This window comes from Paenibacillus sp. HGH0039 (assembly GCF_000411255.1).
In the GTDB taxonomy this organism is placed as follows: domain Bacteria; phylum Bacillota; class Bacilli; order Paenibacillales; family NBRC-103111; genus Paenibacillus_F.
Genome location: NZ_KE150413.1, coordinates 908,999 through 966,669, shown reverse-complemented (window position 1 = coordinate 966,669; position 57,671 = coordinate 908,999). Strand labels below are relative to the sequence as shown.

Genomic DNA, 57,671 nt, shown 5'->3' with positions numbered 1-57,671 from the left:
CTTTTCAACGATATCCGCAAGAAAGGCATCATGTCCAACATCGACAAGAAGAAGACGATACTCGAAAATTTACGGCGCAACGCCACGCAGGGCGATCCCGGCATCCACGGCATTTCGCCGGACGATCTGCGTTTCAAAACGTGGAACGAAGTGGAAAAGCCCCATTCCAACGCTCTCATCCTCGCCATGATGGATACGTCCGGGTCCATGGGATCGTTCGAAAAGTTTATCGCCCGGAGCTTTTTCTTCTGGATGACGCGTTTTCTGCGGACGAAGTATGAGCATGTCGAGATCGTGTTCATCGCCCATCATACGGAAGCGAGAGAAGTGACGGAGGAGGAGTTTTTTACAAAAGGCGAAAGCGGCGGCACGATCTGTTCTTCCGCATACCAGGCCGCGCTGGACATCATCGACTCCCGGTATCCGCCGGAGCAGTATAACATTTATCCGTTCCATTTCTCGGATGGCGACAATCTCACCTCGGACAACGAACGCTGCGTGAAGCTGATCGGACAGTTATTAGAACGTTCCAACATGTTCGGTTACGGCGAAGTCAACCAGTACAACCGGAGTTCGACGCTCATGTCCGCTTACCGCAATATTCATCACCCGAAATTTATGCATTACATCATCCGGGAAAAATCCGAAGTGTACAAGGCGCTCCGATCCTTCTTCACACCCCGTACCGAGGGAGGCGAACTCATTTGACACCGGACGAAATACGCCAGCTTGAACATGCGATTGCGGAAATTACGGAAGTGGCCGAAGGCTTCGGCCTCGACTTCTATCCGATGCGCTATGAAATATGCCCCGCCGATATCATTTATACGTTCGGGGCTTACGGAATGCCGACCCGCTTTTCGCACTGGAGCTTCGGCAAAACTTTCCACAAGATGAAGACCCAATATGATTTCGGGCTCAGCAAAATTTACGAGCTGGTCATCAATTCCGATCCCTGCTACGCTTTCCTGCTCGACGGCAACTCGCTGATCCAGAACAAGCTGATCGTTGCGCACGTCCTCGCTCACTGCGATTTTTTCAAGAACAACGCGCGTTTCTCCCGCACCAACCGCAATATGGTGGAAAGCATGTCGGCTACCGCCGAGCGCGTGCGCCAATACGAGATCGAGTACGGGACCCAGCGGGTCGAGGAGTTTCTGGACTGCGTGCTGGCCGTGCAGGAGCACGTCGATCCGAGCCTGACGACGCCGGGACGCAGGAAGCCGGAGGAACAGGACGACAAGGAGAACGACAAGCTCGGCAGGAACGGCAGACCGAAAACCGGCTACGAAGACTTGTGGGATCTGGAGCGGCAGGACCCGGAACCGGATGAAGAAGAAAGCCGGCCGGTCCGTTTTCCGCCGAAGCCGGAGAAGGACGTTCTCCTGTTCATTGAAGAGAACGCTCCCCACCTGGAGGACTGGCAGCGCGATATTATGACCATGATGCGCGACGAAATGCTCTACTTCTGGCCGCAGATGGAGACCAAAATCATGAACGAAGGCTGGGCTTCGTACTGGCATCAACGCATTCTGCGCGAGCTTGATCTGACCGAGGAGGAGACGATCGAGTACTCCAAGCTGAATTCGGGCGTAGTCCAGCCGTCCAGGCATACGCTTAACCCCTACTACCTCGGGCTCAAAATCTTCGAGGATATCGAGAAGCGCTGGGACAATCCGAAAGAGGAAGAACGGGAAAAGTACGGACGGCGGGGCGGCGAAGGGCGGAACAAAATTTACGAGGTCCGCGAATTCGATTCGGACACGTCTTTTATCCGCAATTACATGACCAAAGAGCTGGTCGAAGACCTGGATCTGTATGTGTTCGAGAAAAAAGGGCCGGAATGGAAAATCACCGACAAGACCTGGAAAAACATCCGGGACCAGCTGGTATATTCCCGGGTTAACGGCGGCTTTCCTTATCTGGAAGTGTACGACGGGGATTACCAACGCAACGGCGAGCTTTACCTGCGGCACTCGTACGAAGGCGTCGAGCTCGACCTGAAATACGTGGAAAAAACGCTGCCGTACTTGTACCGGCTGTGGGGCAAACCCGTCTACCTGCAAAGCGTGGTGGAGGACAAAGCGGTGCTGTTTTCGTACGACGGGAAGAAGAGCCACCGGAAGTTCATGTAAAAGAGATTGGACGGCGAGGGAACAGCCGTTGTCCGGTCAATAAAAGCCTGTCTGACCAACGGCATAAGGGCCTCGGTCAGGCAGGATTTTTTGCTGCGGTTCGCGTCCGAACAATTAAGACCTATTAAAAATAGAACTACTATCCTCCAAATACATAGGTTACGATGAAATTACTAACATCCTTATGCTAGTTAATAGAGGCGGCTGTTTTTATGAAGAAATTTTCTTCCATATTTCTAATTGTACTGGGTGTAATGATAATTTTGGCTACTAGTAATCCGTTATATTTAATGTATAAAGAGAAAAAAATTCAACACTCGTTGAACACGACTTATACGATAACTCAACATGATGTCACTGAAAATTCCTTGGAGATAAATAACAATAATATAAAAGTTATTGATACACCTAAGGACGATTTTATACATGTAGAAATATTGTTGAATGGAGAAAAACTACCTGGATCAACAGATGTTGCACCTGCAAAAGACGGAAATTATACTCGCGGGGTTTGGGTGAATGTACTCACTATCCACAAAAATGAGGAATCCAACAATAAAAATGATTGGGTTGCAATTGTGCAAACAATGAAGGATCAAGCCAGTTGGACCATATGTTACATTGATAATCAACAAAAAATGACTGCAAAACATGTGACGAATGAGAATCCTTCTAACGATCCTTTAGATATTTATTTAATAAAGAATAGCGGTGCCCCTATGATAGGATATTACTCTGATATCAACTATGCTTCTGGTAACCCTCTTGCCACAGTTATCCCAATAGCCATCGCGATTACCGGCGGTATTTTATTATTAATCGGATTGCTTACAATTCCTCGCAGACAAAAAAAGTGATAGTCAGCCTGTCTGACCAACGGCATAAGGGCCTCGGTCAGGCAGGATTTTTTGCTGCGGTTCGCGTCTGGCGTGCGCAGCGGCATTCACGTACCCCGCCTTGTTCTTCGCCACCAACCTATTGCAGTTAAGCCTAGTTAGGCTTATGAGTCAGCACGTTTTAAACTGTAAGTCGCGCCTGACTCCGAGCCTGCCAAACAAAAACCTGCCTGTCCCGGTTATAAACCGGTTCAGGCAGGTTCGTTTACGGCGCCCGAAGCGCGGGAAAATTCCCGCCTACTTGCGGAAGCCGGTCACCGGAATGTCCGACATATGGGAGGACACCGGAACATCGAGCAGGGAGCAGATCAAAGGAGCAATCGCCAACTGGGGCAGGTAACTGTCCGTGTACACGCCCGGCGTGAACCGGTCCCCGATCGCGATCAGGCCGACATCCCGCTCCGCGTCGCCCGTCCCGCCGTGATGTCCGTCTTCATTCATGCCGTGGTCGGATGTCACGAGAATCTGATAGCCCTGCTCCATCCAAACGGGCAGGAGAACGGCAAGCAGTCCGTCCATATGCAGAGCCTGGCCCCGGTATCTGGCGGAATCGGACGTGAATTTGTGGCCCGCATCGTCGATGTTCATCGGATGAACATATAGAAAGTCCGGGTCATACGTCCTGCGCAAATACTCGGCATCCCCGATCAGATGGGAATCCGGATAAGAGTCCTCATAGTAGAACATGCCATGCTGAATCGGCTTGCTCTCGTCGTGCTGAATGCGGTCGGCCACGTAATCGAACAGCGCCGAATTGTACAGCTCGCTCACCCAGTGATAAGCCGCCGCGGCTGTCGTCAAGCCCTGCTGCCGGGCCAGATGAAAGACGCTCGGAAAGCGGGACAGCCTGACGACATGGTTGGCCGTAATTCCGTTTATGTAGCTGGGCGTCCCTGTCAGGAGCACCTCGTAAAGCGGCCTCGAAAGGCTCGGAAGCTCCGATTTAACCTTGTACAGAGCCGCTTGCGACTTTTCGACAAGATGATTCAAATAACCCATGGATGAGAGCATGACGTCGTAGCGCAGTCCGTCCAGTACAAGGACAATCGTTTTTGCCATACGCGGTTCACCTTCTTTTGTGTGGCTTTATGTGATTTCATGTTGTTTTGATTTTAAAAGGGTTTTGAAGCGCTGTCAACCGCTTTATGCATGCCCTGGTGCAGGCTGTCCAGCAGACGGCGGGTTTTATCGCAGCCGTACTCCCAAAACATGATGCCGGCCAAGTTTTTTTCCTCGACATACCGGCACTTATGCTGAAGGGATTCCTCGTCGTCGTAGGTGATAAACGAGCTGCCGTTGAACAGGTAAGGCGCTTTCGCTTCCTCGTCCCAATACCGGACATAGCCGTTTTTATTGATGTAGTCGTTTGCAAGCGTCGTATAATCCGGACCGTATCCGCCCGAGCCTCCGGCGATCTGGTGAAGCCCGTTGGCCGTATCCGGCACCTTCTCCCATTGACGGGAATAAAAAGCGGCTCCGACCACGATTTTATCGCGGGGTACGCCTGCACCGAGGTACAGGTTAATCGACGTATCCGTACTGATGCGGAACAGATCCCCCGTAGAATTGTAAAGATTCGTATGGTGCCCCGTGAGAACCTGGAAGCCGCCCCGCATGTCGTATGTCATCACCTGAAGAAAATCGAGATACCGGTGCACTTGGTCCATCTCCGTACCGTCCAGATAATACTGGTCGGCCCCCACCGCGATCGTCAGCAGGTAACGGCGTCCGTCCTTGCGTCCCTGTTCGTCTATCGCTTCCCGGATCGTTTGCAGAAGCAGCGTAAAATTCCGTTTGTCCTCGGGGCTCGACTGGATGCCTGCGGCGGAGTAGCAGGGATATTCCCAGTCCAGATCAATCCCGTCGAACGGATGCGCCAGGAGGATATTCACGGCGGACTGCGCCATCCGTCTCCGGCCTTCCTCGGTGGAGGCCGCTTCGGAAAATCCGCCCGCTCCCCATCCGCCGACAGACAGGAGCAGAACGAGCTCCGGATTGACGGTTTTAAAACGCGTTAGCTCATCCAGATGGGCAAGATGATCGATCCGGATTTCATCTTCCCGAACATGGCCGAAAGCCACATTCAAATGGGTCAGCTTGCCGAGATCTTCCCCGGTTACGTCCGGGAGTCCGGCATCGGCGACATAGCCCGCTACTACATAAGGTTTGCTCATTGCGGTTTTTTCCTCCTAATCGTTCTCACACAAATTTTCGAAAATTTGCAAAGCTTCCCTAGCGGACCCCACTTTGTACCCGGACTGGGTGTGACGGATTTGTCCCTTCCGGTCTACAACGAATACGTGCGGAAAACCGGCATCGGGCAGCGGACGCTTCGCGTTAAATTCATCCAGGGAAACGTAACCTTCATCCCGAACAAAATGAGTTCCCGCAGGCAGTTCGCCATAACGAGCGGGATCGAATGAAACCGTTCTCCGGTCGTCGCCTACCACCATTATAACGGCTGCTTCCGCTTTAGCATACAAATTGGAAAGCTCTGTAAGCTCACGGATCAGATGCTTGGAAGGCTCCCGTTCCGGTTCGATCCAGGCCGCCAGCACGGCACGGCCGCCCGCCAAATCTTCAAGCGTACGGGTTTCTCCGTTCTCCTCCAGACTGCCGAAAACGGTGTTCCCGTCCACGGAACCGAGCACGGGAACATCGGAAGGAGCCGTGCGGAAGGTTGGCGTCAGCTTCGTCTGCCGGCCGGGAACAACGGTGAAATAGCGGAAGCGGGCCAGTACCGTCCCGTCCTTAAGCCGCGTCCCGGTCGTCAGCCGGTAGCTGCCGGCTTCCAGTTCCAGCGGCTCCGCGTACAAGTCGCTCTTGCCGTGCGGGAACACGATCGTCCGGTAAAGACCCTCCTCAAGACGGGCCACGGTGAGGTTCTGGAAGTAAGAAGCCTCCGGGGCGGGCGCTGCGGCGGACTCTTCAGACGCCGCGGAGTCTGAACGGGCGCCAGGCGCCTGCGGCTCGGCAGCGCCCGGATGCGCGTCCCCGCCCGGCTGGCGAAGCAGCAGCGTCCCTCTCTGCGCTTTGCTTTCTTCGCGTTCGCGCCAACCGGCATTGATCCATTCGCCGTCCTGCCTAAACTGAGGCTTCTGATTATTCGGATGAAGCCGGGCCGGAATGCCGAGGCTGCGGCAGACGGCGACCAGCAGAATATCGAGAGAAAGGCGGTCGCCTTTCTTTAGCGCGAAGCTGCCTGCGGCGGAAGCTCGGCCCGGAAGATTCGTCAAGTCATCCCGCACCTCGAATTCGGCGGCAAAACGGCGCACAAGCCCGGACGGGTCCTCCCGGTATGCGGCAGCCTCCTCTGCCGTGAACGCTTCTTCGAACAGCCGCCGGTACGGTCCGATCATTTCGAAGTGCACCCTCGGGCAAAGAATATACGGGACGAACACGTCCTCCTCCCAGGCATCCGCCCATTTCAAGGCGTGCAGGAGATGATCGTCCAAAGTCGGACGGAACGTGTCCAGCATGTCTTTGTCCCTCATGCTTTCCAGCAGCCGGAGAGGCCACACTCCGTAGGCGGCGGTCCGCTCCCGGAGAAAATCGCGGATTTCCCGGCTGTTTCCCCTGGCCTTGCGCAGCACGTCCCACACCCGCTCCGGGGGAAGACCGAGTTCTCCGGCCAGCTTTACCGCGTCCTGTTCGCCGAGGAACGTATCCTCGAAGCTTTTACGGACCGCGGCTCCCTCCTGCTCCCGTGCCTGATGCACTCGCAGCATCTCCTCGGTAACCGCGGACAGGGCCTCGCCTTCCCGCTCGGGAGGCGGCACCATGTCGACGTCCTGCGTCCCCGACGGCTCCTCAGCGTTCCGGATCGTCATAACCAAGCTGGAGCTGCCCGCAGCCGAGAGCTTCTCTTCTCCCCAAAGGCCGTCTTTGACGGCACGGACGAGCAGATCTCCCCATCCCGTCCTGAACACGGCAAGGCCCTCCGAATCGGTCGTAAGGACGGCAATCGGGTACAGCTCCGCCATGTTATACAGCTGGAAAAGGACCCGCGCGCCCTCAACCGGCCGGCCTTCTTCGTCTTTGACGGCAACGTTCACCGTCCGTACGGGCGCGTACGTTTCCAGCAGGTTGATTTCCGTCAGCCACTCTTCGGCCAGCGTAACCGGTTCCGGTCCCGGGTAGTTGGCGTGAACCCGGGTGTTGACCAGCATGGCCCGCCGGGCGGGCGCGCTGAACCAGCCCCGGTCCAGTGCGGGCTCGGGCTCGCAGGCGCCGATATAATGCCACTGTCCGTCGGCCCAAGCCTCCACCCAGGCATGATTATCGTCGCAGTGGGCCCAGCGCGGCGTGTAGCACTGCCTGGCGGGAATACCGATGCTCCGCAGCGCGGATACCGCGAGCGTCGACTCTTCCCCGCAGCGTCCCTGCGCGCTTCTCAGCATCGTCAGCGGCGAGATCGTCCGCAGATCGCTTCCGACGTAAGTGGCTTTCTCGTGACACCAATAGTTGGTCTCCAGGATCGCCTTTTCCATCGGTAAATGCTTGGTCCGCTCCGCCAGTTCCTCATAAAGAACGCCCCGGCAGTCTTCCAGATTCTCGCTGTTCACCCGGAGAGGCAGTACGAAGTGAAGAAACAGACGATCCGGCACCCGCCGGCCCCAAGGTACTTTGGCGCGGATTTCAAGCGTCGTGCGGACATGGTTTAAAAACAAGGCTCCGTCGTAATCCGCCAAATCGTTTAAGGGCATATACGCGAAAAGAAATTTGAGCGCCCACGCTTCTTCCTCGGTCAGCTTCTGCCGGAACACGCCGAAAAGCTCCTCTTCTTTAGCCCGGGCGAACTCCCGCTTGATGTTGAATTTCCTCTGCACTTCCGCCAGCGCTTCGGCATCCATAGAAAAAACAGACAAATCCGGATGGAGAGCCGCGTTCCGATCAACCTCCAAATCCGCGTTCAAATTCGCTTTCAAACAATCGTTTTCAAGGAGATTGACGTTCGGCTTCTCAGCCTCATTCCGGTTCTTAACCGGCTTATTGTTCCGATTCGGATTTTCATTCGTATTCGCGTTCATCTGTCTCTCACTCCTTCCATAGTTTTCCGTCCTCGCGGATTACATAAACGGCTTTGCCGTCGGCGGAGGCGGCGCAAATCTGAAAGCTTCTTGCCGTCGTTTCAACCTGCGGAACGATGTTCCATGGCTCACAGCCAAGAAGTTCGTTGACATCGCTTATAAAAACACCCGACTGTTCATAATGATTGCGCTGCCGGTAATACAGCTTCCGCAGCTCCCACTTTACGCGTTCATCGTCCGGCAGCGCGAAGCTTTCCGGCCCGTCCCCGTCCGCAAACACCACATAACCCCACAGCTCGGGATAATGCATGTTGACGATTCCCATCGGAGACCAGACCCAGTTATCCTCGGGATAAGGATTGCCGGTATTGGGATCTATCATTTTCCGGTAAGAGCCGTCCGAAGTCTCCGTCCGCCACTGCACGCGGGAGAAATTCACGCGCCAGAATTCTCCTTGGACCGGCGGGCGGTTCTCAGGCGCGCACTCCCGCAGGGCGGACCACGGCATCGCCACCTCCAGCGTCCACTTCCGGTTGTCCGCGTCCGGATTGTTCAGCTCCCCGTCTATATGAACGGCCGTTTTCAACCCGCCGATATCCCAGCCGTTGACGGGCGGTCCTCCGTCCCGGTATGGTTTGACGAGCAGCAAATCCCAGACCGTATTCAAGGCATTCATCTCAAATTCGTAATACTCGTGGGTATCGCCGTCGGGATCGATAAAGATCTCAAAATCGTTGTCGTAAAAAATGACGGAATCCCGCTCCGTAAGCGTCGCCCAGATCTGGTCCTCCATCAGCTCCGCCGCAAAATAGAAATACCGGTCGTCCCAGAGCATTTTGACCCGGGTCCGTTTGGACGGCTGCGGCTTGGCGTCTCCTTCGATATCCGTAAAATCTTCCGTCCAGTCGGCCGCTTCCCAGAACGGCTTGTCGATCCGTCCGTCAAGCTCCAACGGCCCGGACGCCCGCCTGCACAAGTAATGCTTGGGCGCAAAAGTGATGCGCGGTTCCGGCACTCCGCTTAACGCCATGCCGATCACCCCTTTCTCTAAGTGGATAAAACTGTTCCGGACAGGGCCGCCCTACTTCCCCGACAGCCGGAACACGATGGCCTCGGGTGCTTCCTTCTCCCGGACAGACTCCGGCAGGCGGACGGTAATTCCTTTTTCGGTCAGCCGGTAATCCAGTGGTATGTACCCGTCCAGCAGCTCAACCCGGGCAAAGGAATCCCGGAGAGGGATGCACATCTCCGCTTCCATCGGCGACTGTTCCCGCTCGACCAGACAAAAGGCGTAGACGGCCTCCCCCTTCCGCGTGAAACGCCAGCTGCCGGAACCGTAAGGCTCGCAGATGCGCGTTCCGTAAATGGCTTCGCCGTTTACCTTCAGCCACGCACCGAGTCCTTTCATCCTCGCCACGGCCGTCTCCGGCAGCCTTCCGTCCGGCTGCGGCCCGACGTTGAGGGCGAGGTTGCCGCCCTTCGCCACGATCTCGACGAGCAGATGGACAAGCTGGCGGACGGTTTTATACGTGTCCTCGTACCGGAACGAGAACGACGTCCCCATCGTGATGCAGCTCTCCCACGGGACGAGCAGGGGGCGCTCCGGGAGCGTCTGCTCGGGGGTGATCAGGTTTTCGTACGGCCCCCCGACGGTCCGGTCCGCACAGAGCAGCCAAGGCTGCAGCTCGCGTGCCTTCTCCACGGCTTCGCCGAGCCGGATGTCCTGGTTGTTCGCCGCGTTCACCCAGCCCGCGTCCAGCCAGAGCATGTCGATGCGCCCGTAGCGGGTCATGAGCTCGCCGATCTGCTCGTGCGTGAACTTCACGAACTGCTCCCACAGCCAGGGGTGTTCCTTCGTGTCGTAAGAAGTCCCCCGCGACGTGCGGCCGCCCCGCTCCATACCCGGGGCCCAGTAATAGGGCGAGCGCCAGTCCGCTTTCGAGAAGTAGGCGGATATCGCCAGTCCCTTCGCCCGGAAAGCGTCGAACAGCCTGCCGCAAATATCCGCATGCCGGTGGACATGGAACGGGCAGTCGGGATGCGTCGCGCGGTAATCCGTCGTGCGGGTATCCCACATACAGAAGCCGTCATGATGCTTCGTCGTAAAGTTCAAGTACTTGAAGCCGCTGTCTGCGGCGAGTCCGGCCCACAGCTCGGGCTGAAAGCGGAGCGGATTAAACGTGCGGTTCAGCCCGAAGTATTCGCGTTTAAGCTCTTCCGCGCTCACGTCCCAGTCGATTCCGTCCCGGGACCAGTCCGCATCCGCGTCGCTCAGCGCCCACGACTCCACGACACCGAGCTGGGAGTACGGTCCCCAGTGCATCATGAGCCCCAGCTTCTGGTCTCGGAACCACTCCAGCCGCTCCAGCAGCACGGGATCGTCCGGTTTGACCCAGTCTTCCTCCCGGCTGTAATTGTGTACGCCTTCCACGACGGCCGCCGGCGCCCCTTCTTGTGTCTCTGCGTTCATCTCACTCATCTCACTCATCACTTAACCTCCAGACAAGCCGATTTTTTTTGTAATCCCTTTCATAAATCCTACGAACTGCCCTATGAATCCGCTGTTTTTTTGGTATGATTATGGATATTCCTTTCAAAAACACCGCTTAGAAGCTAAATCAACCCGAAACAGGAGGGAACAACCAATGAAATCCGATTACTTTAAATCGAAGCTTTTTATGCGATATATTTGGTCGTATTTGTTCATCCTGCTTATTCCGCTGGCGTTCGCGACGATCTTCATTTACCGCAGCGCCGTGAGCAATCTTCAGTCCGAAATCGAGCAGTCTCACCTTAACCAGCTCAATCAGACGAAGACCATCATCGACGGACGGGTCAAAGAATTGACCGAAATCGCGTCCCGGATTTCTTACGACGAACGGCTGACGCTTTACAAGGTCCACGACCCTTATTACAGCCGGGAAGCGATCAGCGCATTGGATAACTACAAAGCGACCAGCTCCATTATCGGGGATCTGTTCCTGTACTATCACGACGACGATAAAATTTACTCATCCTTCGGCATGTCCGGTCTGGACGTGTTTTCGGACAAATACAGCTTCCACAACTGGACCCAGGACGGGCTGCGGCAGGATTTGAATACGCTTAAATTTCCAAAAATGCGACCGGCGGACCTCGTCAGCCAGCCGACATCCCTGCAGCAGTCGATTCTCGCTTACCTGGTGCCGATTACGCCCAACAGTCCGGCCCCTCACGGGACCGTGATGTACTTTATTCCGGAATCGGAACTCACCGGCTTGATCGACTCCATTCTCGGCAGCTACCACGGACTCACGTACATTTTTGACAACAACGGGCAGGTCCTGACGAACAACGGAAACGAGGAATCGCTGACGGCAGGCGACCTCGGCGCTTTGTTCAAGCTGCCTCCGGGCATCCACAATCAGGCGTTAAACGGACAGTCCCACTCCGTCGTATCCGTGAAATCCGATAAAAACGGCTGGACTTACGTCACCTTGATGCCGAGCGCCCAGTTTTTCAGCAGCGTGCTGCATGTGCGCAGCTTTATTATTCTGCTGGTGTCCATCGTCGTGATCGTCGGCGCCGCCCTGGCGCTGCTGCTTGCCCGGATGCAGTACCTGCCTATCTCGAACCTGGTCCATTTCGCCAGCTCCAAATCGAGAAGCAGCCGGACTTCGGGCAATGAACTCGAGCGTATCCGGATTTCCCTGCAGGAACACAGCACCCGCGCGGATCTTCAGGAGCCTTACGCCCGCAATCACGCCCTGCTCATGCTGCTTAAATACGGGCAGACCAAGAGCTTGTCGGCCGATCTTCTTGAAGCTTTCGATCTGAAATTCGACCATGACCGCCACTTTGCGATGGTAATCGGTTTTGACAAGCGCTCTCATCTGCACGACAGCAAGGATGACTGGCAGACGATGATCCAGCTGTTTGCCGAAGTCGATTTTCCCGGGCTTGCCGCCAAAGCTTACAGCGTGGAGCTTCCCCAGCCGAATCAGCTTGCCCTTGTCGTCGGGTTCGATCCCGCCGGCGCCGGACAGACGCCGCCTTTCGGTCAGATGCATCAGATCGTGGAAGGGATCCGGACCCATCTGCTGGAGCTGTTCGATGCTTCGCCGGTTATCGGGGTCGGAACGGCTTATACGAGCCACGCGCACTTAAACCAGTCGTACATCGAAGCGTGTTCCGCGTTTGAATCGAACATTTTGACCGTTCATGGAAGCGTTACCTTTTTTGAAAAGCTGTCCAGTACGCCGGAGCGCAGCACCTTCTGGATTCCCGGCAACGTGCTTTTGAAGCTGTCCCAAAGTCTGAAACAAGGCAGTTATGACGTATCGGAGCAGACCCTTCAGGAAGCGCTGAAAAACTTGCCGGCAGCCGGGCTGAGCGCCCCGCATCTGCGGCTGATCCACTACGATATCCTGACGACCCTGCTGAAGACCGCGTCCGAACTCGGTATTCAAGGCTTGACGCAGGACGTTCTGTCCAAGCTCAACTTCAATTCATCCGAGGAGCTTGAAGCCATCTGCCTGAACCTCGCCGCCCGGATCTGCTCGCAGGTGGAACGGGACCGGACGAAGGAAGAGCACTCCCTCATGGACCGGATTGTCGGGTATATCGACAAGCATTTCATGGAGCACACGCTCAGTCTGGAGGTCGTATCCGCCGAATACGGGATCTCGCCTTCTTATCTCAGCCGGACGTTCAAGGAGAAGACCGGCATCAATTTTATCCAGTATATCTGGCAAAAAAGGATGAACGAGGTCATGCATCAGCTGAAAACGACGAACGATCCGCTCAAAGAGATCATCGTCCGCGTCGGCTATCTGGATACCCCCAATTTCATCCGGAAATTCAAAAAGGAAACGGGCTATACGCCGGGTCAATACCGGACGCTGAACACGTCGGGCGAGCATGCTTAGCCGGGTGAAACCGACGGCAGGTTCGGTGCGGCCAACCCCCATACAGGGCCGGAACACGCGGCAGAAGATCCTCGAATGAGGTTCCGTTGAAGGTGCGGCTGACGGTTGGACTCGCGGTCCGGCAGGCGGTCTATCCGCATCCTTTAGCCGATGGCCGTCCGACACTCCCCCATGAAATGAATCCGGCTTCTCCCGCCGCCTTGCCCGCAGGCCCGCTCCCCGGTTATACGGGGGCGGGCCTGCTTATTGTGGCGCGTAAGGACAGCCGACGTGCGGCGGCGATTGTCCGTCTGACGAAGGAAGCGGAGCGCCCTGTGAACGGCTTCCCGTTCGGCATGTGGCAGCGTCTGCGCATTCGGCAGGCTCTACTTCTTCTCGCTGCCTTGGTTCCAGCGGTCGTACGCCGCCTGATAGATGCCCGCGATCTTGTCGCTGCCCATTTTCTTGAGCTGACCCGCATATGCATCCCAGTTCGCCAGCGGTTCCTGGCCGGTTACGAACTTCGCTTCCATCTGCTTAACATACGTATCCAGATCGGATTTAAGCCGGGTCACTTCCGCCTGCTCTTCTTCGGTCAGGAAGACGCTCGGGAACGGGATTTTGGCGATCGGCGTCAGCTTCTCTTCGTTTTCTTTGTCGATCCATTTATCGAAATCGGTTTTCAGCCCTTTGGACAGCTCGCTGCTGGCCGCTCCCGGCACGAGAATGCCGTAATTCGGCGTCAGCGTGCCTCTGTATTCTTCGCGGTCGCCGCCGCCCGGTACGGGCTTCCACTCCTTCACGTGCTTCTCCTTGTCCGTGTACTTCCAGAGCACATCCTCCGGACCTTGGGCGAACAGCGTGCCGCCTTCGTACCCGTACATATAATCGACCCAGCGCATGGCCGCTTCCGGACTCGGGTTGCTCTTCGTGATGGCGAACGTTCCGTTGGAGGAAATGCCCGGGTGTTTGCCGTAAACGGGTGAATCCGGCACTTCGCTCTTAACCGGCTTCATCATCGGGTTGCTCTCGTCCGGCTCCGTGCCCAGCGTGAAGTAAGGGTAGTAATCGCTGAACAGCGCAACGCGGTTGTTTTTGCCTTTCGCTTTCTTCTGTTCGTCGGTTTGGGAGAACGTCTCGTGATCGAGCAGGTTGTCTTTCCACAAGCGGTTCAGGAACGTTAAATACCCTTTGTAGCCTTCCTCCTGAGGGGTGTAATGGACCTTGCCCGCTTTGTCGGCGTAAACAACCTCGTCGTAGATGCCCCAGAATCCGAGGAAAAACATCCGCAGGTCGTCGAGTTTAACGGAGGTCAGCGGAACCTCGTCCTTCTTGCCGTTGCCGTTCGGGTCTTCGTCCTGCACGCGTTTGAGGTAGGTGTAAAGCTCTTCCGTCGTCTCCGGCAGCTTCGTCATGCCCAGCGCCTTCAGGAATTTACCGTTGTACCACATCGGACCGCGGTACCAGACCGCCGACAGGTCAATCGTGCGGAGCGCGTAAATATGGCCCGACGGAGTCGTCATGTTTTTGCGGATCTCCGGATGCTCATCGAGGATTTTCTTCAAGTTCGGCGCGTAGTTGTCGATCAGGTTTTCAAGGGGAAGGAGCACGCCCTGGCTGCCGTACGTCACCTGCTCCGCCGGCTTGATGTCCGCCCCGAAGAACACGTCCGGCAGGCTGTCGCTGGCGAACACGAGATTTTTCTTCGAATCGAAACTGTCGATCGGCGCGTTCTGGTACTGCATCTTAATGCCCGTCAGTTTCTCCATCTCCTGCATCACCTGCATTTTGTTCCAGTCCTGCACGCCGACATCGGGAGCCATCAAAGTCATCGTCATCGGTTTATCGACAATCGGGAACCCGTCTTTTTTCACTTCGGAGGCGTTTTTACCGGTTCCCGCTTCCCCGGCTTTATCGGCGGAGCCGCAGGCGGACAGACCTGCTATCACAAGCGTAAGACCGAGCATTAGCGAGCCTGACTTCAACACTTTTTTCATAAATAAAATCCTCCCCTTGTATGGTGTATGGCAAGATCAGCCCTTGACGGAACCGATCATGACGCCTTGCACGAAATAGCGCTGCAGAAACGGATAGATCGCAATAATCGGCAGCGTGGACACGATGATGACGGCATATTTGACAAGCGCCGCAATCTCGGCTTTATTGTTGAGCGCGGAAGCCGTCGAGGCATCCAGCGAGCCGCCCGTCTGGGCCGACATCTCCTGAAGCACGAGAATCTGGCGCAAAATCAGCTGAAGCGGATACTTGGATTCTTCGTGCAGGTAAATCAGCGCGGAGAAGTAGCTATTCCAATTGCCGACTCCGTAAAATAGCGCCATGACAGCCACGATGGGCATCGAAAGCGGCAGGATGATTTTCAGAAACATCCGCATATTCGTGCAGCCGTCGATCTGGGCCGCTTCTTGCAGTTCCTTCGGAATAGAGGTTTGAAAAAACGTCCTCGACACGATGATGTTCCAGATGGACGCCGCAGAAGGCAGAATGATCGCCCACATGCTGTTCATGAGCCCGAGACCCTTGACGAGCAGGTACGTGGGCACAAGGCCGCCGCCGAAAAACATCGTCACCATAAACATGCCCATAAAAAAGTTGCGGCCCACAAAATCTTTGCGGCTGAGCGCATACGCCGCCGGAATCGTGACGAGCAGGTTAACGGCCGTCCCGACCACCGTATACAAAATTGTGTTGGCGTACCCCATCCAAATTTTCGTGTTGGCAAAAACGATCTGGTACCCTTCGAACGTGAGCCCTTTCGGGAACAGCCACATCTCGCCCGAGCCGACATACTTCGGATTGCTGATCGAAGCGCTCAAAATATAAACGAGGGGATAAGCCACGAGAATGAGGGCAATCGCGACATAGACATACGTGCTGATCAGGAACAGTTTATCCCGCGCCGTATCTTTAACGGTCGAGCTCATCCGGTTTCCTCCTTTCTATTTACCATAAGCTGTTCTCGCTGGTACGGCGGACAATCTGGTTCACAGTCACCAGCAATATAGCGCTTACAATGGAGTTGAACAATCCGACTGCCGCCGAGAAGCTGTACTGGGCGTTGACCAGACCCGAACGGTAGACGAAGGTGGAAATGACATCCGACGCCTCCATGTTGAGCGGATTTTGCAGCAGCAGGATTTTCTCGAACCCGACTCCGAAGAGGCTTCCCATATTCAGAATGAGCAAAATGGTCATCGTCGGCACAATCGTCGGAATATTAATGTGCCGGATGCGCTGGAATCTCGAGGCGCCGTCGATAATGGCCGCTTCATGCAGCTGCGGGTCCACGCCGGACAAAGCCGCCAGGTAAATAATCGTTCCCCAGCCTGCGCTCTGCCACACGCCCGAGAACACATACATCGTTTTGAACCAGTTCGGGTCCGTCAAAACCTGCGGGGCCTCGAAGCCGAGCTTCTCGATCAGATGCACCAGAATCCCCGTAGACGGCGACAGGAACGTAATGATCATTCCGGCCATCACGACAACGGATATAAAATGAGGGGCGTACGTGACGGTCTGCACCATCCGTTTGAAAAATCCGTCCCGCACTTCGTTAAAAGCGAGCGCCAGAAGGATCGGAATCGGAAACCCGACGGCAAGATCGTACAAGCTGATGCTCAGCGTGTTCCACAATAGATCCCAGAAATAATACGACTCGAAAAAATGGACGAAATGATCGAATCCGACCCAGGGGCTCCCCCATATTCCTTTGGTTGGAATAAAATTTTTGAAGGCGATCAGGATGCCGTACATGGGCCCGTAATGAAAAATAAGAAAGTAAAGAAACGCCGGGGCGATAAACACATACAATTCCCAGTTTAAAACCATCCGTTTCCAGACCGGCTTCCTTTCTGTACCCGCTTTCGGGCGCCCCGCTGTGCCTGCCGTGCGGATGCTTGCTTTTGCCTGCATCGTATCACTCCTTTCCGTTTAGTTTTGGTAGCGTTTTCAAAAGTGTATCCCCCGGGGCGGGAGTCCGTAAATATGTCATTTTCAATCCCTACATCATTCGTGGCGGCCTGCTCCGTTAGGGAGTAAATTCGCGGTTTCCGGTATTTGGATAACAAAAAAGACATATTCTTGGCGGGATTCGCCCGCTTCGGGTTCCCTGAACGCAAAGATAACCAATCCTCCCCAAACAGGCGGTTGGTTATTCTTGTTCTCCGCAGACGCACGTCAAAAACCACATCAATCCAGCGCCTGCGGAATGTGAGATACTGCTTAAGAATCGTTACGCGAAAAGGAGAGGATACCAGATGGTACAGCAGTGGTTCGAGGACGCGAAGCTGGGGATTTTCATTCATTACGGGATTTATGCGGTTAACGGAATCGCCGAGTCGTGGTCCTTCTACAACGGTCGCATTTCGTACGAGGATTATATGAAGCAGCTCGGCGGCTTTACGGCCCGGAACTTTGATGCGGACAAATGGGCGGATCTGATCGAGAAGTCCGGCGCAAAATATGCCGTCCTCACAACGAAGCATCACGACGGCGTCGCATTGTGGGATACGCAGGCCAGCGATCTCAATGTGGTCAAAAGCACGCCGGCCGGCAGGGACATCATCCGGGAATACGCCGATGCGGTGACCCGAAGGGGAATCCGGCTGGGCCTGTACTTCTCCCTGATCGACTGGTCCCATCCCGATTATCCCAGCGTCTACGAGGGCGGCAGAGTTCCCGAGGAGCCGGGCCGGGCCAACCCCTTCTCGAGCCCTGCGGACGGCGTTCAGGACGAAGAAAAATGGCAGCGCTTTCTGACGTTTAACAATGAACAACTGCGGGAGCTTCTGACGAATTACGGGAAAGTGGATCTGCTCTGGTTCGACGGGGATTGGGAACGGAGCGCCGAGCAGTGGAACCTGCCTGCTTTTAAAAACTACCTGCTCTCCTTCAACCCCGCGATCATGATCAATTCCCGTCTGCAGGGACACGGGGACTATAAAACCCCCGAGCAGGGGCTGCCGATTACGAGACCCGAGGGCCCCTGGGAGTTTTGCACGACGATCAACAGCTCCTGGGGCTACGTTCCGGACGACAACCATTATAAATCTCTGCATCAGATCATCCGGATGTTCTGCGACTGCATCTCCATGGGCGGAAATATGCTGCTCGATATCGGGCCCAAGGAAGACGGCACCGTCGATCCCCGGCAGGAGCAAATTTTGCTGGGACTCGGAAGCTGGATCCGGACTCACGAAGAAGCCGTTTACGGAACACGGGAAGGCATTCTTACCCGGTATTATCTCGGGGGCAGCACGTTGTCCAAAGATAAAAAAACGCTCTATCTGTTCGTGTACGACGATCCGAAAGAATCGGTCTGCCTCAAAGGGCTTTCCAGCAAAATCCGCACGATTACCGTTCTGCATTCGGGCAAAGAGCTCACGTACGATATCCACGGGGGCGTGCCCTGGTTTCAGATACCCGGAACCACTTGGATTCATCTGACCCCGGAAGATACCCACGACTATGTGACCGTGCTGAAAATCGAACTGGAGGACGAACTGGACATGTACGGCGGTTCCGGGGCCGTGGTTACCCATAACTAGGCCGTGACAGCGTGGACCGGTAACGGCTGCCCCTTTCGGTGGCGGTTTGTCCTTCGACAGCGGCCACCTTTTCGGTAAGGGTAGGCTAGGCTTCGGTAAGCCGTTCGATGGTGACAGCCTACCCGGTAGCGTATCGGTGGGCACTTACTTCGACAGCGATAGGCCCTTCGGTAATGGCAGCCTACCCGGCAGCGGAGAGCTTATCGGTAGTGGTGACAACTTTGGATGCGATAACCGCCTGCAATAGTCATAGCCCATTCGGCCCCAATAACCCCGTCGCGAGCGGTAAAAGAAAACGCCTGATCTGCCAATTCCGGCAAATCAGGCGTTTTTATTCGGGCGTGCGTATCGAATCTCGCTTTAATCCCGGTCTTCATCCGCTTCCATGCGGGCACCGTTGCGGTTGCGGTTGCGCTCCCCCTTCGCGGCTCCGTGTGCCCAGGCCGCTGCCGCCTCCGCTGCGGCGGAAGCATCCGCTTGTGCGGATATCGCCGCCTCAGCCCCGGGGCCGGGGCTTTGCCGGGAGATGCGTTCCCGCTTGTCCCGATAGTCTACCGCAAAACCGCCGCCAACTGCTCGGGCGTACGGCACACATAATCGGGTCCCGCTCCGGCCAGCAGCTCTTCGGAATCGAAGCCCCAGGTGACGGCAGCCGCTCGCACTCCGGCCCTCCGGCAGGCCTCGACGTCTCTCAGCTCGTCCCCCACGTAAATAATCCGGTCCGCGGGAAGCGAATGAGCGCGGAGCATGCCGCGGATCGCCTTGTCCTTGCCGAACAGATTCGTTGCCGAATGAACGAAATCGAACATCTCCAGTCCGTGGAGGTCAAGGAAATGCCGGATATTTTCGGCCGTATTGGAAGACAGGATGCCCATCGTTCGGCCCTGTTCTTTTAGCGCCAGAAGCAGCTCCTTCATGCCGTCTGCCGGCTGCAGGTTTACCGCCGCTTGTTTGTAGTTTCGTTTGGCTTCCAGCAGAAGAGCGGGCAGTTTAAAAAGCGGCACGTGCAGCGCCTTTAGACGGTCCGGTACGGACAGGCCCGAAAGTCTGCCGATTTCGGCCTCTTCGATTCGCCTGCCCCCGAATTTGACCGCCAGTTCATTAAAAAGCTGCACCGCCAGCCCTTTGGAATCCACAATCGTCCCGTCGAAATCAAAAATAAGAATCGGTTCCACGCCATGACACCTGCTTTCCCGTTTCGGATTTGCCTAGTCGGCCGGCAAAAAAACGCCACAGCCGCCGGAGCAGCTATGGCGCTTATGTTCTTTTACCAGCATACACGTCCTTCGGGCCGGAACGCAATGCCGAACGGCCGTAAAAGCAGCGAGCCGCCGTTTTAACCGCTCAGCCCGCCCGCGTTTTGCGCGAGCGTCCGGGCGTACTCCGTCAATTCGATCGGCGCTCCGCCGTTCAGACGGGATTCTTCGGCCGCGAAGGCCATGAGATGGCTGCGGACGGAGGCGGCCGCCGAGGTGAGGCCTTCCTGGCCGCTGTAAGTCCGCACTTCCTGGAGGAAGCTGCGGACGATGCCGCTGTCCCCGCCTCCGTGTCCGGCCGTCTGGACAGGGATCGTAATCTCCGTCTTCTGATGCGTCAGAAAATCGTAGACGATAATCGAGTCGCCCTCCGCCCTCAGTTCTCCCCGCGTGCCCATGATCTGAATGCGCCGCTCCTGTTCGAACGTAAAGCCGCACATGCTGAACATGGCCGTGGCGCCTCCTTCGAACTCCATGTTCACCACCTGGTGATCGACGACGTTGTTGTCGCTGCGGTACACGCAGCGTCCGTAGTCCGTCTCGCGCAGCCCTTTTACGATGCTCTCCTTGGAAAGGTCGCTTGTGAAGTGCCCGGCCCAGCCTCTGAATTCCCGGCTGAGATAGAACCGCGTGGCGGAATACGGGCACGTCGGCTCCACCGCGCAGTCCAGGCAGCGGTCCGCGGAGCCTTCGGGCGCGTGCGCCCCGTTGAAGTGCATGAGCGAGCCGAACGAGCTTACCCGGCTGCACGGTTTATCCATCAGCCACGATAGGACGTCCATATCGTGGCAAGATTTGGCCAGGATCATCGGACTGGCTTTGTGCGAGTTGTTCCAGTTCCCCCTCACGAAGCTGTGGGCGATATGCCAGTAGCCCACGTTCTCGTTGAGCTGGATGGATACCACCTCGCCGATTCTCCCCTCCGTGATGGCCGTCTTGACCGCCGTCCAGAACGGCGTGTAGCGCAGCACGTGGCAGATCGTGAGCAGCCGGTCGTTGTCCCGGGCGGCCTGTTCCATGTCCAGGCACTCGCGCGGGTCCGGGGACATCGGCTTCTCCAGCAGCACGTGATACTTGGCGGCAAGAGCCCGCATCGTCGGCTCGTAGTGCATCCGGTCCTGGGTGCAGATGACGGCGATATCCGCCATTTTGGGCAGGTTCAGCAGCTCTTCCCACGTATCGTAGCGGTGCTCTGCCGGAATGCCGTGCTTCTCCGCCATTTTCTCCCTGCGTTCGGCATCTGTCTCCGCCACGGCCACGAACTGCAGCTCATGCGGATAATCCAGGGCATACGGGGCATAGCCGCCCGCTCCCCGGGCGCCCGCGCCGATTAATATTGCGGTCAATTCGCTCATGTTCTCTCTCTCCCTTAACTGCTCTTGGAGTAGCGGTCCAGTGCAGCCTGATAAATTTGCTTGTAGCGGTCCAGTCCCATTTTGTTCAGGGTCGCCACATAGTCGTCCCACTGGGACAGAGGCGCATCTCCGACGATGAATTTGTCTTTCATTTCCGTGACATACGTTTCGATGTCATTGGCCAGCGTCGTCAATTCCTGCTGTTCTTCCGTCGTGAAATTGAAGGCCGGCCAGATTTCCTCCGGCTTGAGTACGTGCGGATCGGCTTTCTTCGAATTGGCTACGGAAGTAGGAAGCCCTTCCGCTCCTTTGAAGTACGCCTGCTTGACGAATCCCGGGTAATACCCGCCCGGCCAGATCAGATATTGGCTGACCGCCTGGTCGAGGCTGAGACCGTCCTTGTTGTTTTTGATGGCGTCCACATAATCGACCGTTCCGTCGCTCTCTTCCTTGTACGTGTCGTCTTTCCAGCCCATGAAGAACATCTTGATGCCTTCCTCGCCGTAAAAATAATCCATCCACCGGACCATAGCGGCCGGATTCTTCGCTTTATCGGTCAGAATAAACATCCCGATATTGCCGAGCGGAGAACCGATATACGTGTAGAGCTGATCGCCGTGCGGTCCTTTCAGTACTGGCAGGCCGGCGTATCCTTTCTGGTTATAGATCGCCGCAGGGTCTACGTTATCCACGATGCCCAGCAGCCCGGCGGTTCCCTTCGCGTCGACCTCCTCGCTTTTCACGGAGGCTATATCCTGCTCCAGCAGGCCGTCTTTATACAGCTTGTGGATGTATTCCAGCATTTCTTTGTAACGCGGATCGGCGGGGATAAAGCGGATTTTGCCCGAATCCGGTTCCGTATCGACATACAGGTTGGCGTTGCCGTGGTTGCCTAGACCGAAGGAACCTCTCAAGTAACCGACAATTCCTGTCGTCCCGACTCCGCCCCACGCGATTTCATCCGGTTTGCCGTTCCCGTTCGGATCTCCCTGCTTAAATGCCTTCAGCATCGCCGCAAATTCGTCGAGGTTCTCCGGTTCCTTCAGTCCCAGTTTGGTCAGCCATTCCGTCTTAACCCAAGGGGTATTGAAGAAAACGGACCGGAATTCCGGGTCATACAAAGTCGGCAGGCTGTAAATTTTGCCGTCCGGCATGGTGATGCCCTTTTTAATGACCGGGTATTTCTCCATCAGAGCCTTGAGGTTCGGCGCATATTGATCGATGTAGTCGTTCAGGGGCAGAAATACACCCTGCTTGCCGTATTTAAACAAGTCGGATTTCGAGAAAGCGGAAGCGTAAAACAGGTCGGGATACCCGCTGCTCGCCATGAGCAGATTTCGTTTTTCTTTCAAGGCGTCCTTTTGGACGGTCTCCCAGTTGATGTGGATGTTCGTTTTCTTCTCGTATTCCTGCCACAGCTTCAATTTGTTCCAGTCGGCATTGGCGAAAAACTTGGCGGCAAAAGCATTGACCGTGACCGGCTCCTGGACGATCGGGAACCCCGTCGCATTCACGCCTTTCGCCTCTGCCGCTTCCCCGGCGCCTTTCTCACCTCCGCTGCTGCATCCGGACAGCACCGCCGTCGTCAGCGCGCAAGCCAAAACGAGTTTCATCGCTCTCTTTCTCTTCATCTCGTTAACCTCCCTTGTTTAATCGTAACTATCGCGAATATCGTGAAGCGTGTATCGGATGAACGATCAGCCCTTGATGGCGCCGATCATAATTCCCTTGACGAAGTACCGCTGAAGGAACGGATAGAGCAGGAACATCGGGAGATTGGCCAGGACGAGAACGGCATATTTAATGCCTTCCACCGCCCGCTGCTGCTTGATCGCCGATTCCGTCGACATTTTGACCAGGCTGTCCGTCTGCCCTTGAATGAGAATTTCGCGCAGGACGAGCTGAAGCGGAAACTTGCTTTTGTCGGACAGGTACAGCAGGGCGTTGAAGAACGAGTTCCAGTGCCCGACCGCGTAGAACAGAATGGTGACGGCGATGATCGGCATGGACAGCGGCAGGATGACCCGCGTCAGGATCTGCATATTGGAGCAGCCGTCGATGGTCGCCGCCTCTTCAAGCTCTCCGGGAATCGTCTGCTGGAAAAAGGTCCGCATGATGATGATGTTCCAGATGGACACGGCGCCGGGCAAAATCATGACCCAGAAGGAGTTCAGCAGGCCGAGATTTTTGATCAGGATGTAGGTCGGAATGAGCCCCCCGCTGAAAAACATCGTGAATACGAACAGGCCCATGAACAGATTGCGGCCCACGAAGTCTTTGCGGGAAAGGGGATACGCCGCCAGAATCGTCATGATCACGTTGAGGCACGTCCCCGTAGTCGTATACAGAAGCGTATTGCCGAAGCCCCTCATAATTTGGCCGTCCTCGAAAATTTTGGTATACGAGTCCAGCGTCAGCCCCTTGGGCCAGAGCAGCACTTCCCCGTTCATAATGTATTGGGGTTCGCTGAACGAAGCGCTGAGCACGAATACCAGCGGGTACAGGACGATCAGCAGCACCAGCCCGAGAACCAGGTAAATGACGGTGTTGAACAAGCGGTCTTCACGGGTATTTTCCATCTCTTCTCCCTCTCCCTACCATAGGCTCGATCCGCTGAAGCGTTTGGAGATCCAGTTCACGCTGATCAGCAGAATGAAGTTGATTACCGTACTGAACAGGCCGACGGCGGCGGAAAAACTGTAATCCGCGTCGAGAATCCCGCTGCGGTATACGTAGGTATCGATAATATCGGAACTTTGCATGTTGAGGGTGTTCTGCATTAGGAGCACTTTTTCGAAGCCGATGGACATGACGCTCCCCAGATTCAGGATAAGCAGGATGACAATCGTCGGGCGGATGCCGGGAAGGTTAATGTGCCAGATGCGCTGGAGCCGGGTCGCCCCGTCCACGCGCGCCGCCTCGTGAAGCTGATTGTCTACGCCGGCGAGAGCCGCCAGATAAATAATGGAGCTCCACCCCATCGTCTGCCACACATCGGAGAGCACATAGAGCGTTTTGAACCAGGAAGGATCGGCCAGAAAGTTGATGGGCTTGACGCCGAACATCCCGAGAAAGGTATTGACGAGACCGTATCTGGGATTCAGGAACATCATCATCATGCCTACAACGACCACCGTGGAAAGAAAATGGGGCGCGTAGGTGACGGTTTGAACGAATTTTTTAAACTTCTGGGATTGGACTTCGTTCATGAGGAGGGCAAGAATAATCGGGATCGGGAATCCGAGCGCCAGTGTGTAAAGACCGAGACCGATCGTATTCGTAATCAGACGCTGAAAAAAGTAACTGTTGAAAAACCGCTGGAAATGGTCGAATCCGACCCAGGCGCTGCCCCAGATTCCCTTGTTCGCTACAAAATCCTTGAAAGCGATTTGCAGGCCGTACATCGGCACATAGTGAAACACGATGTAATAAAGCACGACGGGCGAAATCAGCAGATAAAGCTGCCAATTGCGGAGAATCCGCCTGCCCAGCGTCAGTTTGCGCGGAACCGGGCGAGGATGCGCCCCCGTTTCCGGGCCGCTGCGTTTGAGAATAGTTTCAGCCACGTTAATTCTCCTTCCGGGAATGAAATGCGTTCGATTCGCTTTCAGCCCCACGAAATGACTTTAGGACTGCAAAACGCTTATCCAAAATTATTTTTATATTTGGATAATTTTTGGAATCATTTTCGTCGGAAATCAGGGTGATTCAACGATTTTGTAAGACAGGCAGAACGTTATTCGTCTTAGAAAACGCTTACAAGAAACTTGTTGACCCTAATTTACCAAATCGACCCGAGGAATGCAACAACTTTTTGGCTAAAATGAATCCAAACTTTTTGGATAAAAAAGCGCAGCTAAAAAAGCCTGACATCGTTCTGTCAGACTCTTGCTTGTGCGCACACTCTCTTTACTCCCCGTCTAAGGCCGGATATCGTGGACCGACGATTCCCGGACGATCAGGGAGCACGGCAGCAAAATCCGCGGCGGAATCCGGTAGTCCTCCTCTACGTAGTCGCAGAGGAATTTGGCCGCCAACTTGCCGATTTCCTGCCGCGGCACGTCGATCGAAGTGAGCGGCGGGCTCGTGTACTGCGAAAACCCGATATTGTCCATGCCGACGAAGGCGATGTCTTCGGGGATACGGCACTGCTGTTCGAGCGCCGCCCTCATCGCCGGGATCGCCAGCATATCGCTGGCGCAGAACATGGCGGTCGGCCAGTCCGCCCGGGGCAGCTCCTGCAGCATGGCGGTCACGAGCCGGTAGCTCAGGTCCACGTCCCAGTTCGTATTGACGATCCACTCCTTGCGGATCGGCAGGTTGCCCTGATGCATCGCGAACTGGAAGCCGATGAACCGTTCGTCGTTCTCCAGCTTTCTGAAAAAAGCGGGGCCGCCCACATACCCGATCTTCGTATGCCCCTGATCAAGCAGATGCCCCACCGCCATCCGGGCGGCCGACACCCGGTCGCAGTCCACGATGGGCATTCTCAGGGAATCGTCGTTCAGGCTGACGCCGAGAATGGGAATGCCCTGCTGCTCCAGCAGCTCGTGAAGCTCCTTGTCGTACCAGCCCAGCGCGAGCACTCCCCGTGCCCCCGACTCCGTCAGCATAGCCTGGAAACGTTCCGCGTCGTTCACTTCCTCGAAGGTCCGGACGATGGCGGCGGGCTGCCCCATCTCGGCCATCTTCCCGTGAAATCCCTGGAGCACCTCCGAGAAATACGGATGATTGCCCAGCAGCTTGCCGGGAATCACGCAGGCGATCTGGGTCCGGCTCGCGGCCGCTCCCGGGGTATCGTCCAGCGGATAACCGAGCTTCAAGGCGGCTTCCCTTATTTTCCGTTTCGTTTCTTCGCTCACCGGCCGGCTCGTATCGTTGCTGATCGCCCTGGACACGGTGGAGATGGAGACGCCGATCACATCCGCAATATCTTTAAGCCTGGTCAAGGGTTCTCCCCTCCTTCCTGTTCCTTCTCATCCTCCCCATCTTATCACACACAAGCCTCGGGCAGGCAACCGTTATAGGCAATTGGGCCCAGACGATCACACTGTCCCGGACAGCCGTTTTCCGCAAAGCCCGATGATGGTATGATGGAGGGAAAGCGCAGAACGTTTACTACGGAGGTACACAGATGGATAACATGGTAGAACGGGTGGCGGGCAATCTCAAAAAAATCCGCCGTTCGCGCGGGCTCAGCCTGGATAAGCTCGCGGAACTGACGGGCGTCAGCAAAACGATGCTGGCCCAGATCGAACGGGCGGAATCGAACCCCACCATCACGATTTTGTGGAAAATCGCCCACGGCCTGCATATCTCGGTTTCGGCGCTCATCGAGGATGAGAAGCCGTCGGTTACGCTGGTGAAGAAATCCGAGCTGTTTCCGATGTCGTCGGAAGAGGGAAAATATACGGCTTATCCGCTCTTTCCGTACGACGGAAGCTCCCGCTTCGAGATTTATTCCGTGGAGCTGCAGCCCGGCTGCGAATATGAATCCGACCCTCATCACGAGGGAGTGGAGGAATACGTGTCGGTCACCCGCGGCACCCTTGAGATGCAGATCGGCGAGCAGGTGATCGTAGCGGAAAACGGCGACGCCATCCGGTTTCACGCCGACCAGAGCCACATTTATCGGAACAGCACGGACGAAGTGGTTCATATCCAGAGCGTCATTTTGTATCCGTTCTAGTCCGGTTACATTCTAGTTCGGTACCGTTCTATACCGGCTCCGTTCTAGTCCGGTATTTCCGGTTTTATCCTTTCCCGTAGGAATGTTTTGGTTCCTGCGGGAATTTTTTTATTTACACGCTAATATAGTTTGGGTTACTATAGCAGCATTCAGGTACTTCATAACGCACATAAGTACTTTATAACGATCATTTCTCAAAAGGAGAATGCTGGTCATGACCCAAACCATGGTTGGACTTGTCAAAGCGCACCGCAAAGCCGGAGCCGTTCTGATGGAGGTGCCCGTCCCCGAATGCGGGCCGGATGAAGTGTTGATCCGGGTGAAGGCGAGCTCGATCTGCGGAACGGATATGCATATTTATCATTGGGACGACTGGGCCGAACAGCATGTCGTGACCCCCAATGTGTTCGGCCACGAATTTGCGGGCGTCGTGCATGAGGTGGGCTCGCAGGTGAGCAGCGTCCGCGTCGGGGATTATGTGTCCGCCGAGGGCCACATCGTCTGCGGGATGTGCAAACAATGCCGTTCGGGCAACGCTCACGTCTGCCCTCATACGCGAAGCTTCGGCATTACCGCGCCGGGCTGTTTTGCCGACTATGCGGTGACCAAGGCGGTCAACATCATCCCGAACGACAGGTCTCTGCCCTTCGAGCTGGCCTGCCTGCAGGACCCGCTGGGCAATGCGGTCCAGTCCGTGCTGTCGGGCGACATCGTGGGCAAGTCCGTCGTCGTCATGGGTGTAGGCCCGATCGGCCTCATGGCCGTCCAGGTAGCGAAGGCCGCGGGCGCAGGCAAAATCATCGCCGTCGACCTTAACGCGTACCGGCTGGATATGGCCCGGAAGCTGGGCGCCGACGCGACGATCCAGTCGTCTCCCGCGGTCTCCGCCCCGGAGCGGATCCGGGAGATGACGGGCGGTGAAGGAGCCGAAGTCGGCCTCGAAATGTCCGGCAATGCCCGCGCCATCAACGACCTGCTGGAAGCTATGTCACCCGGAGGCCGCGTCTCTCTGCTGGGTATTCCGGCTCATTCCGTGCCGATCGACCTGTCCCGGCATGTGATTTTCAAGGGCCTTCAGGTCCACGGCATAACCGGACGGCGCATGTACAACACCTGGCACCAGATCAAGGGACTGCTGGACCAGAACCGCATCGACCTTCAGCCGCTCGTCCAGCATACGTTTACACTCGACCGGTACGAGGAAGCTTTCGACTTGATGGCTTCGGGCCAATGCGCCAAGGTCGTCTTTACTCATATTTAGAAAACGGAGGATGAACATATGAGCGGATTGGATTATTTGGCGGAAGAACTGGAACAGCTCAAACGGGAAGGCCGGTACCGGCTGCCCGCCGTATGGGAAAGCGGCTCGGATGTCTGGATGGAACTGAACGGCCGGCGGGTGCTTCAGCTTTCCTCGAACAACTATCTCGGATTTGCCAATCATCCCGATCTCAAACGGGCCGCCGCGGATGCCGTATACCGATATGGCGCCGGCAGCGGTTCCGTACGGACGATAGCCGGAACGCTGAAGATTCACGACGAGCTGGAACGGGAGCTTGCCGCGTTCAAAGGAACGGAAGCCGCACTCGTCTTCCAGTCCGGTTTTACGACGAACCTCGGCGTGTTCTCCACGCTGCTGCAGGATGGCGATGTCGTGATTAGCGACGAGCTGAATCATGCGAGCATTATCGACGGAATCCGGCTGTCCAAAGCGGCGCGCAAAATCTACCGGCACAAGGACATGAACGCGCTCGAAGACGTTCTCCGCGCCAGCGGCCAGTACCGGAAGCGCTTTATCGTGACGGACGGCGTGTTCAGCATGGACGGGGACATCGCGCCTCTGCCGGCCATCGTCGAGCTGGCCGAACGCTACGACGCCATCGTCTGCGTCGACGATGCCCATGCCAGCGGCGTGCTCGGCCGCAACGGCAAAGGCTCCACCGACCACTTCAACCTGCACGGGCGGGTGCATATCCAGATCGGCACCCTGTCCAAAGCGATCGGCGTGGTCGGCGGTTACGCGGCCGGAAGCCAGGCGCTGAAGGAAGTGCTGATCCACAAGGCGAGGCCGTTTCTGTTCAGCACGTCCCATCCGCCTTCCGTTGCGGCCAGCTGTCTGGAGGCCATCCGCGTTCTCCGCAGCAGCTCGGAGCTGGTGGAACGGATGTGGTCTCATGCCCACGGTTTCCGCAAGGCGCTGATTCAAGCCGGCTTCGATACCGGAGCCAGCGAGACGCCGATTATCCCCATTATTATCGGGGACGCCGCGGCTACCATGCATTTCTCCAACCGCCTCCTGGAGGAAGGCGTTTTCGCCCAGGGGATCGTCTTCCCGACCGTTGCCGCCGACAAAGGCCGCATCCGGCTGATCATTACGGCGGCCCACTCTCAGGACGATCTGGACTTTGCCCTGGAGGCGCTCAAAAAAGTAGGGCGCGAAACCGGTCTTATCTCCTAAATAAAACCTGCCCCGGCTGTTTGGCAATAGGCCGCGGGGCAGTTTTTTTATTTTAGGGCGGAAGGTGACAGCAACAACTATCTAAAACAAAATACAACCCTACTTTTTCATCTTCGTCCCCCAAAATATTTGTTAATATTTAGGTCAAATATAGTACAATAGAACTAACTTAGTTGAAATTACCTAACATCTACCTAGGGGTGACAAAATGGATTACAAAAGCGAGAACTTAAAACGCATGGAAACAAAGATGGCCATGTTAAATCCCGTTCTCTACAAAACCTGTGAATGTATGCACAAATTAGCACTCGAAGAATTCTCAAATTTAATTGATGATGACGAAGAAGTAATGTTCTTTAGTGCCGGTTCACTTGAAAAAGGGGATCTCATAACCGGTTTAATATTTGTAACAAATAAACGGTTTGCTTTGTGTGTAAAAGCACTTTCTACGACCCTCGATCAGTTTTATTATGATCAGATCACTTCTATCGATTACAAAAAAACTTGGTATGGGCAAGGAATCATAGAAATTAACTCCTACAGCGAAAAAATTCACTTTTATTACAACGATCCCGGTAGTTTAATAAGTGTAATTAAGTATGTCAGAGAAAAAATGTATGAAACGAACCAACAAAAAAACGTGCAACAGCCTATACATTTTCAACCAGTTGACGTAGTAGATCAGCTTGAGAAACTAGCTAGGCTTAAAAATCAAGGAATACTTTCTCAAGAAGAATTTGATGTACAAAAAACGAAGCTATTAAGCAGATTATGATCTATTTCGTGGCTTAAAAGAAAGCAATACCGTTGAAGGTATTGCTTTCTTTTAATACTTATACGAATATTTTTTATTAAATGACTTTTAGAAAAAGATACAAACTTCCCCGTTTGTCATTCCCAGGCCCACGAGTCGACGCCGAGTTAACTACTTTTTTAGAAGCATCCGCCCCCTTCACTTGTACAGCTCCACCCATTGGTTCAGCTGCTGCTTGAGCTTCTCCCGCACGGCCTTAGGCTCCAAAATTTCCGCCGCCGGACCGTACTGCATCACCCAATTGAGAAACTCGCGCTCATTGTTTACCGTCACCTCGAAAATGAGGCTCCCATCCTTGCGGTCGCGCATACGGGGGTGAACGAACAGTTCCTCTTCCTTGACGTACCGAGCCACTTCCGCGTTAAATTTCACCTTGAATGTCATATTTTTGTCCCCGCGCTCGATGGACCAGGTGTTCTTAAGGTACTGCCGGATGTTAAAATCCCCTTTTTCAAAAGCCTGCCCGGTCACCTCCACCTGCTGAAAACGGCTCATCCGGAACGTGCGGACCTCCCGCTTCAAATGACAGTAGCCGATGAGATAAAAGCGCCGTTCACGCGGCACGAGGTAATACGGATCAATGTTCCTCTCCGTCGTTTTGTTGCGGGACATCGTATGATAAACGGTTGAAATGGTTTTCTGATCCAGAATGGCGCAGATAATCGTCTCCAAAAAATTCGGATGCTCCTGCCGGTAAGCGGGCGCTCCCATCTGAATAATGTCCGTAATATTTTGCACGATGTCGCGGTGGTGGCTCTTTTCCTTCCCGTGAGTGGCCATTACTTTATGGTAAGCCTGGTCAAACCCAGGCGGCAGCTTTTCCGTATCGAGGACCGAAGGAAGCATCGAGAAAACGAGCGCCTCCTGCTCCGTAAAGTTTAACGGGTACAAGAAAAACTTCCCCATAAACCGGTACCCGGTCCCCCTGCCGTCGTTGGTGATCGGCGCTATCAGGCTTAATGTAGCGAGATCCCGGTAAACCGTCCGGGGATTAATTCCGCATTTACGGGCGATGTCCGAAGCCGAGATTCCGGGATTGGCTTGAATGGCCAGAATAATATGAAACAATCGGATGACTTTGTCCATCATAAGGGCTTGTCTCACTCCATTCCGTTAGGTCTATGTGCCTATTGGAGTTAATTCGACACCGGCCCCGGACCTTCCTACTTCTTCCATAAAAACAGAAAACCGGAAGAGGCTTCGGGAGAGCCGTCCCCCGTTTTCGGACAAGGCTGAGGAATTTCTTTGACCTGGCTCCGGTCATTGCTCCGGTCGCTGCTCCAGCCCTTACTCCCAGCCTTCCTCTTGTCCCAACTCCTTTTTTGTTTCCTTTCTTTTGCCTTATCCGTATCCTTCTTATCCTTGTCTTGTTCGTCCTCCTCTCCGTCTTCCTGTCCGTCTTCCGCTTCCTGCGCCCCCGGTTTCATACCTCCGTTCTTCTTCACGACATTCTCTATGTAGTCCTTCCTCAGCCCCAGTTCTTCACAAATGACGCCGACATCCAGCATAAGTTTTCTCCCCATACCCATCTCTCCGCACAAACCCCTTCCCCAAATCATGATATCAATTCCATTATTTAGGTTATCACTTCGATGCGACACCTGTTTGTCTCGAATGGGTGTTTGCTTTTTTTTACTTTTGCCCAACAAAAATAAACCCGTCCGACAGAACAAAGTCTGTCGAACGGGTTGTATGCACACCAAACCGTGCGGAACCGGCTGTGTGACTCCACAGCCTGCGGCAGGACAGCCTACTCCTCACGCCGGCTTACCGCCTCTCCCCCGCCGCGACCGTCTCGATCAGCCGCGCGAGCAGAGCCGTACGCGGCGCGATTTCGTCCAGCCGCACATATTCGTCCGGCGAGTGCGCGAAATCTCCCCGCGCGCCGAGGCCGTCCAGCGTCGGAACCCCGCACGCGGCGGTGAAGTTCCCGTCGCTGACGCCGCCGGTCGCCGTCTCGCCGAGCTCGAAGCCCAGCTCGTCCGCGGCGATTCTCCGCGCGAGGCCGTACAGCCGCGCGATCGCGTCCGTGCGCTCCATCGGCGGGCGCATCATGCGGCCCTCGATGCGGAGCCGGGCACCCGGCAGGTGCGGGCGGAGGCCCGCGATCAGCGCGTGCACCCGCTCGGCCTCGGCCGACGTCTTCACGCGCACGTCAATCTCGGCTTCGGCGCGGTCTGCGACCACGTTCGTGCCGATGCCTCCGTGTACGATGCCGACGTTCACCGTGGTGCCGATGCCGTAATCGGTGAGGCCGTGCAGATGCTGGATCTGGTGCGCCAGCTCCTCGATGGCCGAGACGCCCTTGGAAGGGTCCACGCCCGCATGGGCGGCAATCCCTTCCACGATGAGCTTGTAGCGGCCGCTTCCTTTGCGGCCGGTTTTGAGCGCGCCCTCCGGCTCCATCGGAGGCTCCAGCACGAAGACCGCCTCGCAGCCCCGGGCGGTCTGCTCGATCAGCCCGCGCGAGCTGGGGCTGGAAATCTCTTCGTCGCTGTTGATCAGCAGCACGACGGTAACATCTTCCGCGGGACCGCGTCCCTCGTCACCGAGCAGCTTCAGCGCGAACATCGCCTGAAGCAGCCCCAGCTTCATGTCGTACACGCCGGGTCCCAAGGCTCTGCCCCCGCGGACGCCGTAGGGCCGCCGCGACGCTTCGCCTTCGGGCCACACGGTATCGTAATGGCCCAGCAGCAGAATGCGCCGGCTGCCGGCGCCCCACTCGCAGAGCAGCCGGTCGCCTGCGACTTCATGGGGAAGGCGCGTTACCGTTCCCCCGGTCAAACGCCGGAACTGGATCTCGTACCAATCCGCCATCCGGTCGCAGAGCGCCTTGTTCCGTGAAGGCGAGTCCATATTTACGCTTTCTTCCAAGAGCCGGAGCAGCTCCGGCATGTATTTTTCCACAAGAGTTACGTCTGACATACGAAATAAACCTTTCTTTGCGCAAAATAAACGGGTACGTCCGTACGAACGCGCTGCGGAAGAAACGGACGGCATGCAACCCGCATGCCGCCCCTCTTTTTTTATGGAGTGAATCCGGACTTGCCTGAATAAAGAAATCTAATGAGAATGCGAATTCGTGCCGAAGAGCTTATCGAGCCCGTACACCCGCTCCAGAATGAAAATAAACACCAGACTGAGCAGGATGACGACGGACGAAACCGAAGCGACAAGCGGATTGAGCGTTTCCTGCATATAGCTGAAAATCGCCATCGGCAGAGTCGTCGTCTCCGGGGAGACCAGGAACAGCGAAACCGTCACGTTATCGAACGAAGTCAGGAACGAGAAGATCATCCCGGACAAAATGGCCGGACGAAGCAGCGGCAGCGTGATGTCGCGGAAAACCTGAAACGGGCTGGCCCCCAGAATGTAAGCCGCACGCTCCAAGGTGTAATCGTAAGCGCTCAGCCCCGTCATCGTCAGCCGGACCACATACGGGATCGAAATAAGCATGTGGGTGATCAGCAGTCCGGTGAAGGTTCCCGCCAGGCCGATCCGGGTGAAGAAGAGCAGCGCAGCCATCCCTATTATAATAGAAGGAACGGTGAGCGGAGAAAGCAGCAGCGCGTTGACGAAGCCGCTCCCCGGGAACTTGTATTTGTGGATCGCCATGGCGGCCAGCGTGCCGATGATTGTAGACAAAACGGCCGACAGAGCCGCCAGCTCCAAACTGAAAATAAACGACTCGATAAATTCCGGCCGGTCCAAAATTTTCTCATACCATTTCAGCGAGAAGCCTTCCGGCGGGAAGGACAAATAATTGGCCGACGTAAGCGAGGTCGGAATAATGACCAGCAGCGGTGAAATGACGAAAAGCAGCACGATAAACGTAACGATGCCGAGCCACGGGATGCGTTTGATCACGAGAACACCTCCCGGTAGCGCTTCGTTTCCACGATTTTCGTAAATACCGTCACGAGCGCATAGGTGGAAGCCAGCATCAGGAAGGCGAGCGCCGAACCGAGCGGCCAGTCGAGCGTGGCCATAATTTTCTCGTACGTGATGACCGGCATGACTTTAACCGAGCTTCCTCCCATCAGGGCAGGGGTGACGAAAGCGCTCATGGACAAGCTGAACACCAGTGTCGTCCCGGCAAAAATGCCCGGCAGGCTGAGCGGCAGCGTGATGGAGAAAAACGAACGGGCCTTCGAGGCGCCCAGAATTCCCGCCGCTTTGTACAGGGACTGGTCGACGGCATACAAGCTCGTCGCCAGCGCAAGCACCATGTACACGATAAAGGAATCCGTGAGTCCGATGACCACGCCAAGCTCGTTGTACAGAAGCTTAAGCGGCTTGTCGATCAGGCCGAGCTTGATCAGAGAGCTGTTGACCCAGCCTTTGTCGCCCAGAATGACGACCCAGCCGAAGTTGCGGATAACCACGGAGATCAGATGCGGCGAAATGATCAGAAACGTGACGAGTCCGCGCATTTTGCCCGACGCCTTGGACATGAAGAGCGCAACCGGGTAACCGAGAATGAGCGTTAGCAGGACGGTATACAAGCTGAGCTTGATCGTCCGCCACAAGATGCCCGCATAATACGAGTCTTGTACGAAAAGCAGGTAGTTGTGCAGCGAGAACTGCTGCTCGGCGTCCTGCAAACTCTGGAGCAGGATGTAGATCATCGGGATGAGAAACGCGCCGAGCAGAACGATCAGACTGGGGGCCAGAAGAAACAGCCCCGTCCAGGACGACAGGCGGCGGAAGCGGGAGGATTTCGCCTGCATGGCCTACTGCTCCTTCCGCGGGAATACGAAGACGTCCTTCGGATTCCACGTCAGTCCCACCTGCTGGCCCGCGGTGTAGTCCGCCAGTCCGTCCTGCATCTGCATCCTTACGGTAAGCAGCGCGGAGCCGACCTCCACCTCGCATTCCACGAAGGAACCGAGGAAAGCGAGCTGCCGGATCGTCCCCGCGGCCCGTACGGTATCCGCAAGCGCGCCGGGCTCCGTCAGGCGGATTTTCTCCGGACGCACATAGGCGACCACGGATTCCCCTGTCGTAAACGTACGTCCGTCCGCGGACGCCTCCAGCACGAATCCGGCGTCGGTCTGCACGGCCATCCCGCCGTTTGCCGATCCCCGGACCGTGCCGGGCAGGCGGTTGGATTTGCCGATGAAGGTGTGCACGAATTCGGAGGCGGGACGGTTGTAAATGTCCCAAGGCGTGCCGATTTGTTCGACCTTGCCGTGATCCAGCACGACGATCCGGTCGGACAAATACAGGGCTTCCTCCTGGTCGTGCGTGACGAAAATCGTCGTGACGCCCGTCTCTTTGTGCAGACGCTTCAGCTCTTCGCGAAGCTCTTCCCGCAGCTTCGCGTCCAGGTTGCTGAGCGGCTCGTCGAGCAGAAGCAGCGACGGCTCGATCACCAGCGCCCGGGCGATCGCGATCCGCTGGCGCTGCCCGCCGGAAAGCTGCTTCGGATAGCGGTCGGCCACATGGGGCAGCTTGACGAGCTCCAGCACCTTCCGCACCTTGTCTTTGATTTCCGCCTTCGGCATTTTGCGCAGCTTGAGCCCGTAGGCTACATTCTCGGCAACCGTCATATGCGGGAACAGTGAATAAGTTTGAAACACCATGCCCAGGTCCCGCTTATTCGAAGGAACGCCGTTCATACGCTTGCCTTTGATCGAAATTTCACCGCCGTCCGGGTCCAAGAACCCGGCAATCATGTTCAGCGTCGTCGTCTTGCCGCACCCCGAAGGGCCGAGAAAGGAGATGCACTCCCCCTTCTCGATCTGCAGGTCAAAGTTATCGACGACCACGTTGGAACCGAATGTTTTACGGACGGCTTTAAGTTCGACATCTATCCTCTTTTCCAACTGAATCACCTGTTTTCCGAATCTATTTGCCTACCGAAGGTGCGATTTCCTTGTTGAAGCGGTCAATCCATCCGGCGGTGCTGCCGCCTACGGTTTCGTAATCGAATTTCACGATTTTGGAGCGGTCGAATTCGATTTTTTTGGATATATCTTCCGGGAGCTTTACGGATGTGGCCGGGTTATAATACAGCTTTGAAGCGTACAAGGTCTGAACTTCGTCCGTTAAAAGGAAGTCGATGAAAAGCTTCGCGGCGTTCGGGTGCTTCGCGTTCTTGGTCATCGTGGCCACGTTCGGCACCAGGTTAGCCCCTTCCTTGGGCACGACGAACTTCAGCTCGACCCCCTGGTCCTTCTGCACAATGCTGCGGGCCATCGTCCAGGACGTATACGCCGCCGATTTGTTCTGCAGGTTCTGCTGGAGCTGCGCGGCGCTTTTCGCAAAGGTCGGCATGTATCCTGCAATCGTTTTCAGTTTTTCGAAGCCGGGGTCCATATTTTTCTCCGACCCGCCGTTTGCATAAGCCAGCATGATCAGAGCCGAACGGCCGAAGTTGCTGGAAATCTCGGTCAGGGTGAGGTTGCCTTTCATTTCGGGACGGGCCAGATCGTTCCAGGACTCGGGAATCGGAAGATTTTTTTCTTTCACAATCGCTTCGTTATAGGAGATGCCCATCGGTGTGAAGTTGACGGCGACCCCGCTGTCTTCAGCCACTTTCAGATCGGCGATCACGTTTTTCATGTTCGGAATATCGGCTTCTTTCAGCGGTTCGAAAAGACCCTCTTTGCGTCCGATTTCCTGCTCGCCGCCTTCAATGATGGCCACGTCCGTCTGCGGATCGTTTTTAACCGCTTTCGCTTTGGCGACGATTTCGGTCGATACGCCGGATACATACGTCAGTTTGATGTCCGGATATTTCGCTTTGAAACGTTTGAAAATTTCGTCTTTCATCAGCTCTTCTACAGTAGCTCCGTTACCCGCAACAACAAGTTCTTTCTCCGGCTGCAGCGCTGAAGTCGATGCTCCCGGCGAAACAGCGGCTTCTTTTGCCGGCTCTTTTGAAGATCCGCATCCTGCAAGAAGTGATCCGCACAGAGCGGCAACTGAAACCAAGACCCCGATTTTCTTTTTCATGGATGGACATCCCTTCTATTTGGTTTTCTCTATTCGTTCACTATATGTGAACATTGTTTCCTATAAGGAAATCTTAAAGTGATTCTATCACGCTCTTTCCAGCCTAGCAATACATATGTCAGGTTTAAAAAAAGATTATTTTTCCGGAGCGGAACTCGTCCGAAGCACCTCTAAAGCACCTCTAGGAAACCCAAAATAAGTATGCTACAATAGCAATAATTTGCTTGCATGTCGGGATATTCCGACGATATGACCGCCTGGGGGAGTCTGTTCATGGAGCACCATTTGTCTTCCGTTAAAAACAGCAGCCGCCTGCTCAAAGAGTTTCTGGACGGTCCGAAGGAGCTCGGAGTCACCGAACTGAGCCGCCGGCTTCAGTTGTCTAAAGGCGCCGTTCATAAGCTGCTCGCTACGCTCGAAAGCGACGGGTTTATATCGCAAAATCCGAGTACGAAGCAGTACTCGCTCGGTTTTACTCTGCTCGAACTCGGCACGAAAGTGCTTCGTGATCATAATCTCGTCGACTTCGCCAAACCTTACCTGCAGCAGCTTGCCGAGAAAACGAAAGAGCTGGCCTGCCTGTGCGTCGTTGACGGGAAAGACGCCATATATGTGGATAAAATCGATTCCCAGCATCCGATCCGCTTTAATGTAGACGCGTTCCGCCGCTTTCCGCTGTATGCCACCTCCGCGTCTCGCGTAATGCTGGCTTACCGGCCGGAGGCGTTTATCGACAGCGTACTCGCGGACGGAATCCGCACGTATACACCGCATTCCATACAGTCGCCGGACGAAATCAAAGAACGGCTTGCGGCTATCCGCAGCCGCGGCTACGAGATTTCGACGAATCTGCGCAACGTCGGCGTGACGGGGATGGCGGCTCCGATCCGGGATGCGACGGGCGAGATTGTCGCGTCCGTCAGCCTTATCGGGCCGTCGGACCGGGTCGTTCCGCAGCAGGATGCTTTCCTGCAGCAGGTTCTCCTGACGACGCGCAACATTTCGTTCGGCCTGGGCTACCGGTAGAACAAAAACACCCGGAATGAAAAATTCCGGGTGTTTTTGTTCTCATTTAGCGCGCGGGAAGGCTCTGCCGCCTTGCTTAGACAGCCGCGGCGATTCTTGGAGTGGCTTGGCGCTTCGCCTGTTTATACGACGTCGTAGCCCTGCTCTTCGATCGCTTCTTTAATTTGCTCGGGCTTCACGGCACCCGCATCGTATTCCACTTCGACACGGCCTTCGGCCAGATGAACCTGAGCCTTCGCTCCCAGCCCTCCAACCGCTTTTTCTACCGAATTTACACAATGCTGGCAGGACATGCCCTCCACTTTCAATGTCAGCTTTTCCATTTTTCTTGCCCCTTTCTTCCTCTTCCGATTAGTTTGGGTTTATTTCATAAGCTTGTTGACGGTAACGAGCAGTTCGTCGATCACATCCGTATCGCCTTCCTGAATCCGTTCGATCACACAGCTTTTCATATGCCCTTCCAGCAGCAGTTTGCCCACGCTGTTCAAGGCGGACTGCACAGCGGCAATCTGGTTGAGCACATCGTCGCAGTACGTGTCTTTCTCGATCATGCCTTTGACGCCGCGGATCTGACCTTCAATCCGGTTCAGCCTGGAAATCAAGTTATTCTTCACCTTGTCGCTGTGATGGCTTCTTCTTTCCGTATCGTCGTCGCGCGTATGTGTATGGCAGGAAGTTCCGGCATCTGCCGAAGCAAGCGGAGCGATGCCCGTTTCGCCTCCGGTGCTGCCGTTATCCTTTTCGGAATGGAGTACCATCTTGTTCAACCTCCCTTATCACCAGCATAACATACCCCATGGGGGTATTTCAATAGCCTCAAAACTGAATTTTTTTCTCGTCATTCATAAAAATTCGGGCTTGTTAAAATCTTCTGAATTGGTTACTATAAAATAACATATGAATACTTGCTCATATATTAATTTTAAAATCAGTGTGATTTTTATTTTCCTTACTTACTCAAGATAAGGCAGCCGAACAAATCGAGAACAGTTAGGAACGACATCCAAATTTCATCAAACATGCGTCACGCAAAGGAGGAATAGCGGTATGAGCAACTTAAAACAACGGAAAGCAGCCGGTGCCGCAAGCGGCCAAATTCACCGGCAAGATCACGGGCATTCCCACGACCATTCACATGATCACGAACATGGCGGAATCGGGCATCATCACGGCCCCAGCAGCAAAAAGGGGCTGTTTATCGCTTTTCTCATCACAACGGGCATTATGGTGCTGGAATTCGTCGGCGGTCTGCTGACGAACAGTCTGGCCCTGCTGTCGGATTCCGGGCATATGCTGAGCGATGCGGCGTCTCTGCTGCTCAGTCTGGTCGCCATGTGGTTTGCGGCCCGTCCCGCCTCGCGCAGAAGAACGTACGGCTTCTACCGCGTGGAGATTTTAACGGCCATGCTGAACGGCGTCACCCTCGTCGTCCTCTCCATCCTGATCATCCGGGAGGCCGTCGAACGCTTTGCGCACCCGCCTGCAATCGCGAGCGGCACGATGACGCTTATCGCCGTCGTCGGCCTGGCCGCCAACCTCGTCAGCGCCTGGTTTCTGACCCGGATGGGCGGCGCCAAAGACAACCTCAACATCAGAAGCGCTTATCTGCACGTCCTCGGGGATGCGCTCGGCTCCGTAGGGGCGATAATCGCCGGGCTTCTGATGCAGGCGTTCCAGTGGTATCAGGCGGACCCGATTATCTCCATTCTGGTCTCGCTGCTCATTCTGCGCAGCGCCTGGGGCGTGCTGAAATCCGCCACGCATATTCTGCTCGAAGGAGTTCCCTCGCGCCTCGACGCCGACGATGTCCGCAATACCCTGCTGCGTATTCCCGGCGTCCGCGACATCCATGATCTTCACATCTGGACGATCACGTCCGGCATGGATTCTTTCAGCTGTCATCTGCTCATCGACGATGAAGCCGACAGCCGGGAGGTTCTCCAGCAGGCCGTTACTTGCATGGAGAACGAGTATAAGATCCGGCATGCCACCATTCAGGTAGAGACACGCCATCTGAAGCATGCGGAGTTCAGCATCTAAGAACCGCACCGCATGTCCCGGCCGCCTGCTCACCGGCATGTTCGCATCCCTCTGTACGCGATGCGCGGATTCAGCGCAGCCTTGCGGGAAAGCCGCTGTCCGGCGGTCCGCAAGGCTGCATAACGGCCTAAATTAAAAGCCCGCGGCATAATGCGCGGGCTTTTTTGCGTTGCCGCCGGGAGGCCGGATTGCCAGGGAGATGTCCGCTTGGCGGACAGAACCTTTTTTCCTAATCCTCTATTCCCTGATGAGTTTCGGCGGCAATTTCTTTCAGCGAGCGGATTTTCCCGTGGGGATTCTGTCTTTGCTTGCGGCTTTTGGCCAAGCCTTCCTTCCGGTTTTTCGATTGGGTCATGAAACGACACTCCTTTTCGTAAAGGGGTACGGTTCGTCGACGAGTCGATTCTCCGCTCTGCCTCCCTAGTTTTCGCCCGGGGAAGGCCGCTCTATTCGGCCGATTTACTTTTACATCCGTTTCCGGATGCGGCCGCTTGCAAACATCGGTTTCCCTTATCCGGTTTTCCGGCTCCGGTCTCCGCCTCCGGATAAAAAACAGCTTGAAGCTCGAACTGGAACGATTTAGGATATAAGAATAGGAAAAGAACCCTATCGGGAAAGGAAATCGGGATGACATGTATTCCGTTGGCGAACTTGCACGTAAAGCGAACATCACGGTGCGCACCTTGCACCATTACGATCAGATCGGGCTGCTGAAGCCCTCCGGCTCCACGGAAGGCGGCCACCGGCTTTACTCCGACGAGGATGTTATGCGGCTGGAACAGATTTCGATTCTCAAAAAAATGGGACTCGGGTTAAAAACCGTCCATGAAATGCTCGACAGCTACGGAACCGACTGGCTCTCCTGCCTGGAAGATCAACTACGAATGGTTCAGCGCGAGAAAGAGAAACTCGAAGAACTGGAAGGCATGCTCCGCGTTACGATCCATTCCGTCCAAATAGAAGGTACCCTGAACTGGAACGCGATGTTCCAAATGATCCGGCTCAGTCAAAAAGATCCCGCGGCCAAGCAGCGCTTCATCCGCGAGCATTTCACGGCCGAGGAACGGAAGCTGCTTCACAAGCTGCCTAATCTGAACAAAGGCGACCCCCTCACAGCGCGCTGGACGGAAGAGGTTGCACAGGCCAGGGCCGTCATGCACGAAGATCCGGCTTCTCCGGCCGCTCAGGAAGTGGCTGCACGGATCACGGCGCTGGCCTTAGAGGCTTTTGACGGCAATGAGGCTCTGATGAACAAGTACTGGGAGCTGCACGGCGCGGAGGAAAATCCGATGAACCTGTACCCGTTCGAACCCGAACTGCTGGAGTTTCTTAACGCGGCGTTTGAGTACTATGACAGCACACAGATAGCAGCTGCGGTTCCGGAGCCTGGATCGAGCAATACCATAAACAAAGCAACTAACCAAGCAACGAACTAAACAGGTATCGCCCTGATTTTGGAGGTTTCACGTGTCTTTTTTTAAATGGTTTTTTACTAGTATGAAATCACAGCCTGTGCAAAAGCAGCCAAAAACGCCGCCTGTCCAGTTGTTTTCCTCTTTCGCTCCGTATGGGCTGGGCGTGCTCGAGAACGACAGCCTGAAACCGGTAGAAGCCCGGTTCAATGAGGTTTTCGGCAAATACGCCCGGTATTGGGACCATGTAAAAGCACGCGTGCTGAAAGAGCATCCGGATATTTCCGAAACCGAGTATTCCTGGATCTTCCTGGAGTTCAAACGCTTTCTGGCGATCAATATTTACTTGAATAATGTGGGCATGTACAGCACGTCCGTGGATGAAATCTGGCACGAAGCTTTGATGTTCACCCGCGATTATCAGGAGTTTTGCAGAGATCTTCTGGGGGAAATGATTCACCATTCGCCGCATGTCGGCGATGCGCTTCAACCGGGCGAGCACGATAGAGCCCTGTTCGAGCTCGTTTACTCCCTTGTGTTCCGCTTCTATCCGGAAAATGAGCAACTGCTCGGGAAGTTCGGGCAGCGCAAGCTTCACCCCGAATTTGTCGCATATGCCCGCGCTTTTGACTGGAATCGCATCCGGCGGGATTATTTCAAGCCGAATACGATCGGCATTTATGAAGATGCCGTTCAGGAGTTGGTGCGCCACCTTTTCAACGGCATCCAGAATGCCCCGCCGGCCGCTGCAGCGGGAGACTCCCGCAGGATGTCTTCGGCCGGAAGGACGACGGCCTCTTCATTTAACGCGAGCGACTTCTCCGGCGCGGGTTACGGCGCCCTCAGCGCCCTGCTATTCTACTCCATCCTGAACGGGGACGACGATCGTGAGGGAAGCGGCGGCAACGGGTCCGGCGATTCGGACTGCAGCAGCTCGAACTGCAGCTCTTCGGACTGCGGCGGCTCGTCTGACAGCAATTCGTCCGGCAGCGGCTCTTCGTGCAGCAGCTCGTCATGCAGCGGCTCGTCCGACGGCAGCTCCTGCAGCAGTTCGTCTTCGTGCAGCAGCTCGTCATGCAGCAGTTCGTCCTGCAGCAGTTCGTCTTCATGCAGCAGTTCGTCCTGCAGCAGTTCCTGATTCAGCCGGCTGAGCCGGTTTATTGCGGCAAACGTTTGTAAGGCGACGAATTCAAAGGGCATTTTTTAAAGCGGGAGGTGTGGGAATTGAAAACGATCGAGGACAGTTACGTGGCGTTCCTGGACATTCTCGGCTTTAAAGATCTGGTGGATAAGAACAGCCACCTCGACCTGCAAACCATCTTTTCCAACGACATTATGCACAACATCAACCGGACGAAAAAAATGATGGACGATGTAAACTCCGAGCTCGGCATGCCCAGCGCTATTCAAGTGCTGTCGGTGTCCGACAGCATCATCATGTGGACGGAAGGAACCTCGCCCGTCCAGTTCGTGAACATCGTGAACGCGGCTTTCAGCGCTCTGCTGTTTTTTATGCAGCGGGGCGCCCCGCTCAGAGGCGCGATTTCCAAAGGTCCCGTCACCGTTCACGAATCGGAGAATCAGAAAAACATTTTCGGCAAAGGAATCACAAACGCATACAACCTCGAAAACATCCAGCAATGGTCCGGAGCCGTTATAGATGACATTTGTCTCACGGAAGAAATCGTCGCAAGCAGTGAATATGAGATTCTGAGGCGCAAACATATTCTGGTGGAATACCTCGTTCCGTTCAAAACCGGCCCTGTGGAATATCGGCATGCCATTAACTGGGCCGGTCTGGACGGGAGAATATTTTACGGCGATTACGATGCCATTGAAAAGCAGTTCGCCCGCCACAACAAAAGCATCGACGACTGGTCCGTCAAGCAGAAAATCGACCATACCGCCGCCTTCGCCCGGTTCGTGCAGTCGCTGCCTAAAGACAGGGTCACAGGGTAAACGCGTATACGATGCACATCTGAGCCGCCACGTATGTCAGCCAGACCCAGTATCCCTGATGACGGAGCGACCTGCCGCCGATGGCTGCGGCCCCGATGATCGTATCCGATACGACGAAGAGCAGCCCGCCGACAGCCGTCAGCCAGAGCGCCCCGCCAAGGGACCAGGCCATAGCAGCCGCAGCCGACGCCATGGCCCCGATCCACAAGCCGTAGACGAGCGAGCCGGTGTTGAACAGGCGCGGAGCGTCGGGATTGCGGATCAGGAGCAGCCAGGCGGCGATCAGCACCAGACCGTAGAACACGGCAGCGACGGCCAGGCCCGCGTTCATAAGGTCAAGTCCCTCACGATGCAGGGCAGCCGCAAACGCCGCGATATAGAAGACGTGCGCCACGGCGAACGTCAGCATTCCGCCGATCATCGGATGCCTCCAGGGGATAATCCCGGCCATGGACAAGTCGCCGATGAACGACCAGGCCATTCCCCAGAAAATCCACTCTTTGGAGGAAGAGGCCGGATCGTCCCGCCACAAGGCAAAAGCGGCCGCTGTAAGCGTCAGACTGATCAGCATCCGCACCCATAACGGAAGCCGGACCTCCGTACTTTTACGCCGGGCATCCGACATCCCAAGACCGGTACCGGCGGCAAACAAGATCACTTGAACGGCCCAAAGCCATCCCATCATCATTTCCCCCTCCTCCCGTGCACCCCGTGCACGCCTGTGCTGTTACCTATTCTTACCCCGCGTGTCCCGCGAGCAATCCGGGTCTTCATCGTTTCCCATCCTTCTTGCAAACCCTGCTGCACATTTCCCCATAAAAAAAGGACAGCCGGAACCCGGCCGTCCATTCAGCGGCCTTCGGCCTCTTTAATCCGCACCGCAGCCCAGTCCGTCCGGTAGAACCGGTACATGACGGCAAGGCCGAAGGCGGCAATAAACGCATACAGTGAAATCCACGCGCCGGCCGAACCGAATCCCCACACAAAGGTGAGCAAATACGCGAGCGGCACGAAGAAGACCCAGCTGAGCACAAGCGAAGTTCCCAGCAGAAAGGTCGTATCTCCGATTCCCCGCAGACCTCCCGCGTAGAAATTCAGAAGACCGTCAAACAGCTGCAAAAACGCGGAAATCCGGATGAGATCGGCGGCAAGCGCGTAAACCTCCGGGTCCTGGGAATACAGCCTCGCGATCGGAACCGCGAAAACGAATTCCACCGCACCCAGGACCAGCAGGCAGATGCTGCCGAGCACCGCCGTGTCGGTGCCGTACCGGCGGGCCAGGTCGGGCCGGTGCTTGCCGACCTCGCGCCCGACGAGGATCGTCGCCGTGGAGGCGAAGGCGAAAGCCGGCATGAAGCCGAGCGCCATCACGTTCAGGGCAATCTCGTTGGCGGCCAGCGCCTCCGTCCCCAGGCGGGTCACGAACATCGTGAAGACGAACATCGCCAGGCTCATCGCAAATTCCTGCATGCCGAGCTTCCCGCTTTCGCCTGCAATCAGGCGGGCTTCCCTGCGGTCCAGTTTGACCCGCGTGCGGGTCCGGTATTTGTCATGCAGCCGGAAAAACACGATATACACGGAGCCGATACTGCAGATGGCTTCCCCGATCAGAACGGCCAGCCCCGCGCCCGGAAGCCCTAGCTCGGGAAACCCGAGATGACCGTACGTCAACCCGTAGGTGAACACAATCATCGCCGCATTCCCCAGAATCGTCAGAGCCATAGGAGACCGGGTATCTCCGATTCCCCTCAGAAACCCGAAAAGGACAAAGTTCAGCACGGAAAACGCCATCGCATAAAACCGGAGCTCCAGATATTCCTTCCCTGCGGCAACCAGTTCTTCGGAGCTTCCCATCAGCCGCAGAATCCCTTCGCTTCCGAACCACCCCGCAGCCAGGATGACGGCAATGAGAGCCAGGCAAAGATAAAGCGCAATGTATGTGCGCTCCACGCCTTTCTTCATATCTCCAGCCCCGAAATTTTGAGCCACAAGATAATTCACCGTGTGACCGATCCCCGAGCAGGCGGCCCAGGCGTTATACATAATAATGTTGCAAATTCCTACCGCGGCGATGACGAGGGCTCCCATCGGGCCCACCATCATCAAATTAATCGTACCCGTCAGCGTCGCGGCCGCGAACGACACGATCGACGGAACCGCAAGCCGCAAAATCATTCCCCAATTTGTAAACATAGACTACTCCTCCGGAACCGCCGCCGGTACCATCCTCCCGTCAGGCTTGTTTTCCGATTGTTTGACCCGCTTAAGCTGCGCGACAATCAGAAAGCTCACGATGACAAGCAGGAACCACGAGCTCATTTTGCCGAAAGAGACAAGCTGCCAGCTTTCCCTCTGGTTCGGATACTGCCACGCCCCCAGGAAAGTTGCGATATTTTCCGCCAGCCAAATAAAAAAGCCGATAAGAAAAAAAGAAAGGACGAGCGGCATCCGGTACGTTTTCCTGCCGACGGTAAACAGGACCGCAGTCCGGAAAAACAGCACGAACAGCAGCACGGTCAGCACCCAGCGCAAATCCCAGATATAATGGTGGGTCATAAAATTCAGATAGATCGCGGCTCCGAGCGGAACCGCAAACCAAGGCGAAGGCCAGCGGGTCAGCTCCACATGCAATCTCCGCCAGGCCTGGCACAAATAACTCGCCACGCTCGCGTACATAAACCCGCTGTAAAGCGGTACGCCCCATACTTTCGTCCAGGCTTCCTCCGGATACGACCAGGAGCCCATATTCACCTTATAAATCTCCAGCGCCAGCCCGATCAGATGGAACAGGCAGATCACTTTCACTTCATCCCTTGTTTCAAGCCCCGTCCGGACCATCGCCCATTGAATCAGCAGACAAATGACCAGCATAAGGTCATACATGTGGGGGACGTTTGCCGTCTTCAGAACAGCCAGACTGATAAAAATAAGAACGGGAAACAGGCACGAAAGAGCTTCCAGCCAGCCGAAAAGCAGCAGCTGCCGAATCCCGTGACGTACGGATCGAATCATGGGAAACCCTCCCTTCAGCTTTCGGAGGTTCCAGGCGTCCTCGCATGCCCGGAATCCATTCCTCTGCTAGTTTAGCACAAGTTTTCCAAACAGGGAGAAAAGAAAGCCGGAAAAAATCCCGCAACTATTTGCGCCGCGGGTATTGACAGAACCTTTTTTTGAAGGAAAAATGAGGGGGCAGAGCTGTCAAACCGAACCCACTTAAAGGCGGTGCACGATGAGTAAACACGTCTCCATGCAAAACATTGCCGACCGGCTTGGCATTTCAAAATACACCGTTTCACAAGCGCTTTCAGGAAAAGACGGGGTCAGCGACGAAACGCGGCTGAAAATCATGGAAACCGCCCGGACTATGGGCTACCGGAAAAAAATCAACAAAAGCCCGGCCGCGGCCGGACTTTTCCAGGAGTGGGATGGCAGAAGAAAAGAAATAACCTCTTCTTCCTCCGATCCTTATATGCTGGTATGGATACACAGCGCCAAGCAGCAGGACCCGTTCTTCTGGCCGAAGGTCATCGACGGCCTCGCTCAAACGTGCCGCGACCTCCAAGCACACTATATGTTGATTTCCGTCCCGCCTCACCGGGAAGACGAGTTGGCCATGCCGGGATTTTTGGACCCTGCACGCTGTATGGGCCACATTCTGCTCGGCACCTTTTCGACGCGGGCCGTCATCTCCCTGCAGCAGACCGGACTGCCGCTCGTGCTCGTGGACCACGAGGAGCCGCTCGTTAACGTGGACTGCGTCGTCAACAGCAATGTCGACGCCGCAGTGGCCGCGACCAAGCAGCTTCTGCGGGAAGGCTGCGACTCGCTCGTTTTCGTGGGGAGCGACTCCTTCTCCGTCAGCTTCAGGGAACGCGCGTTAGGCTGCCGGATTGCCTCCGAGGAAGCGGCGGAATCCGGCCGTTCCGTCTGCCTGAGCAAGTGGAACGTGCCTTACTTGAGTCCGACGTGGCCCCACGATCTGGCGGTCCGTGTGGGCGCCGTCTCCACGAGCGAGCTGCCGGACGGCTTCATCTGCGCGAACGATCACATTGCGCTGCGGCTGATGGCTCTGCTCAAGCAGCGGGGCTTCGACATCCCCGGACAGTGCCGCGTGATCGGTTTCGACAACATCGAAGCGGCGGCCGCTTCGTCGCCTGCGCTCAGCACGGTCGAGCTGAGCAAGGAGCTCCTCGGCATCCGGGCGGTAGAGACGCTCCTCTACCGCAAGCGCCATCCCGGCCGCGCTCACGAGAAGATCGTCCTCGCGCCGGAGTTTATCGCGCGGGCGTCGGGCTAGCGCGGGCGCATGCCGCGGGCGCGAGCACAGCCGCGGCGAATCTTGCGGCGCGGACCTGTGCACGGTGTGCCTGCCGCGAGCTTCACGCGGAGAGCGCGCCCTTCGGCCTGCCGGCCCCCGCCCGCCTCAGCCCAGCGGCTTCCGGGCCAGCACCCGGATCCGGCAGTAATCGCCGGTCCAGACGCCGTCCCGGAACAGCGCGGGGCGCAGACGCTCCTCCACGCCCTGCGTGATGCGCTCCTGCGTCGCCGCGTCGATTCCGGCGAAGAAGCTGCCGGCAAACGCATGCAGCCAGTGCCGGATGGCCTGCTCTCCTCCCGGCAGCGGCGTCGGCCGGTCAAAGAGCTCCGCGCAGCGGACATCGAGCCCGGCCCTCTCCAGCACGCCCGTATATTCCCCGATAGTCGGGAAATACCAGGGGTTTCGCGGCTCGGGATCGATCCCGGCTTCGCGAACGGCCTCGTGGATCGCCCGCTCGATCCGGGCCACGTTGCCGAAGCCGCCGAATTCGGCCGCGAACCGCCCTCCCGGCCGCAGCGCTTCCGCTACCGTCCGCGCGGCTTCATCGGCCTGCGGGACCCAGTGCAGCGCGGCGTTGGAGAATACCGCGTCGAACGTCCGGCCGCTCCGGTATGTCCTCGCATCCCCCACCTCAAAAGCAAGCTCCGGATACTTCTGCCTCGCCTCCTCGATCATCGTCTCCGAGAAATCCACGCCCGTCACTTTCGCGCCGAGAAGGGCCATTTCATGAGCCAGACTGCCCGTTCCGCAGCCCAGATCGAGAATCGATTCCCCCGCCGCCGGGTTTAACAGCTCCACCACTCCTTTGCCTAACTTGGATACGAAATGCATCTGCGTGTCATAATGCCCCGCGTCCCATTTTCCCTGTTCCGCTTCCTTCATTCCGAACGCCTCCCGTTCCCGTCTGTGCGGGTAGTACATTCAGTATGAAGAGAAACACTTATAATGTCTAATACACAAAAACTACTTTCATTATAGTTTATACCTATAAACAAATCCCGGACAAGCGCATTTCTACGCCTGCGGATTTGTTTCTTTATTTTACACATACCGCTCCAAATAGGACAAAACGACAGACACCAAAGCAAACACGACCGCCGTCAGCGTGATTTTGGAACGAATGAATCCGGCCATGCCTTTGTTCTGCTTTTCGAGCTGCTTTTGCTTGTTAGGGACCTCGATTTGACGCGGGTCATTGTCTTTTCTTCTCATCGTAAAAGCCTGGAAACCGATGCCGCTCACGATTGCCGACACAATGAGCAGAATTAAAGCCAGTAAAAATAACGTATCCGAAATTGATCTAAGCACAAGCGACCATCCTTATCTTGTCCGATTACGGGTTATGTCTCTATTATACTTCATTTGTTCAATAGAATCTCCCTCTTCCGTCCTTTCCCCCTGTTGTCCGCCTGAAGAAAGGAAGGCCGCCCGCTTCCGCGGACAGCCTGCTGCGGCCTTATGCCTATATCCTTTTCGTTATCTTTTATAAGGATACGGATAGTAGGGAGGATAGTTGTAGTAAGGCGGATAGTACGGGTAGTAAGACTGCGGGTAGTACGGATAATAGGGATAGTAAGGATAGCCGCCGTGGTGACCTCCGTGGTGACCTCCATGGTAACCGCCATGGTAACCGCCGTCATGATAACCGCCTTGGCCCCAATGGTAGCCGCCCTGACCTCCGTGATAACCGGCGGGACTTTCGTATTCTCCCTGCTTACGCGCTTCTTCTTCCGCTTCCGTACTACTCCATTCGTTTTGGTTCCATTCCTGCTGCAGGCCGTATGTGCCTTGACCGTATATGTCCTGGCTGTATGTGCCCTGACTGTACATGTCCTGACCGTATGTGCCCTGACCTTGAGTTTCAAATGTCATAAGCAATCCCTCACCCTCTGTATGTTGTGCCCAAAGGCATTTTGCATCTAACACATCGTATGAACAGATGCCCAGAACGTGAGAAAAGCGCCCAAACTTGGGCGCCTGCCTAGATAAATCCGGATGAATGTAGCCTATGGAATTTAGCTTGGAAAAGGGGACAGACGCAGCGGACGCTACGCTTTTTGAACGCCGCCGGCGAGCATGCTTGCTTTTTTCCAATTGCCCCAGAAATAGTAGGCGACCGAAAGGAGGGAACCCAGTGTAAATCCGACCGGAAAACTCCACCATACGGCATCCAGACCGTAGGAATCGGCCAGATAATACGAGAGCGGGATGCGCACGCACCAAAGCGCCAGGAACGTGATCAGAAGCGGGAACATGACGGCCCCCGTCGAACGCACGACACCCGAGACCACGAAGGTAATGCCGAAAATGATAAAACTCCAAAGCGTCAGCAGGTTGATCCGCATGCCGATTTCGATGGCCTGGCCTTCCGGCAGGAACAGGCTCAGGGCGCTGCGGTTGAACAAATAGATCAGGCAGACGAGAACGCCCGTCATCAGGACATTGTACATGACCCCGACGCCCGTTACGCGGTGCACCCGGTCCCACCTGCCCGCGCCCACGTTCTGGGCCGCAAACGACGAAACGGCTCCGCCGATCGCCATAGCCGGCATCTGGATGTAAGAAGACAACTGGATCGCCGCCCCGTAGGCCGCCGTCGCCTCCGATCCGAACCGGTTTACGAGGTTGATCATAGCCAGCGAGCTTGTCGAAACCACGATCATTTGAAGCCCCATGGGAACGCCTTTCTTTACCAGCGATCCGATGATGGCCCCGTCGAAGCGCAGCAGATGCCGGTCTTCGCGCGTAATGCGGAGAAAATATTTTTTCCGGTACAGCGACCCTAATATAGCGACGAGAGCGACAAGCTGCGAGATGCCCGTAGCCAGCGCGGAGCCCGAAATGCCGAGAGCGGGGATCGGACCCCAGCCGAAAATAAGCAGCGGATTCAGCGCGATATCCAGAATGATGGACAGCACGAGAAACCGGAAGGGCGTTTTGGAATCCCCCGCGCCGCGCAGGATCGTCATAATCATGTTATAGCAGAACATAAACGGCATGCTCATAAAAATAATTCTCAGATAAGCGTTGGCCATGTCCATCGCATCCGCGGGAGTGTGCATCCACTGCAAAATTTGCGGGGACAAAAGCACGCCCAGGAGACCTACGACCAGCGAAAGGGTGAAGAAGAACAGGGCGCTCGCTCCCACCACCCGCTTCGCCTGGGCGGTATCGCCCGCTCCGATGCTCTGCCCGATCATAATCGTGGATGCCATTCCTATGCCGAAAATGGAACTGAGCATAAGAAACATGACATTGTTCGCATTGGATGTAGCCGCAAAAGCGCTTTCACCCAAAAATTTACCGACCCAGATGCTGTTAACCGTCCCGTTCAGTGATTGCAGCACATTCCCGTACAGCACGGGCAGGGAGAACAGGAGCAATTTTCTCGCAATCGGGCCTTGGGTCAAATCCATTTGTGCTTCGTTTTTCGCCATGGCGGGGTGCTTCCTCCTAATAAAATGAGCCGCGCCTGTATGATTCCCTCTCGGGAATCAAACCAACCGCAGCAAACCGATATCCTAATGTTACCATAGCCTAAACCCGGATAGCGAAGTTCCTGTGCGGACAACAGAAACCGCCTACCTCGTCAATTCACGATGGTTAGGCGGTATTCTTCGGTTATCTTGGTTTAAGAAAAAAATTACCGGTTCAAGAGACTGCCGACATACCGCAGCAGCTCGTTCGCGCAAACCGGGCAGTAGCCGTGCCCGTCAATCAGCTGCCGGGTCACTTCGTTGATTTTCTTCAGCTGTCTTTCGTCCGGCGTCTTGGTGGAGGTCGTAATTTTGACGATATCCTTCAGATCGGTGAACAGCTTCTTCTCAATCGCTTCGCGCAGCCGTTCATGCGTGCTGTAATCGAACTTCTTCCCTTTGCGGGAGTAAGACGAAATCCGGATCTGAATTTCTTCGCGGAACGCCTTCTTCGCATTTTCGGAAATGCCGATCTGCTCCTCGATCGAACGCATGAGACGCTCGTCGGGGTCCATCTCCTCCCCGGTCAGAGGGTCTTTGATTTTGCCCCAGTTGGAGTATGCCTCGATATTGTCGAGATAGTTATCGAACAGAGTTTTGGCCGACTCGTCGAACGAGTACACGAACGCTTTCTGCACTTCCTTCTTCGCGATATCGTCGTACTCTTTGCGGGCGACCGAAATAAAGTTGAGGTACCGCTCCCGTTCGTCCCGGGTGATGGACGGATGCTGGTCCAGTCCTTCCTTCAGCGCCCGCAGCACATCGAGTCCGTTGATGCACTGAAGATCGTGGCGGATGAGCGCGCTGGAAATCCGGTTGATGACATAGCGGGGATCAATGCCGCTCATTCCTTCTTCCAGATACTCGTTCTGCATCTCTTTCAGGTCCGCATCCTTGTAGCCTTCCACGGCTTCGCCGTCGTACATCCGCATTTTTTTCACGAGATCCATGCCCTGTTTCTTCGTTTCCTTAAGCCGTGTCAGAATGGAGAAAATAGCGGCGGCCCGCAGCGCGTGCGGCGCAATATGGATATGCGACATGTCGCTCTGCTTGATAAGCTTCGTGTAAATTTTCTCTTCGTCCGTTACCTTCAGATTATAAGGAATCGGCATGACAATCATCCGCGACTGGAGAGCCTCGTTCTTTTTGTTCGCGATAAACGCCTTGTACTCGGATTCGTTCGTATGCGCCACAATCAGCTCATCCGCCGAGATAAGCGCGAAGCGGCCCGCTTTGAAATTGCCCTCCTGCGTCAGGGACAGCAGATTCCAGAGAAATTTCTCGTCGCACTTCAGCATTTCCTGAAACTCCATTAGTCCGCGGTTCGCCTTGTTCAGTTCCCCGTCGAAACGGTAGGCGCGCGGGTCCGATTCGGAGCCGTACTCCGTGATCGTGGAAAAATCGATGCTTCCGGTCAAGTCCGCAATATCCTGGGACTTCGGATCGGACGGACTGAACGTGCCTATCCCCACCCGGTCGTCCTCGGAGATCAGCACCCGCTCGACCAGCACGTTCTCGATGTTGCCGCCGTATTCGGTTTTCAGCCTGAGCTGGCAGGACGGGCACAAGTTCCCTTCGATGCGGATACCCAGCTCGGCCTCTATTTCCGGCCTCAATTCACTTGGAATGAGGTGAAACGGATCTTCGTGCATCGGGCAGCCTTTAATCGCATAGACGGCTCCCCGGTCTGTCTTGGAGAACTGCTCCAAACCCCTCTTCAGCAGCGTTACGATCGTCGACTTGCCTCCACTTACCGGCCCCATCAGCAGCAAAATCCGTTTGCGGACATCCAGACGCCGTGCGGCGGAGTGGAAATACTCCTCCACCAGCTTTTCGACTGCGCGGTCGAGCCCAAAGATCTCCTGGTCGAAAAAGTTGTACCGGGCGTGCCCGTCGTTCTGTTGGATGCCGTGAGAAGCGATCATCTCATATACACGCGCATGGGCTGTCATCGCTAGACCCGGATTTTGCCGCACGAGCTCGAGATACTCCCGGAGCGTGCCCGACCATGCAAGCTGTTCCTTCTCGGTCCGGTGCTCCGTGATGCGTTTGAAAATATCCATGGGTACCTCCTCTCACTGCCATTGCCTCAAAAGAGCGGATAGCTCGTGATAGTGATTTTAGGGTACTACAATCCTATGCGGTCCAAGGACAATTCTTGCCACTAAATTTGTACAGGAACAAAGGAAAAACAAGCCTCACAACCGGTGGGAGATCGGTGGAAGTCTTTGCCGCCGGTACCCGTCCCGCACGTCTTTTTCATGCTATAATCAAGAAACCGGAAAAACCGTTTAAGAAGGAAGGGAGCGCATAAAACAGTGGCGATTCGGAGCGAAACGGAGCTGTACGGCCCGGTTAAAGCCTACTGGGAGAAGCTCGGCTACGACGTCCGGGGAGAAGTGCGGCACTGCGATCTCGTCGCCGTCCTGGAAGGTGAGCCGCCCGTCGTCGTCGAGCTCAAACGCAGCCTGACCGTCCCCCTGCTGATTCAGGGACTCCGGCGGCAGGACGTGACGCACCGCGTCTACATCGCGATCGAGCTTCCTGCCAAAGGACGTGTCCCCCACCGGATGACCTGGGCGGACATCCGCAAGCTGTGCGGCCGGCTCGGTCTCGGACTCATCACGGTGCAGTTCTACAAAACGAAGAAGCCCGCCGTCGAGGTGGTGTGCGAGCCGCCGGGCTTCGGCGACGCCGCTCCCGCGCGGAAGACGTCCGTGCGAAAACGCGCCGCGGAGCGCGTGCTCGGCGAGTTCCGCGAGCGCAGCGCCGACTACAACGTCGGCGGCAGCCGCGGGCTCAAGCTCGTCACGGCTTACCGCGAGAAGGCGCTGCACTGCGCCCTGCTGCTCCGCGAGCAGGGACCGCTCCCTCCGCGCCGACTGCGCGAGCTTACGGGCAACGCCAAGACGGCGGCCCTGCTCCAGCGCAACGTGTACGGCTGGTTCACGCGCGTCAGGCGCGGGCTGTACGGGCTGACGCGCTCGGGCGAAGAAGCGCTGGACACGTTCGCCCACGTGGCGGCGCACTTTGTGCCCCGCGAGGCGGACGCGGCCCCGGAAGCCGGACTGCCGGAATCGGGCGAGCATTCTCGGCCGAAGGAAGCGGCGGACGCGGCGGACGAGCGTGAAGCGGCTGCCGGGACAGGACCGACCACGCGCGGCCGACTGCAGGAGCCGCCCGAGCTGAACGAGCGGCCGGGGGCGGGAGTGGCCGCTACGGCAGAGCTTCTGGGCGTGCCGCGATCTGCGGACGTGCGTGACGCACAGGACGTGTCGAAGCCTCCGGACCCGCTGGGCCTGCTGAGCGAAACGGGTCAGCGCGGCGCGGCCGGTCAGGCTGGCAAACCCGATCTGACGGACATGTCCGGCTTGCAGGAAGTACCCAATCGGAGAAGGAAATCAGCCAAAGCAAAGAAAGGAGGCTCGACGTGAGCCTCCTTTCTTGTTGAATCTGTTTCTATGTCATCTTACTCAGGCTGGTAGCCGGATTTCGTATCGATCGTTAAAGCGTTTGAGGCAGCATCCCACGAAACGTTAAAATCAAGCGCTTGAGCAAGATCCCGAAGTTTGAAATAATTGTTGCCATCGAGTGTATAAGCTGTGAAGCGGGCCTCCTCCGAGTTTACAAGCAGCTTTGCCGTAGCCGGGGCCGCCTGCTTGACGGAATGCTGGCCGGTTGCGGCAAGTTCTCCCCCCACTTCGGTGTAAGCTTTTGATGTGATGAGGCGAATAACCTTGGCATCTTGATCCCAGCCGACTTCAAACCCTTTGTCCGACCCGTTCAACAGCATGGCCAAATCGCGCAGCTTGAAAAAATTGTTCCCGCCGATGTTATAAGCCTCCGGGGAAACTTCCCGGCCGTTTATCATTACTTTGGACGCTGAAGGCAAAGCGGATTGAGTTTGCGGCTCCTGAGTTTGGACATTCAGCGGATTCGGCATAAAATAAAAACTTCCTTGTCCGCCGTCCGCTACGGTAGCAAGACCACCGCTAAAAGAGGAACCCAGCAAATCATAGCTATAAGGCACAACGGCTTTTCCCGTTTGATCAATGTAGCCTAACATTTCATTTTCATCTTCGTTTTCGATGGACACCAAGGCAAGTCCCTCAGAAAAAACAGTATATACATCAATGAATTGCGGCTGGATGATCATCGTATCCTCTTTATTTACATACCCCCATTTGCCGTCGATTTGAACGGGCGCCAGATCACCTTCTTGGAAGGGGCGGGCTTCATCATAATGTGCTCGGATGACTTCTCTACCCGACAAATCGATGTATCCCCACTTTCCTTCATGTTTGACAGCTGCCAAGCCGCGGCTGTACGGAAAAGCTTCCTCAAACTTTGGCTTTTCGATTTCTATGCCGTTTTGGTCGATAACGCCCCACTTGTCCTTGATCTTAACCATAGCCCTTCCCTCACTAAAAACTGAAGCGGCTTCGTATCGGAACGGAACGACCTCTTTGCCCTCTTTATTTATGTAACCGTATTTTTCATTTTTTTTCACGGGAGCAAGCCCGTTATTAAACGGGTTGGTATCCTCATAATCAAACGCAATCACTTCTTTTCCGGTTTTATCCACATACCCCCATTTATCATCTTTTACTACTTGGGCAAACCCCTCTTCAAATACTCTTCCCACTCCCGTATAAATAGGTGGCACAGCAAACTGTCCGGTTTTATCGACATATCCCCATAATCCATCGATTCGGACGGGAGCCAGCCCGTCATGAAATATTCCCGCAGCTTCAAACCGGGCCTTGATCACGATTTTCCCGGATGTATCGATGAATCCGAAAGAATCGGTCTCTTCCCCGGCTTCCATATACCAGGCTAGTCCTTCCGATAGAACGCCTACCTCTGCATATGGCAGATACTCAGGTTGTGGAACACTCCCGCTGCCTGAAGCTTCGTTTGCATTTGTAACGGCCATCATACTGAAAACTAACGTAAAAACAAATAAAAAACTGACAAGCTTTCTCATTCGAAAAATTCCCCCATAGACATTTTACAAGCAGCAAATTTTACGCCCGCTCTAGCAATTGGGTAAAATTTACTATCTCAGCATATACGAATCCCCATTTTTTGAATAGAGGAGAAATTCATTGCATAAAAAAAGGCTTCTCTCCAAGAAGCCCCTTGCCCCTATATGTTGATTCCAAGTATGGTGACAATCCATAAGCCCAAATAAAGCGCAATACCCAATATAACCAGTATCAGCAAAATATTGAGCAGCCGGATCGTCAGGCTCCATGGGTTTTTCTCCCTCTTCAAGTTCAGATTCGAGCGTTCTATCACAACATTCACCTCATTAAATCAATCGTATTATAGAAATATAATACATCTTTTCTAGATATTACGCACGACGTTTTCAAAATCTGCGAATCATCACGTAGGCGCGGCTTCCCGCTTGTTTCCCTGCAGCTTACCCCGCCGTACCAGATGCGAAAAGAGCCTTCGTCCGGCTTAGAGCGCACCGGGGAAGACTCTTTTTTACCGGGGGGGGGGGAACTTGTGGACGCCGGGCGCTGGTTATATGAAAAGATGCCTATGCACACGACAGATAAACACTTTGATCGACTGAATTCGAAGGGAAACGACCTTCTAATTCCTAACGTAGCTTCTTTAACTGTTATCCCATGATTACAAATAACTCAATTTTTCCGAGAGCTTGTTGAAATTCCTTTTGTATGCAACTTGCAAATACTCCGGGGGCTTCACTCATTGCTCTGGAAAATGATTCTGAAAGTGCCGGAATTATGCCTGTTCCTCCGGAAGCAGCTCCTATAATGACCCCTTGCATAATGGTCTCGGAGGCTTGCCGAATAGTTGTCTCCTGGCATTTTTGCATAATATTTTGACCAATTGTAGCAGGGTTAAACGGATAGCATAGTTCCAATCGCACTTCGTACGACTTATTGATTACCGGTATATTAACAGAGATCAGGTTAATGGGCGTAGAGTAAGGAGTGTTGCAATGTTTGTTAAAGTTTTCCAGGAGACTCCTTATCATTCTGATCATCTCTCTTATTCTTTCGATGGCATCACGTATCTCCATTCCCCACTCAATCGCTTGATTCGCGAAACTTTCCAATTCTCCGAAGTTAGTGTGAACGTAATCCATTCCTGCATTTATGGCTTCTTGCTTCAAACTTTCAAATTGATTTTGAACTTCTTGCATAACTTGTGATTGAACTTCCGTTTTCAGATTTTCCCACTCTTGCCGGGCTCTCTCTTTTGCTTCTTTCGTAACCATATTTGCTTGTTCTACAACTTGGCCGTTCAATTTATTAAAAACGCTTGCTACTTGTTTTGTAACGTTACCACCTACCGACCAAGGAGTGGGAATGTTCGGCGTAGGAACGGTCGGTACTGATGTTGGAATGTTCGGCGT

At 55.4% G+C, this 57,671-nt stretch carries 52 protein-coding genes (1 of these 52 cut by a window edge); 16 read left to right on the top strand and 36 right to left on the bottom strand.

What is annotated here, in order from left to right:
• The 3 genes from yhbH to HMPREF1207_RS18650 all read left to right on the top strand — a co-directional run.
• A protein-coding gene (gene yhbH / locus HMPREF1207_RS18660; RefSeq protein ID WP_009677120.1) for a sporulation protein YhbH crosses the window boundary here: on the top strand, positions 1-708 show its 3' portion. It extends 453 nt beyond the left edge of the window; the window shows 708 of its 1,161 coding nt (coding positions 454-1,161); its start codon lies off the left edge, out of view; the stop codon is at positions 706-708.
• Positions 705-2,135 carry a SpoVR family protein gene (locus tag HMPREF1207_RS18655; protein ID WP_009677157.1) on the top strand — a complete coding sequence of 477 codons (1,431 nt, stop codon included), beginning with the start codon at positions 705-707 and terminating at the stop codon, positions 2,133-2,135. Before yhbH ends, HMPREF1207_RS18655 begins: the two co-directional genes overlap by 4 nt.
• 212 nt (positions 2,136-2,347) lie before the next feature.
• Positions 2,348-2,992 (top strand): hypothetical protein, encoded by a 645-nt coding sequence (locus HMPREF1207_RS18650; protein WP_009677119.1) that lies wholly within the window; start codon positions 2,348-2,350, stop codon positions 2,990-2,992.
• Positions 2,993-3,268: 276 nt separating this feature from the next.
• Here HMPREF1207_RS18650 and HMPREF1207_RS18645 read toward each other — a convergent pair whose 3' ends face one another.
• From HMPREF1207_RS18645 to HMPREF1207_RS18625, 5 genes are read right to left on the bottom strand one after another with little or no spacing between them, the layout of a single operon-like run.
• Positions 3,269-4,090, bottom strand: a complete 822-nt coding sequence (locus tag HMPREF1207_RS18645) for an alkaline phosphatase family protein (RefSeq protein WP_009677128.1) — start codon at positions 4,088-4,090, stop codon at positions 3,269-3,271.
• 53 nt (positions 4,091-4,143) lie between these two features.
• On the bottom strand, positions 4,144-5,205 hold the full coding sequence (locus HMPREF1207_RS18640; RefSeq protein WP_009677158.1) for a glycoside hydrolase family 18 protein: 1,062 nt from the start codon (positions 5,203-5,205) through the stop codon (positions 4,144-4,146).
• 15 nt (positions 5,206-5,220) lie between these two features.
• Entirely contained in the window at positions 5,221-8,061 is a 2,841-nt protein-coding gene (locus HMPREF1207_RS18635) for a transglutaminase domain-containing protein (protein ID WP_016423879.1), read from the bottom strand.
• 7 nt (positions 8,062-8,068) lie between these two features.
• Positions 8,069-9,091, bottom strand: a complete 1,023-nt coding sequence (locus HMPREF1207_RS18630; RefSeq protein WP_009676131.1) for a carbohydrate-binding family 9-like protein — start codon at positions 9,089-9,091, stop codon at positions 8,069-8,071.
• Between the two features lie 51 nt (positions 9,092-9,142).
• Positions 9,143-10,540, bottom strand: coding sequence for an alpha-L-fucosidase (locus HMPREF1207_RS18625; protein ID WP_370866931.1), 1,398 nt, complete (start codon positions 10,538-10,540; stop codon positions 9,143-9,145).
• A 166-nt stretch (positions 10,541-10,706) separates the two neighbouring features.
• On the opposite strand from HMPREF1207_RS18625, the gene HMPREF1207_RS18620 reads away from it, so the two are divergent.
• Positions 10,707-12,968, top strand: coding sequence for a helix-turn-helix domain-containing protein (locus HMPREF1207_RS18620; RefSeq protein ID WP_009676139.1), 2,262 nt, complete (start codon positions 10,707-10,709; stop codon positions 12,966-12,968).
• A gap of 365 nt (positions 12,969-13,333) precedes the next feature.
• On the opposite strand, the gene HMPREF1207_RS18615 is transcribed toward HMPREF1207_RS18620, so the two are convergent.
• The 3 genes from HMPREF1207_RS18615 to HMPREF1207_RS18605 are packed head-to-tail and all read right to left on the bottom strand — an operon-like array spanning position 13,334 to position 16,877.
• Positions 13,334-14,944, bottom strand: a complete 1,611-nt coding sequence (locus HMPREF1207_RS18615; protein ID WP_009676237.1) for an extracellular solute-binding protein — start codon at positions 14,942-14,944, stop codon at positions 13,334-13,336.
• Between the two features lie 36 nt (positions 14,945-14,980).
• Positions 14,981-15,889 carry a carbohydrate ABC transporter permease gene (locus tag HMPREF1207_RS18610; RefSeq protein WP_016423878.1) on the bottom strand — a complete coding sequence of 303 codons (909 nt, stop codon included), beginning with the start codon at positions 15,887-15,889 and terminating at the stop codon, positions 14,981-14,983.
• Positions 15,890-15,908: 19 nt separating this feature from the next.
• The gene (locus HMPREF1207_RS18605) at positions 15,909-16,877 is read right to left on the bottom strand and encodes an ABC transporter permease (RefSeq protein ID WP_016423877.1); all 969 of its coding nucleotides are present in this window, start codon (positions 16,875-16,877) and stop codon (positions 15,909-15,911) included.
• A 344-nt stretch (positions 16,878-17,221) separates the two neighbouring features.
• On the opposite strand from HMPREF1207_RS18605, the gene HMPREF1207_RS18600 reads away from it, so the two are divergent.
• Complete coding sequence (locus HMPREF1207_RS18600) at positions 17,222-18,511, top strand: alpha-L-fucosidase (RefSeq protein ID WP_009676129.1); 1,290 nt, start codon at positions 17,222-17,224, stop codon at positions 18,509-18,511.
• A gap of 360 nt (positions 18,512-18,871) precedes the next feature.
• On the opposite strand, the gene HMPREF1207_RS18595 is transcribed toward HMPREF1207_RS18600, so the two are convergent.
• From HMPREF1207_RS18595 to HMPREF1207_RS18565, 7 genes are all read right to left on the bottom strand, one after another.
• Positions 18,872-19,102, bottom strand: a complete 231-nt coding sequence (locus HMPREF1207_RS18595; protein ID WP_009676191.1) for a hypothetical protein — start codon at positions 19,100-19,102, stop codon at positions 18,872-18,874.
• Complete coding sequence (locus tag HMPREF1207_RS18590) at positions 19,063-19,686, bottom strand: HAD-IA family hydrolase (protein WP_009676115.1); 624 nt, start codon at positions 19,684-19,686, stop codon at positions 19,063-19,065. The genes HMPREF1207_RS18595 and HMPREF1207_RS18590 overlap by 40 nt, the downstream gene beginning before the upstream one ends.
• Before the next feature lie 161 nt (positions 19,687-19,847).
• Positions 19,848-21,122, bottom strand: coding sequence for a Gfo/Idh/MocA family protein (locus tag HMPREF1207_RS18585; RefSeq protein WP_009676190.1), 1,275 nt, complete (start codon positions 21,120-21,122; stop codon positions 19,848-19,850).
• 14 nt (positions 21,123-21,136) lie between these two features.
• The gene (locus HMPREF1207_RS18580) at positions 21,137-22,753 is read right to left on the bottom strand and encodes an extracellular solute-binding protein (RefSeq protein WP_009676116.1); all 1,617 of its coding nucleotides are present in this window, start codon (positions 22,751-22,753) and stop codon (positions 21,137-21,139) included.
• 66 nt (positions 22,754-22,819) lie between these two features.
• The gene (locus tag HMPREF1207_RS18575; protein ID WP_009676096.1) at positions 22,820-23,701 is read right to left on the bottom strand and encodes a carbohydrate ABC transporter permease; all 882 of its coding nucleotides are present in this window, start codon (positions 23,699-23,701) and stop codon (positions 22,820-22,822) included.
• 15 nt (positions 23,702-23,716) lie between these two features.
• Positions 23,717-24,688, bottom strand: a complete 972-nt coding sequence (locus tag HMPREF1207_RS18570) for an ABC transporter permease (RefSeq protein WP_009676174.1) — start codon at positions 24,686-24,688, stop codon at positions 23,717-23,719.
• A gap of 354 nt (positions 24,689-25,042) precedes the next feature.
• Entirely contained in the window at positions 25,043-26,071 is a 1,029-nt protein-coding gene (locus HMPREF1207_RS18565; RefSeq protein WP_009676208.1) for a LacI family DNA-binding transcriptional regulator, read from the bottom strand.
• A 185-nt stretch (positions 26,072-26,256) separates the two neighbouring features.
• On the opposite strand from HMPREF1207_RS18565, the gene HMPREF1207_RS18560 reads away from it, so the two are divergent.
• From HMPREF1207_RS18560 to HMPREF1207_RS18545, 4 genes are all read left to right on the top strand, one after another.
• Positions 26,257-26,811, top strand: coding sequence for a helix-turn-helix domain-containing protein (locus tag HMPREF1207_RS18560; protein WP_009676228.1), 555 nt, complete (start codon positions 26,257-26,259; stop codon positions 26,809-26,811).
• A 214-nt stretch (positions 26,812-27,025) separates the two neighbouring features.
• The gene (tdh, locus tag HMPREF1207_RS18555; RefSeq protein WP_009676103.1) at positions 27,026-28,072 is read left to right on the top strand and encodes an L-threonine 3-dehydrogenase; all 1,047 of its coding nucleotides are present in this window, start codon (positions 27,026-27,028) and stop codon (positions 28,070-28,072) included.
• 18 nt (positions 28,073-28,090) lie between these two features.
• Entirely contained in the window at positions 28,091-29,269 is a 1,179-nt protein-coding gene (locus HMPREF1207_RS18550) for a glycine C-acetyltransferase (protein WP_009676059.1), read from the top strand.
• A 208-nt stretch (positions 29,270-29,477) separates the two neighbouring features.
• Positions 29,478-30,044 carry a PH domain-containing protein gene (locus HMPREF1207_RS18545; protein ID WP_009676177.1) on the top strand — a complete coding sequence of 189 codons (567 nt, stop codon included), beginning with the start codon at positions 29,478-29,480 and terminating at the stop codon, positions 30,042-30,044.
• A 177-nt stretch (positions 30,045-30,221) separates the two neighbouring features.
• Here the strand turns inward: HMPREF1207_RS18545 and HMPREF1207_RS18540 are convergent, their stop codons facing one another.
• The 7 genes from HMPREF1207_RS18540 to HMPREF1207_RS18510 all read right to left on the bottom strand — a co-directional run bounded on the left by HMPREF1207_RS18540 (position 30,222) and on the right by HMPREF1207_RS18510 (position 37,043).
• Positions 30,222-31,172, bottom strand: a complete 951-nt coding sequence (locus HMPREF1207_RS18540) for a helix-turn-helix transcriptional regulator (protein ID WP_009676219.1) — start codon at positions 31,170-31,172, stop codon at positions 30,222-30,224.
• A gap of 74 nt (positions 31,173-31,246) precedes the next feature.
• Positions 31,247-31,606, bottom strand: coding sequence for a hypothetical protein (locus HMPREF1207_RS18535; protein ID WP_231392112.1), 360 nt, complete (start codon positions 31,604-31,606; stop codon positions 31,247-31,249).
• Between the two features lie 244 nt (positions 31,607-31,850).
• Positions 31,851-33,008 carry a M20 family metallopeptidase gene (locus tag HMPREF1207_RS18530; RefSeq protein ID WP_016423876.1) on the bottom strand — a complete coding sequence of 386 codons (1,158 nt, stop codon included), beginning with the start codon at positions 33,006-33,008 and terminating at the stop codon, positions 31,851-31,853.
• A 138-nt stretch (positions 33,009-33,146) separates the two neighbouring features.
• Positions 33,147-33,947 carry an ABC transporter permease gene (locus tag HMPREF1207_RS18525; protein WP_036740481.1) on the bottom strand — a complete coding sequence of 267 codons (801 nt, stop codon included), beginning with the start codon at positions 33,945-33,947 and terminating at the stop codon, positions 33,147-33,149.
• Entirely contained in the window at positions 33,947-34,813 is an 867-nt protein-coding gene (locus HMPREF1207_RS18520) for an ABC transporter permease (protein ID WP_009676077.1), read from the bottom strand. Before HMPREF1207_RS18520 ends, HMPREF1207_RS18525 begins: the two co-directional genes overlap by 1 nt.
• A 3-nt stretch (positions 34,814-34,816) precedes the next feature.
• Complete coding sequence (locus tag HMPREF1207_RS18515; RefSeq protein ID WP_009676234.1) at positions 34,817-35,911, bottom strand: ABC transporter ATP-binding protein; 1,095 nt, start codon at positions 35,909-35,911, stop codon at positions 34,817-34,819.
• A 22-nt stretch (positions 35,912-35,933) separates the two neighbouring features.
• Entirely contained in the window at positions 35,934-37,043 is a 1,110-nt protein-coding gene (locus HMPREF1207_RS18510; RefSeq protein WP_009676137.1) for an ABC transporter substrate-binding protein, read from the bottom strand.
• A 273-nt stretch (positions 37,044-37,316) separates the two neighbouring features.
• On the opposite strand from HMPREF1207_RS18510, the gene HMPREF1207_RS18505 reads away from it, so the two are divergent.
• On the top strand, positions 37,317-38,069 hold the full coding sequence (locus HMPREF1207_RS18505) for an IclR family transcriptional regulator (protein ID WP_036740196.1): 753 nt from the start codon (positions 37,317-37,319) through the stop codon (positions 38,067-38,069).
• A gap of 122 nt (positions 38,070-38,191) precedes the next feature.
• Here the strand turns inward: HMPREF1207_RS18505 and HMPREF1207_RS18500 are convergent, their stop codons facing one another.
• Entirely contained in the window at positions 38,192-38,392 is a 201-nt protein-coding gene (locus HMPREF1207_RS18500; RefSeq protein ID WP_009676142.1) for a copper ion binding protein, read from the bottom strand.
• Between the two features lie 39 nt (positions 38,393-38,431).
• Positions 38,432-38,827, bottom strand: a complete 396-nt coding sequence (locus HMPREF1207_RS30600; protein ID WP_009676223.1) for a metal-sensitive transcriptional regulator — start codon at positions 38,825-38,827, stop codon at positions 38,432-38,434.
• 289 nt (positions 38,828-39,116) lie between these two features.
• On the opposite strand from HMPREF1207_RS30600, the gene HMPREF1207_RS18490 reads away from it, so the two are divergent.
• Positions 39,117-40,109, top strand: a complete 993-nt coding sequence (locus HMPREF1207_RS18490; protein ID WP_009676158.1) for a cation diffusion facilitator family transporter — start codon at positions 39,117-39,119, stop codon at positions 40,107-40,109.
• 229 nt (positions 40,110-40,338) lie between these two features.
• Here HMPREF1207_RS18490 and HMPREF1207_RS30345 read toward each other — a convergent pair whose 3' ends face one another.
• On the bottom strand, positions 40,339-40,464 hold the full coding sequence (locus HMPREF1207_RS30345; protein WP_009676143.1) for a DUF6254 family protein: 126 nt from the start codon (positions 40,462-40,464) through the stop codon (positions 40,339-40,341).
• A gap of 277 nt (positions 40,465-40,741) precedes the next feature.
• Between HMPREF1207_RS30345 and HMPREF1207_RS18485 the strand changes: the two genes are divergently transcribed.
• The 3 genes from HMPREF1207_RS18485 to HMPREF1207_RS18475 all read left to right on the top strand — a co-directional run bounded on the left by HMPREF1207_RS18485 (position 40,742) and on the right by HMPREF1207_RS18475 (position 43,480).
• Positions 40,742-41,545: a MerR family transcriptional regulator gene (locus HMPREF1207_RS18485; protein ID WP_009676087.1), complete on the top strand. Its 804-nt coding sequence runs from the start codon at positions 40,742-40,744 to the stop codon at positions 41,543-41,545.
• A 31-nt stretch (positions 41,546-41,576) separates the two neighbouring features.
• Positions 41,577-42,659: a hypothetical protein gene (locus HMPREF1207_RS18480; RefSeq protein ID WP_009676181.1), complete on the top strand. Its 1,083-nt coding sequence runs from the start codon at positions 41,577-41,579 to the stop codon at positions 42,657-42,659.
• Between the two features lie 86 nt (positions 42,660-42,745).
• The gene (locus HMPREF1207_RS18475; RefSeq protein WP_009676070.1) at positions 42,746-43,480 is read left to right on the top strand and encodes a hypothetical protein; all 735 of its coding nucleotides are present in this window, start codon (positions 42,746-42,748) and stop codon (positions 43,478-43,480) included.
• On the opposite strand, the gene HMPREF1207_RS18470 is transcribed toward HMPREF1207_RS18475, so the two are convergent.
• The 3 genes from HMPREF1207_RS18470 to HMPREF1207_RS18460 form a co-directional block, all read right to left on the bottom strand.
• A complete protein-coding gene (locus HMPREF1207_RS18470; RefSeq protein ID WP_009676112.1) occupies positions 43,470-44,168 on the bottom strand; it encodes a lysoplasmalogenase family protein in 699 nt (232 codons plus the stop codon). The two genes, HMPREF1207_RS18475 and HMPREF1207_RS18470, sit on opposite strands and share 11 nt — an antisense overlap.
• Before the next feature lie 161 nt (positions 44,169-44,329).
• Positions 44,330-45,673: an MATE family efflux transporter gene (locus HMPREF1207_RS18465; RefSeq protein ID WP_009676093.1), complete on the bottom strand. Its 1,344-nt coding sequence runs from the start codon at positions 45,671-45,673 to the stop codon at positions 44,330-44,332.
• Between the two features lie 3 nt (positions 45,674-45,676).
• A complete protein-coding gene (locus HMPREF1207_RS18460) occupies positions 45,677-46,492 on the bottom strand; it encodes a DUF817 domain-containing protein (RefSeq protein WP_009676167.1) in 816 nt (271 codons plus the stop codon).
• 217 nt (positions 46,493-46,709) lie between these two features.
• Between HMPREF1207_RS18460 and HMPREF1207_RS18455 the strand changes: the two genes are divergently transcribed.
• Positions 46,710-47,777: a LacI family DNA-binding transcriptional regulator gene (locus tag HMPREF1207_RS18455; protein ID WP_009676192.1), complete on the top strand. Its 1,068-nt coding sequence runs from the start codon at positions 46,710-46,712 to the stop codon at positions 47,775-47,777.
• A gap of 126 nt (positions 47,778-47,903) precedes the next feature.
• Here the strand turns inward: HMPREF1207_RS18455 and HMPREF1207_RS18450 are convergent, their stop codons facing one another.
• From HMPREF1207_RS18450 to HMPREF1207_RS18430, 5 genes are all read right to left on the bottom strand, one after another.
• Positions 47,904-48,680: a class I SAM-dependent methyltransferase gene (locus tag HMPREF1207_RS18450; protein WP_009676180.1), complete on the bottom strand. Its 777-nt coding sequence runs from the start codon at positions 48,678-48,680 to the stop codon at positions 47,904-47,906.
• A gap of 159 nt (positions 48,681-48,839) precedes the next feature.
• Positions 48,840-49,106 carry a hypothetical protein gene (locus tag HMPREF1207_RS18445; protein WP_009676200.1) on the bottom strand — a complete coding sequence of 89 codons (267 nt, stop codon included), beginning with the start codon at positions 49,104-49,106 and terminating at the stop codon, positions 48,840-48,842.
• Between the two features lie 168 nt (positions 49,107-49,274).
• The gene (locus HMPREF1207_RS18440) at positions 49,275-49,670 is read right to left on the bottom strand and encodes a hypothetical protein (protein WP_016423873.1); all 396 of its coding nucleotides are present in this window, start codon (positions 49,668-49,670) and stop codon (positions 49,275-49,277) included.
• A 176-nt stretch (positions 49,671-49,846) separates the two neighbouring features.
• Positions 49,847-51,235 carry an MATE family efflux transporter gene (locus tag HMPREF1207_RS18435; RefSeq protein WP_009676155.1) on the bottom strand — a complete coding sequence of 463 codons (1,389 nt, stop codon included), beginning with the start codon at positions 51,233-51,235 and terminating at the stop codon, positions 49,847-49,849.
• 206 nt (positions 51,236-51,441) lie between these two features.
• Positions 51,442-53,337 carry a PrkA family serine protein kinase gene (locus HMPREF1207_RS18430; protein WP_009676078.1) on the bottom strand — a complete coding sequence of 632 codons (1,896 nt, stop codon included), beginning with the start codon at positions 53,335-53,337 and terminating at the stop codon, positions 51,442-51,444.
• Between the two features lie 255 nt (positions 53,338-53,592).
• On the opposite strand from HMPREF1207_RS18430, the gene HMPREF1207_RS18425 reads away from it, so the two are divergent.
• Positions 53,593-54,708: a DUF2161 family putative PD-(D/E)XK-type phosphodiesterase gene (locus HMPREF1207_RS18425; RefSeq protein ID WP_009676212.1), complete on the top strand. Its 1,116-nt coding sequence runs from the start codon at positions 53,593-53,595 to the stop codon at positions 54,706-54,708.
• A gap of 35 nt (positions 54,709-54,743) precedes the next feature.
• Here HMPREF1207_RS18425 and HMPREF1207_RS18420 read toward each other — a convergent pair whose 3' ends face one another.
• From HMPREF1207_RS18420 to HMPREF1207_RS18415, 3 genes are all read right to left on the bottom strand, one after another.
• Positions 54,744-56,261, bottom strand: a complete 1,518-nt coding sequence (locus HMPREF1207_RS18420; protein ID WP_009676135.1) for a WG repeat-containing protein — start codon at positions 56,259-56,261, stop codon at positions 54,744-54,746.
• Positions 56,262-56,422: 161 nt separating this feature from the next.
• On the bottom strand, positions 56,423-56,575 hold the full coding sequence (locus tag HMPREF1207_RS29890; protein WP_009676193.1) for a hypothetical protein: 153 nt from the start codon (positions 56,573-56,575) through the stop codon (positions 56,423-56,425).
• A gap of 334 nt (positions 56,576-56,909) precedes the next feature.
• The coding region (locus tag HMPREF1207_RS18415) for a hypothetical protein (protein ID WP_196809671.1) at positions 56,910-57,671 on the bottom strand (762 nt) is incomplete at its 5' end.

Excerpts from the sequence above, each read along its gene's own strand:
- HMPREF1207_RS18430 (WP_009676078.1), bottom strand. The coding sequence starts at position 53,337 with ATGGATATTTTCAAACGCATCACGGAGCACCGGACCGAGAAGGAACAG.
- HMPREF1207_RS18420 (WP_009676135.1), bottom strand. The coding sequence starts at position 56,261 with ATGAGAAAGCTTGTCAGTTTTTTATTTGTTTTTACGTTAGTTTTCAGT.
- HMPREF1207_RS18635 (WP_016423879.1), bottom strand. The coding sequence starts at position 8,061 with ATGAACGCGAATACGAATGAAAATCCGAATCGGAACAATAAGCCGGTT.
- HMPREF1207_RS18465 (WP_009676093.1), bottom strand. The coding sequence starts at position 45,673 with ATGTTTACAAATTGGGGAATGATTTTGCGGCTTGCGGTTCCGTCGATC.
- tdh (WP_009676103.1), top strand. The coding sequence starts at position 27,026 with ATGACCCAAACCATGGTTGGACTTGTCAAAGCGCACCGCAAAGCCGGA.
- HMPREF1207_RS18450 (WP_009676180.1), bottom strand. The coding sequence starts at position 48,680 with ATGAAGGAAGCGGAACAGGGAAAATGGGACGCGGGGCATTATGACACG.
- HMPREF1207_RS18490 (WP_009676158.1), top strand. The coding sequence starts at position 39,117 with ATGAGCAACTTAAAACAACGGAAAGCAGCCGGTGCCGCAAGCGGCCAA.
- HMPREF1207_RS18625 (WP_370866931.1), bottom strand. The coding sequence starts at position 10,540 with ATGAGTGAGATGAACGCAGAGACACAAGAAGGGGCGCCGGCGGCCGTC.
- HMPREF1207_RS18610 (WP_016423878.1), bottom strand. The coding sequence starts at position 15,889 with ATGAGCTCGACCGTTAAAGATACGGCGCGGGATAAACTGTTCCTGATC.
- HMPREF1207_RS18470 (WP_009676112.1), bottom strand. The coding sequence starts at position 44,168 with ATGATGATGGGATGGCTTTGGGCCGTTCAAGTGATCTTGTTTGCCGCC.
- HMPREF1207_RS18545 (WP_009676177.1), top strand. The coding sequence starts at position 29,478 with ATGGATTACAAAAGCGAGAACTTAAAACGCATGGAAACAAAGATGGCC.
- HMPREF1207_RS18535 (WP_231392112.1), bottom strand. The coding sequence starts at position 31,606 with ATGGGGAGAAAACTTATGCTGGATGTCGGCGTCATTTGTGAAGAACTG.
- HMPREF1207_RS18440 (WP_016423873.1), bottom strand. The coding sequence starts at position 49,670 with ATGACATTTGAAACTCAAGGTCAGGGCACATACGGTCAGGACATGTAC.
- HMPREF1207_RS30600 (WP_009676223.1), bottom strand. The coding sequence starts at position 38,827 with ATGGTACTCCATTCCGAAAAGGATAACGGCAGCACCGGAGGCGAAACG.
- HMPREF1207_RS18640 (WP_009677158.1), bottom strand. The coding sequence starts at position 5,205 with ATGAGCAAACCTTATGTAGTAGCGGGCTATGTCGCCGATGCCGGACTC.
- HMPREF1207_RS18580 (WP_009676116.1), bottom strand. The coding sequence starts at position 22,753 with ATGAAGAGAAAGAGAGCGATGAAACTCGTTTTGGCTTGCGCGCTGACG.
- HMPREF1207_RS30345 (WP_009676143.1), bottom strand. The coding sequence starts at position 40,464 with ATGACCCAATCGAAAAACCGGAAGGAAGGCTTGGCCAAAAGCCGCAAG.
- HMPREF1207_RS18575 (WP_009676096.1), bottom strand. The coding sequence starts at position 23,701 with ATGGAAAATACCCGTGAAGACCGCTTGTTCAACACCGTCATTTACCTG.
- HMPREF1207_RS18645 (WP_009677128.1), bottom strand. The coding sequence starts at position 4,090 with ATGGCAAAAACGATTGTCCTTGTACTGGACGGACTGCGCTACGACGTC.
- HMPREF1207_RS18460 (WP_009676167.1), bottom strand. The coding sequence starts at position 46,492 with ATGATTCGATCCGTACGTCACGGGATTCGGCAGCTGCTGCTTTTCGGC.
- HMPREF1207_RS18505 (WP_036740196.1), top strand. The coding sequence starts at position 37,317 with ATGGAGCACCATTTGTCTTCCGTTAAAAACAGCAGCCGCCTGCTCAAA.
- HMPREF1207_RS18500 (WP_009676142.1), bottom strand. The coding sequence starts at position 38,392 with ATGGAAAAGCTGACATTGAAAGTGGAGGGCATGTCCTGCCAGCATTGT.
- HMPREF1207_RS18585 (WP_009676190.1), bottom strand. The coding sequence starts at position 21,122 with ATGAGCGAATTGACCGCAATATTAATCGGCGCGGGCGCCCGGGGAGCG.
- HMPREF1207_RS18510 (WP_009676137.1), bottom strand. The coding sequence starts at position 37,043 with ATGAAAAAGAAAATCGGGGTCTTGGTTTCAGTTGCCGCTCTGTGCGGA.
- HMPREF1207_RS18600 (WP_009676129.1), top strand. The coding sequence starts at position 17,222 with ATGGTACAGCAGTGGTTCGAGGACGCGAAGCTGGGGATTTTCATTCAT.
- HMPREF1207_RS18485 (WP_009676087.1), top strand. The coding sequence starts at position 40,742 with ATGTATTCCGTTGGCGAACTTGCACGTAAAGCGAACATCACGGTGCGC.
- HMPREF1207_RS18520 (WP_009676077.1), bottom strand. The coding sequence starts at position 34,813 with ATGCAGGCGAAATCCTCCCGCTTCCGCCGCCTGTCGTCCTGGACGGGG.
- HMPREF1207_RS18540 (WP_009676219.1), bottom strand. The coding sequence starts at position 31,172 with ATGATGGACAAAGTCATCCGATTGTTTCATATTATTCTGGCCATTCAA.
- HMPREF1207_RS18605 (WP_016423877.1), bottom strand. The coding sequence starts at position 16,877 with ATGCAGGCAAAAGCAAGCATCCGCACGGCAGGCACAGCGGGGCGCCCG.
- HMPREF1207_RS18455 (WP_009676192.1), top strand. The coding sequence starts at position 46,710 with ATGAGTAAACACGTCTCCATGCAAAACATTGCCGACCGGCTTGGCATT.
- HMPREF1207_RS18650 (WP_009677119.1), top strand. The coding sequence starts at position 2,348 with ATGAAGAAATTTTCTTCCATATTTCTAATTGTACTGGGTGTAATGATA.
- HMPREF1207_RS18435 (WP_009676155.1), bottom strand. The coding sequence starts at position 51,235 with ATGGCGAAAAACGAAGCACAAATGGATTTGACCCAAGGCCCGATTGCG.
- HMPREF1207_RS18530 (WP_016423876.1), bottom strand. The coding sequence starts at position 33,008 with ATGTCAGACGTAACTCTTGTGGAAAAATACATGCCGGAGCTGCTCCGG.
- HMPREF1207_RS18550 (WP_009676059.1), top strand. The coding sequence starts at position 28,091 with ATGAGCGGATTGGATTATTTGGCGGAAGAACTGGAACAGCTCAAACGG.
- HMPREF1207_RS18630 (WP_009676131.1), bottom strand. The coding sequence starts at position 9,091 with ATGGCGTTAAGCGGAGTGCCGGAACCGCGCATCACTTTTGCGCCCAAG.
- HMPREF1207_RS18615 (WP_009676237.1), bottom strand. The coding sequence starts at position 14,944 with ATGAAAAAAGTGTTGAAGTCAGGCTCGCTAATGCTCGGTCTTACGCTT.
- HMPREF1207_RS18620 (WP_009676139.1), top strand. The coding sequence starts at position 10,707 with ATGAAATCCGATTACTTTAAATCGAAGCTTTTTATGCGATATATTTGG.
- HMPREF1207_RS18560 (WP_009676228.1), top strand. The coding sequence starts at position 26,257 with ATGGATAACATGGTAGAACGGGTGGCGGGCAATCTCAAAAAAATCCGC.